A 54,544-nucleotide genomic window follows, 5' to 3' on the forward strand; every position below is an offset into this window, starting at 1 on the left:
GCAGCGCGACATGGAACGTGCCATTGGCGGCGAGCGCGCGCATCGCATCCACCGCCGCGCGCTGCTGATGGGAGAATTCCGGCTGCGCGAAGGCGGGATCGGGCGACGGCGGCGCCAGCGGCGGCGGCATCGCCTCGATCGCCAGCGTGCCCTCGTCGACCAGCCCGTCGACCACGCCTGAGCTGACGCCGGCCTCCCGCGCCGCATCCGACTTGCCGTGCAAGAGGCCATCCGACAGCACTTCGATCAGCCGTCGCCTTGCCGGCGTCAGACGCCGCGGCGGCTCACCGACCAGCCGCACGCCGAGGCGCATCCGCTCGGGGCCGAGATTTTCGCCCATCCGCAATGCCATGCGCAGCACCGTGCCGCGCGCTGAGAGCGTGTAGTTGGCGACCCAGTCGACCAGGCTGCGCAGTTCTTCCTTCAGCGGCGGCACGTCGAGCTTTTCGCCGACGTCCTTCAGGCGGTTGTGTAGCCGCGGATCGGGATTAGCGTTTTCCGCCCACACCACAGCCACCACCTCGCGTGGCCCGAGCGGCACGCAGACGACATCGCCCGCCTTCAGCTCCATGCCGCGCGGCACGCGGTAGGAATAGTTTTGATTGAGCGCGACCGGCACCAGCACGTCGACCACACGGGTCGACGAGGCCGAGGAGCTGGTTTGGCGGGTGGCGTGGTCCATCAGGGAATCAGGCTTGGGGTAATCCGCAGCGAGGCTAGCGCCGCTCCGGCCAGTTAGCGAACGGTAAACGAAAGAGGTGCCATATAATGCGTTGAATCCCCGTCTCCAAGGCAGAGATGATGGCAAGCGAAGTTCCGGCACTGCAAGCGGTCGAGCTCGATTGCGCCGACGAAGCGTTCGCGCGGGAGGTCGGGCGCTGGCTGACGCATCTGCGCGCGGAACGGCGGCTGTCGCCGAAGACGCTCGAAGCCTACGCCCGCGACCTCCGCCAATGCCTTGCGTTCCTCGCCGAACATTGGGGAAGCCAGGTCACGCTGAAACGGTATGCCGCGCTGGAGGCCACCGACGTCAGGGCCTTTATGGCGATGCGCCGCGCCGACGACATTGCCGGGCGCTCGCTGATGCGAGCGCTGGCGGGCTTGCGCTCGTTCGGGCGCTTTCTGGAACGGGAAGGCAAAGGCAGGGTCGGCGCCCTATCGGCGATTCGGGCGCCGAAAATTGCGAAGAGCCTGCCGAAGCCGATCCAGATGGACGCTGCCAAACGCTTTGCCGATGCCGACGAGCGTGCCGGCGAGGAACGCGAGCCATGGATCCTGGCGCGCGACGCCGCTGTCATGGCGCTGCTCTACGGTTCGGGGCTGCGCATCTCCGAGGCGCTGGGACTGAAGCGGCGCGATGTGCCCAAGCCGGGCGAAGGCGACGTCATCGTCGTCACCGGCAAGGGCAACAAGACTCGGATGGTGCCGGTGCTGCAGAACGTGCTGGCGCTGATCGCCGACTATGTTGCGATGTGCCCGCATTCATTGCCGCCGGCCGGGCCAATCTTCGTCGGCGCGCGCGGCGGGCCGCTTTCCCCGCGAATCATCCAGCTCACCATGGAGCGGCTGCGCGGCGCGCTCGGACTGCCGGACAGCGCCACGCCCCACGCGCTGCGGCATTCCTTCGCAACCCATCTGCTCAGCCGCGGCGGCGATTTGCGCGCGATTCAGGAACTGCTCGGCCACGCCTCGCTTTCGACCACCCAGATCTATACCGGCATCGACAGCGAGCGGCTGCTGGAAGTCTATCGCAGCGCGCATCCGCGCGGCTGATCGTCGGCGCCCCCGCCGACACACTCCCGTCACATCGATGGCCTCTTAAGCTTGCCTCTTGCGCTCGTATTGCGGTTCGGCAATCGTGCGCGCGTCAACCGCCAGGAGGGGAATTATGGGCGCACATGAAAGCATGGAGCATGCGGAGCATGCCGAGCACGCGTCGGGCTCGAACAAGAAGATCGCGTTGCTGATCGCGGTGATCGCCCTGTTTCTGGCGCTGTCGGAAACGCTGGGCAAGGGCGCGCAGACCGAGGCCATCAGCAAGAACGTGGAGGCTTCGAACCTCTGGGCGTTCTTCCAGGCCAAGAGCATCCGCCGCACCACGGTTCAGGCCACCGCTGAGCACGCCAAGCTCAGCCTGGGGACCATCGGCGACGATGCTGCGAAAGCGGCCTTGCAAAAGCAGATCGATGACTGGAACAAGACCGCGGCGCGTTACCGTTCGGAGCCCGAAACCGGGGAGGGTTCAGAAGAACTCGCCAAGCGCGCCAAGCACGCCGAAAAACAGCGCGACGACGCCACCGCAAAATACCATCACTACGAAATCGCCTCGGCCGCCTTCCAGATCGGCATCGTGCTGGCCTCGGCCACCATCATCACCGGCATGATCGCTCTGGCCTGGGTGTCAGGCGTGTTGGCGATCGCGGGCATCGGCATTACCGCGCTGGGTCTCTACGCGCCGCATCTGCTGCATTTGCATTGAACGGATAAACTCCCTCTCCCGCTTGCGGGGGAGGGTCGGGGTGGGGGTGCCGCCGCGAGTCATACTGTTCGTGTGGAGAGAGTTTCCCCCACCCGTATCGCATCTTTCGATGCGATACGACCTCCCCCGCAAGCGGGAGAGGTAAAAGCATCAGCGGAAGTCGGCGCCTCTACCGCGCCTGGTGCACGCTCTTGCGAAAGCGTGCGATGGTCCGCAGCATGCGCGATGACCAGCCGTCGCCGTCGCCACGCAGGACGTCCCGGATGCGCTGCTTGATCGGCTGGACCAGGGCCGCTGCCTTGGCGCGCATCGCCATGATGAATTCATAGACCGTCTTGAACCACGCCATCTGCAGCAGCTTCTCCCGCGTCACATCGAAGATGAATGCGGTGACGCCGACGCCGACGAGTTTCCCGAACACGATGACAACGGCGGCGCTCAGCCAATACTCATTCGCCAGCAGCCAGAGCCCGACCAGTTTCAGCGGAAACAGCGGGATGACCGGCACGGCGAAGACGATCAGCGTCATCGCAGGCGACAAGGTATCGACGCGATCGGAGAGCCATTGCTTGAAGGCGCGCAGCGGGATCAGCGCAACGATACGCTCGACGATCGGCTCGAGATGATCCCACAGCCAGGCTTCGATCAGGAAGATGACCGCGAGCAGGACCCAGAAAGGCTTTAACAGGCGGCGCATCATCGAGCGTGGTCTCTAGAGCGGAATGACGTTCATTGATTGGTCGCTCCGCTCAATCTCTTCGTTCAAAGCGTGGCCTTTTCTAGAACCGGATACCCGGGTCCCCATCACATATGGATGGCGCGTTTTCCGACCGCAAGCGCGGCTTCCTTGATGGCTTCCGAACGGGTCGGGTGAGCATGGCATGTGCGCGCCAAATCTTCGGCGGAGCCGCCAAATTCCATCAGAACGCAGGCCTCGTGGATCATTTCGCCGGCCTCGCGGCCGACGATATGCACGCCGAGCACGCGGTCGGTCTTCGCATCCGCGAGAATCTTCACGAAACCGTCGGTGGTCTGGTTGACCTTGGAACGGCCGTTGGCGGTGAACGGAAACTTGCCTGAAGTGTAAGCGACGCCCGCCTGCTTCAGCTCTTCCTCGGTCTTGCCGACCGACGACACTTCCGGCGTGGTATACACGACGCCCGGGATAACATCGTAGTTCACGTGACCAGCCTTCCCTGCGATAATCTCGGCGCAGGCGACGCCTTCGTCCTCCGCCTTGTGCGCGAGCATCGGCCCCGCCACCACGTCGCCGATCGCATAGACGCCCTTCACGCTGGTCGAGAAATGCGAATCGATCTGCACGCGGCCGCGATTGTCCAGCGCGACGCCGGCTTCTTTGAGGCCCAGCCCTTCGGTGTAGGGCACGCGGCCGATGCAGACCAGCACCACATCGGTTTCGAGCGTCGCTGCCGGTCCGCCGGCTGCCGGTTCGACACTGACCTTCAACATCTTGCCCGACGTATCGACGCCGGTGACCTTGGAGCCGAGCTTGAAAGCAAAGCCCTGCTTTTCGAGCATCCGCTGAAATTGTTTCGCCACTTCGCCATCCATGCCGGGCAGGATGCGGTCGAGGAATTCGACGACCATGATCTCCGCCCCCAGCCGGCGCCACACCGAGCCGAGTTCGAGTCCGATCACGCCGGCGCCGATGATCAGCATTTTTTCCGGCACTTTTTCCAACGAAAGCGCGCCGGTCGATGACACCACGCGCTTCTCGTCGATCTCGATGCCCTTCAGCCGCGCGATATCGGAGCCGGTGGCAATGACGATGTTTTTCGTCTCAACCGTCTCGGTCTTGCCGTTGCCACTGACTTCAACCTTGCCGGCACCGAGAATCTTGCCGGCGCCCTTCAGCACGTCGATCTTGTTCTTCTTCATCAGGAACTCGACGCCCTTGACGTTGCCGTCGATGCCCTGCTGCTTGAAGTTCATCATCGCCGGCAAGTCGAGCTTTGGCGCGGAAACGCTGACGCCCATTTTCGCAAAGGAATGGGCGGCTTCCTCGAACATTTCGGACGCATGCAACAACGCCTTCGACGGCATGCAGCCGACATTGAGGCAGGTGCCGCCCAGCGTCGCGTTCTTCTCGACCACGGCGACCTTCATGCCGAGTTGCGCCGCGCGCACCGCGCAGACATATCCGCCCGGACCGGTGCCGATGACGACGAGATCGTAGGTAGCCATGATGAAGTCCTGTAGCTGAGAAAGATGTCAGGTATTACCGCCCACCCGAGACATCGAGGATGGCGCTGGTGACGTAGGATGCCTCGTCCGAAATCAGCCAGACGATGGCGTTGGCGATTTCTTCCGCGCTGCCGACGCGCTTCATTGGAACCAGATGCGCGAGCCGATGCGCGCGATCGGGTTCGCCGCCCGCAGCGTGGATTTCTGTGTCGATCAGGCCGGGACGGATGCCCGCGACACGGATGCCTTCACCCGCGACTTCATAGCCAAGTCCGACCGTGAAGGAATCGATCGCGCCCTTGGAGGCGGCATAGTCGACGTAAGTGTTGGCTGCGCCGAGCCTGGCAGCAACCGACGACAGGTTGACAATGACGCCACCCTTGCCGCCATGCTTGGTCGACATCCGCTTCACCGCTTCGCGTGCGCAGAGGATGGAGCCTGTGACGTTGACCGCCATGACACGCTCGATGCGCTCAGCCGACATCTCGTCGACGCGCACGCCGCTCTTGCCTACAATACCGCCATTGTTGACGAGCGCTCCTAACGTTCCGAATTCATCGGCCGCCTTGAACAGCGCGAGGATGTCGTCCTCGCTGCCGACATCGCATTTCACCGCAATCGCCTTGCCGTTCTTGCCCTCGATCAGCGAGACGACCTCGTCCGCCGCTGCCTTGTTGCTGGCGTAGCCGACAACGATGCGATAGCCGCGCGCGGCAGCCGCCAGCGCGGTAGCGCGGCCGATACCGCGGCTACCGCCAGTGATCACAACGACTTTATCCATCTGCACCCCACCTACCAACGCATCGATCTGAGTAATGTCTCCTGGCGCTCGCAGGCTATGCGAACACCATCCGCAGGAAGCTCCGTCGCGCCATCACCCTTGGGCCAGGACACGTGACCACCGTTCGGGGACAATTCGATCTCGAAGAAATCTTCCCTCGTACGAATATTCTCCCAGATCCCCTTACCCATGACACAATACGCAGAACGCCAAACATAACCGGCTCAACAGTGGCGATAAGGGGGAATGCCGCTTTGCCTCTGTTGGCTCGGTGCACTTCCATAGGCGTTACAGATCCAGCACCAGGCGCGCCGGATCCTCCAGGCTTTCCTTGACGCGGACCAGGAATGTCACCGCTTCCTTGCCGTCGATCACGCGGTGATCGTAGGACAGCGCCAGATACATCATCGGGCGGACCTCGATCTTGCCGCCGACCACCATCGGCCGCTCCTGGATCTTGTGCATGCCGAGGATGCCGGACTGCGGCGCATTGAGGATCGGCGTTGACATCAGCGAGCCGTAGATGCCGCCATTGGTGATGGTGAAGGTGCCACCCTGCATCTCGTCGATCTTGAGCTGGCCATCGCGGGCGCGGCGGCCGAAATCGGCGATCGACTTTTCGATGTCGGAGATCGACTTGTGGTCGCAGTCGCGCACGACGGGCACGACCAGGCCCTTGTCGGTGCCGACGGCGACGCCGATGTGGTAGTAGTTCTTGTAGATCAGGTCAGAGCCGTCGATCTCGGCGTTGACGGCCGGGATATCCTTCAGCGCCTGCACCACCGCCTTGGTGAAGAAGCCCATGAAGCCGAGCTTGGAGCCGTGCTTCTTCTCGAATACGTCCTTGTACTGCGTGCGCATCGCCATGATGTGGCTCATGTCGACCTCGTTGAAGGTCGTCAGCATCGCAGCCGTGTTCTGCACGTCCTTCAGCCGCCGCGCGATGGTCTGGCGCAGCCGCGTCATCTTCACGCGCTCTTCGCGCGCGGCGTCATCGGCCGGCGACGGCGCGCGCACCTGCACGGAAGCAGCCGGCTGATTCACCGGCGTCGGCGCAGAAGCCGCCTTCTCGATCGCGGCCAGCATGTCGCCCTTGGTCACGCGGCCATCCTTGCCGGAGCCAGGCACGGTCGCGGCATCGATGCCGCTCTCGGCGGAGAGCTTGCGAACCGATGGCGCCAGCGGCGCATCCGCTGCGACCGCCTTCGGAGCCGCTGCAGGCGCGGCGGCGGGCGCTGCCGCCGGAGCAGCGGCCTTGGCGGGCGCTGCCGCGGCCGGCTTGGCGGCGCCGCCTTCATTGATCTGCCCGAGCAGCGCGCCGACGGCGACGGTCTCGCCGTCCTTGGCCGCGATCTCGCCGAGCACGCCGGCGGACGGCGCCGGCACTTCGATGGTGACCTTGTCGGTCTCGAGCTCGACCAACGGCTCATCCACCGCCACTGCGTCGCCCGCCTTCTTGAACCAGCGGCCGATGGTGGCTTCCGTCACGGATTCACCCAGCGTCGGAACACGAATTTCAGTCATGATATGGTTTCCTTGGTATCCTTAAGAGATCTCAAATTCCAAAGCTGTCGTCGCCCGCTCTGTGCGCGATTGCGCATTTGAGCGGGCGATTCAGTACGCCGGGATGGTCATGATTGAATTCCAGCGGCGCGGCGTACTGGATGCCCCGCTCCAGTGCGCAACTGCGCACAAGGCGGGGCATGACGGGTTCTTAATTCAGCGCCTCGTCCAGCATCGCCTTGAGCTGTGCCAGGTGCTTAGACATCAGACCGGTGGCGGTTGCCGCCGACGCCGCACGGCCGGCGTAACGCGGACGCCGGTTCGGCGCATGGATCTGGTTCAGCACCCATTCGAGATAGGGCTCGATGAAGTGCCACGAGCCCATGTTGCGCGGCTCTTCCTGGCACCACACGACTTCAGCGTTCTTGAAGCGAATGAGTTCCTGCACCAGCGCCTTCAGCGGTACCGGATAGAGCTGCTCGACGCGCAGGATGTAGATGTCGTCGATGCCGCGCTTCTCGCGCTCCTCGTAGAGATCGTAATAGACCTTGCCCGAGCACAGCACGACGCGGCGGATCTTGTCGTCCGGCGCCAGCTTGATCTTCTCGTCGGGCAGCATCTGCGCGTCATCGTACAGGATGCGGTGGAACGTCGTGTCCTTGCCGAGCTCGTCGAGCCGCGAAACCGCGCGCTTGTGGCGCAACAGCGACTTCGGCGTCATCATGATCAACGGCTTGCGGATCTCGCGATGCAACTGGCGCCGCAGCACGTGGAAGTAATTCGCCGGCGTGGTCGGATACACCACCTGCATGTTGTCTTCCGCGCACATCTGCAAAAAGCGCTCGAGCCGCGCCGAGGAATGCTCCGGCCCCTGCCCTTCATAGCCATGCGGCAGCAGACAGACGAGACCGGACATGCGCAGCCATTTGCGTTCGCCCGACGAGATGAACTGGTCGAACACCACTTGGGCGCCGTTGGCGAAATCGCCGAACTGCGCTTCCCACATCGCCAGCGCGTTCGGCTCGGCCAGCGAATAGCCGTACTCGAAGCCGAGCACCGCCTCTTCGGACAATAGCGAGTTGATGACCTCGTAATGGCCCTGGTCGTGGCCGAGATGGTTGAACGGCGTGTAGCGGCTCTCGTCTTCCTGGTCGATCAAGACCGAATGGCGCTGCGAGAAGGTGCCGCGCTCACTGTCTTGTCCCGACAGGCGAACGTGATGGCCTTCCTGCATCAGCGTGCAGAACGCCAGCGCCTCGCCGGTCGCCCAGTCGATGCCGACGCCGTTGTCGATCGCCTTGGCGCGGTTGTCGAGGAAGCGCTGGATGGTGCGGTGGACGCGGAACCCGTCCGGCACCTTGGTGATCTTGCGGCCGATGTCCTTGAGGACACTGATATCGACGCCGGTGACGCCGCGGCGGGCATCTTCTTCCTGATCGGCGGACTTGAAGCCGGCCCATTTGCCGTCGAGCCAATCGGCTTTGTTGGGCTTGTAGCCGGAGCCCGCCTCGAGCTCGGCGTCGAGCCGCGCGCGCCAGTCGGCCTTGGCCTTCTCGACCTCGCCTTCGGTCAACACGCCCTCGGCGACCAGGCGCTTGGCGTAGAGTTCGAGCGTCGAGGGATGCGAGGCGATGTGCTTGTACATCACCGGCTGGGTGAACGCTGGCTCGTCGCCCTCGTTATGGCCGTGACGGCGATAGCAGAACATGTCGATCACGACCGGCTTGTGGAATTTCTGCCGGAACTCGATCGCGACCTTGGCGGCGAACACCACGGCTTCCGGATCGTCGCCGTTCACGTGGAAGATCGGCGCATCGATCATCTTCGCCACATCGGACGGATACGGCGAGGAACGCGAATAGCGCGGATACGTGGTGAAGCCGATCTGGTTGTTGACGATGAAATGCAGCGAACCGCCCGTGCGGTAGCCCTTCAGGTCGGAGAGGCTGAAGCATTCCGCCACCACGCCCTGGCCAGCGAACGCCGCGTCGCCATGCAGCAGCAGCGGCAGCACGGAAATACGCATATCGGGCGGATCGCCATGCTGGTCCTGCTTGGCGCGCACCTTGCCGAGCACGACAGGATCGACGATTTCCAGATGCGACGGATTGGCGGTCAGCGACAGATGGATCTTGTTGCCATCGAACTCGCGGTCGCTTGACGCGCCGAGGTGATACTTCACGTCGCCGGAGCCTTCGACGTCCTCGGGATTGGCAGAGCCTCCCTTGAATTCGTGAAACAGCGCACGGTGCGACTTGCCCATCACCTGGGTCAGCACGTTGAGGCGGCCGCGATGCGGCATGCCGAGCACGATTTCCTTCACGCCGAGATTGCCGCCGCGCTTGATGATCTGCTCCAGCGCGGGAATCAGCGACTCGGCGCCGTCAAGGCCGAAGCGCTTGGTGCCGGTGAACTTGAGATCGGCGAACTTCTCGAAGCCTTCGGCCTCGACCAGCTTGTTGAGAATGGCGCGCCGCCCTTCCGGCGTAAAACTGATTTCCTTGTCGGGACCTTCGATGCGCTCCTGAATCCAGGCCTTCTGCGCCGCGTTGGAGATGTGCATGAACTCAACGCCGAGCGTCTGGCAATAGGTACGCTCGCAGATCGCGACGATCTCGCGCAGCGTGCCGTATTCGAGACCGAGCACATGGTCGAGGAAGATCTTGCGGTCGAAATCGGCCTCGGTGAAGCCGTAGGTGCGCGGGTCGAGCTCTTCGCGATCGCGCGGCGCCTCGATGCCGAGCGGATCGAGCTTGGCGTGGAAATGACCGCGCATGCGGTAGGCGCGGATCAGCATCAGGGCACGGACGGAATCGCGCGTCGCCTGATTGACGTCGGCCGGGGACAGCTCGGCGCCGGGGGCCTTTGCCTTGGCGGCCAGCTTGGCGCCGACGGCCTTTTCGACGGTGATCCAGTTACCGTCCAGCGCCGAGGTCAGTTCGTCCTGCGGCGTCAGCGGCCAGTTGTTGCGGCCCCAGGATGGGCCCTCGGCGTTCTTCTGGACGTCGGCCGGGGTATCTTTCAGGCTCTTGAAGAATTCCTGCCACTCGCCGTCGACCGAGGCGGGGTCCTGCTCGTAGCGGGCATAGAGCTCGTCGATGTAGGTGGCGTTGGTGCCCTGCAAGAATGAGGAAAGGGCAAATGCTGCGTTCGCGTCCTGGCGAGACATGATGGCGTCCTGGTAATTTTCGGTTTGCGCGTGGTAGACGGCGCATCGACCGATCCGGGAACCGGATCAGCGGGATAAAGTACCCTTTACCCCATCTAATCCGAAACTTCGCCCCGAAAAGAACCAAGAACTGAACTAAGATTTCAACTTTTCGGCAAGGGTATGTCCGAGCCGTGCCGGCGACGGGGATACCGTAATTCCGGCGGCTTCCATGGCCGCCGTCTTAGATCCGGCGTCGCCCTTGCCGCCGGAGATGATGGCGCCGGCATGGCCCATGCGGCGGCCGGGAGGAGCGGTGACGCCGGCAATGAAGCCGACCACCGGCTTTTTTCGGCCGCGCTTGGCCTCGTCCTTGATGAACTGGGCGGCGTCTTCCTCGGCGGAGCCGCCGATTTCACCAATCATGATGATCGAGGTGGTTTTCTCGTCCTTGAGGAACATCTCCAGCACGTCGATGAATTCGGTGCCCTTCACCGGGTCGCCGCCGATGCCGACCGCGGTGGTCTGGCCGAGGCCCTCCTGGGTGGTCTGGAACACGGCTTCATAGGTCAACGTGCCCGAGCGCGAAACGATCCCGACGCTGCCCGGCTTGAAGATGTTGGCCGGCATGATGCCGATCTTGCACTCGCCCGCGGTCATCACGCCCGGGCAGTTCGGCCCGATCAGTCGCGATTTCGATCCGCTCAACGATCTTTTGACGCGCACCATGTCGAGCACCGGGATGCCTTCGGTGATGCAGACGATCAGCGGAATTTCCGCATCGATCGCTTCGCAGATCGCATCCGCAGCACCCGGCGGCGGCACGTAGATCACGGACGCATCCGCGCCGGTCTTTTCGCGCGCCTCGGCAACGGTGTCGAAGACAGGCAGATTGAGATGCTTGGAGCCGCCTTTGCCTGGCGAGGTGCCGCCGACCATCTTGGTGCCGTACGCGATCGCGGCCTCCGAATGGAACGTGCCGTTCTTGCCCGTAAAACCCTGGCAGATGACTTTGGTATTCTTGTCGATCAGAACGGACATGGTTGCGAACGCTTTCTTCGGTGACCGTGAACGAGGGGGTTAATGGATGCGCCTATACGTGCCGGTGAGCACGTCGGCCCAGCCTTCGGCATCGGGCGAGAACTGGATCTTCATGGTGTAGCTGTCGGCGTCGACGACTTCATAGACATGCCGCGCGTTGCCGCGCAGCGAGCCGCGCACCAGGGTCAGCTTGTTGCCGACCCAGGCGCCGGAGGCCGGCGCCGGCGAATAGTAGCCAAGCGAATCGTGCCAGAACAATTTGTAGGTCCGGTCGTCGCGGTCGTAGGTGAACACGCCGTGGGTGGCGAAGCTCTCCTTGCCGTCGCGTATCTGGCGGGTATCCTGGATCAGATAGAAGCCGTTGAGATCCACGCGCGCCACCACGTGAGAGGTTGCAGGACCGCCCGCGGTCCAGCGCGACGGATAGACCATTTCCTCGCCGGCCCATTCGCCCGCGAATGCCGCGAGTTTCTGATGCTCCGGAAGCGGTGTCGGTGCGGCGAGATGGTCAGCCATCGCTAGCCTCCCTTGACGGCTTTCACGATCTTCTGTGCGGCATCGTCGAGATTGTCGGCCGACACCACGTTGAGGCCGGACTGGCTGATGATCTTCTTGCCGGCGTCGACATTGGTGCCTTCGAGCCGGACCACCAGCGGCACTTTCAGGCCGACTTCCTTGACGGCGGCGACCACGCCTTCGGCGATGATATCGCACTTCATGATGCCGCCGAAGATGTTGACCAGGATGCCCTTCACGTTCGGATCGGCAGTGATGATCTTGAAGGCCGCCGCGACCTTTTCCTTGCTGGCGCCGCCGCCGACGTCGAGGAAGTTGGCGGGCTCCATGCCATAGAGCTTGATGATGTCCATCGTCGCCATGGCAAGGCCGGCGCCGTTCACCATGCAGCCGATGGTGCCGTCGAGGGCGACATAGTTGAGATCGTATTTCGACGCCTCGATTTCCTTGGCGTCCTCTTCGGTCTCGTCGCGCAGCGCGGCCACTTCCGGATGACGGAACATCGCGTTGTCGTCGAACGACACCTTGGCGTCGAGCACGCGGAGCTGGCCCTGCTTGGTGACGACGAGCGGATTGATTTCCAGCATCGCCATGTCCTTGGCGGTGAAGGCATTGTAGAGCTGCACCACCAGCTTCTCGGCCTGCTTGGCGAGCTCGCCGGAGAGGTTGAGCGCCTTTGCGACCGTGCGGCCGTGATGGCCCATGATGCCGGTGGCCGGATCGACCGAGAAGGTCACGATCTTCTCGGGGTTGTTGTGCGCGACTTCCTCGATGTTGACGCCGCCTTCGGTCGAAACCACGAACGACACTTTGGAAGATTCGCGGTCGACCAGGATCGAGAGATAGAACTCCTTGTCGATGTCGGAGCCTTCCTCGATGTAGAGGCGGTTGACCTGCTTGCCGTGCGCGCCGGTCTGGATCGTGACGAGCGTCGCGCCCAGCATCTGCTTGGCGAATTCGTTGACCTCGGCGACGGACTTGGCGATGCGGACGCCGCCCTTGTCACCGGCGGAAGCTTCCTTGAACTTGCCCTTGCCGCGGCCGCCGGCATGGATCTGGCTCTTCACCACCCAGATCGGGCCGGGGAGCTGCTTGGCGGCGGCTTCAGAATCCGAGGCCTTCAACACAGCCACGCCGCGCGAAATCGGCACGCCGAATTCATGCAGCAGAGCCTTGGCCTGGTATTCGTGGATATTCATCTTGGACGCTCCCCAAAACCCTTAAGCGGCGAGTTCTACAGTTCACCGGCATTGGTAGTTGGCATACCATATACCAATAGAACTGCAACCCTGAAAAAGGCTTTCGCCCCGTCTAGGGGCGAAAGCAGTGCAAAATCAACGTCCGAGCAGGTCGGGCGCGATCTTCTTGCAGGCGTCGACCAGGCCCTGAACCGCGCCGACCGACTTGTCGAAGGCTTCGCGGTCCTTGCCGGCGAGTTCGATCTCGACCACGCGCTCGACGCCCTTCGAGCCGATCACGACGGGAACGCCGACATACATGTCCTTCACGTTGTATTCGCCGTTGAGATAGGCGGCGCAGGGCAGCACGCGCTTCTTGTCCTTGAGGTAGCTCTCCGCCATCGCGATTGCGGAGGCGGCGGGCGCGTAGAAGGCCGAACCGGTCTTGAGGAGGTTGACGATCTCGGCGCCGCCATTGCGGGTACGGTCGACGATCTCGTCGATGCGGGCCTGCGAGGTCCAGCCCATCTTGACGAGGTCGGGCAGCGGAATGCCGGCAACGGTGGAATAGCGGGTCAGCGGCACCATGGTATCGCCGTGGCCGCCGAGCACGAAAGCGGTGACGTCCTCGACCGAGACGTTGAATTCGTCGGCCAGGAAATAGCGGAAGCGCGCGGAATCGAGCACGCCGGCCATGCCGACGACCTTCTTGTGCGGCAGGCCGGAAGCCTTCTGCAGCGCCCACACCATCGCATCCAGCGGGTTGGTGATGCAGATGACGAACGCGTCGGGGGCATACTTCTTGATGCCGGCGCCGACCTGTTCCATGACCTTGAGATTAATGCTGAGCAGATCGTCGCGGCTCATGCCGGGCTTGCGCGGCACGCCGGCGGTGACGATGCAGACCTTGGCGCCATCAAGCGCCTCGTAGGAATTGGCGCCGGTGAGATTGGAGTCGAAACCGTCGACCGGGGACGACTGCGCGATGTCGAGCGCCTTGCCCTGGGGAACGCCTTCGGCGATGTCGAACAGCACGACGTCACCAAGCTCCTTCAGGCCGATGAGGTGAGCCAGCGTTCCGCCGATCTGACCGGAGCCAATCAAAGCAATCTTGTCGCGCGCCATGGGAAATTTGTCCTTCTGAGACGAAGAGTGAGGGGTGGATTAGTCAGCCGGATGGCTGGTTATCCCTTTCGATTGACCGGTTCAAGCCGGAGCAAGCCCAATTCTAAGGCCATGCCTTGAATTCGGTCAGGTATGCCAACGATCGTCATTCCGGGGCGCGCGACAGCGCGAACCCGGAATCCAGAAGTTGTGGCTCGAGATTCCGGGTTCGCGCTTCGCGCGCCCCGGAATGACGGATCATGTCTCCACCAACCCCGTGCTCGACCCGCTCGCCGCGGAATCTTTCCGCCCGTGCGGGAGCGCCAGATAGGACTCCGAACTCATTTCGATCAGCCGCGACGCGGTTCGCTTGAACTCCATGGCCTCAATACCTTCGGTCGCCAGATACAGCGACACCGGATCGGCCTCGGCCGAGGCCATCAGCTTCACGGCATTGTCATAGAGCGTGTCGATCAACGAGATGAAACGCTTGGCGGCGTTGCGCTCGGCGTAATCCATCACCGGAATGCGGTCGATCAGGATGGTGTGATAATCATGCGCCAGCCGCAGGTAATCCGATGCGGCGAGCGGCTTTTCGCAAATGTCGGCAAATGAAAACCGCGCAACGCCGTGCGCCGAACAGGGCACGCGCAGCACGCGGCCCTTGATCGCGATATCGCGCGGCTTGCAGGGCGCATTGCCCGTCATCTTGCGCCAGGCTCGGTCGAGCGCAGCGCCGGCTTCATCATCCGGCGGCACCAGCCACATCTTCACGCCGGCGAGCTTTTCGAGGCGAAAATCAGTGCGCGCGTCGAGCCGCAGCACATCCATGCGATCTTCGATCTGCGCGATGAAGGGCAGGAACAGCGCGCGGTTGAGGCCGCCCTTGTAGAGGTCCTCGGGCGCGACGTTCGAGGTCGCCACCACGACCGTGCCGAGTTCGAACAGTTTTGAGAACAGCCGTCCCAGAATCATGGCGTCGGCGATGTCGGTGACGTGGAATTCGTCGAAGCACAGCAGCCACGCCTCGTCGAAGATGGCGTTGGCCGTCAGCTCGATCACGTCGCTATCCGCGATTTCCCCGCGCGCGATGTTCTGGCGATAGGCGTAAATCTTCTCATGCGCCTCGGCCATGAATTCGTGGAAATGGGCGCGGCGCTTGTGCTGGACCGGCGAGTGCTGAAAGAACAGATCCATCAGCATGGTCTTGCCGCGGCCGACCTCGCCATGAACATAAAGCCCGCGCGGCGGCGGCTCGCTCTTGTCGCCGAACAGCCGGCCAAGCAGGCTGAGCTTGCGCGCCGGCTTGTAGCTCGACAGCCGCTCCTCGAGCGCGGCAAACGCCTCGGCGGCCTCGGCCTGCGCGGGATCGGCCTCGATCGCGCCGGAGGAAACCAGCGCCTGATATTGTGCGTGGAACGAGGAGGGATCGGTCGAGAGCATGGCCCCCTTTCGGCCCCAAGCGAGCGAAAATTGCAAGCCGTGAATTGGTGCTGGGGGTATGCAAATGACGCTACGTAGCCCGAATGGAGCGCAGCGCAATCCGGAGTTCTGCGACAAGCGGATAGACCTGCCCCGGATTTCGCTTCGCTCCATCCGGGCTACATCTATGCTTCACGCGCTCAGCGCATAGGAATCCTCCACCACATAGGGCCCGCCGCCGGTGGACGCGCGCGAGGAGAACAGCACGAAGCGCGAGGCCATGAATGTCCGGCTCGGAAAGTAGCCGCGCACCGAGAGATAATCGGCGACGTCCTGGCTCGACGCATCATACAGCCGCGCCAGCGTCACGTGCGGCGTGAATTTGCGCCCCTCGGGATCAAGACCGATCCGCTGCATCAGCCGTTCGAGCTCGGCCTGCAACTCGATCAGCGGCCGGCTCGGCTCGACGGAGGCGACCACCGCGCGCGGTTTCTTGCCGCCGAAGCTCTGCAGGCCCTGCACCTTGACCTCGAACGGCTTGCGGTTGACCCGAAACAGCATCGAGGCGATTTCGTTCGCCGAGATGCCGTCGATGTCGCCGATGAAGCGCAAGGTAACGTGGTAATTTTCGGGATCGATCCAGCGTGCGCCGGGAAGGCCACCACGCAAATTGGAAAGGCTCTGGCCGATCTCGGCCGGAATTTCCAGTCCAGCAAACAAACGCGGCATCGCATGACTCCCGATGCTTGGGCATGACCTTGAAAAGGACCATGTCCTGTAACAGCGCCCGGTGACGAATCACCGATAGTTATTTTCTACCCGACTTATGTGACTCTGCGAAGCGCGCGGCGCGAGCACACCGCAATGCTACGGGAAAACCTTTGGGTAATATCAGTTGCTCCTTTTTTCAACTCCGCTGCCCGGAGATCGTGCCGAGAAATGCTTCCACCATAGGCAGAATGTTCTTCACGATGATATCGACGCCCTCGGCGGTCGGGTGAATTCCGTCGGCCTGGTTGAGCTTGGCCTCCGCCGCGACCCCCTCCAGGAAAAACGGGTAGAGCGGCACGCCGAACGCTTTCGCAAGCTCCGGATAGATGGCGTTGAAGCGCGCCGCATAGTCGCTGCCGTAATTGGGCGGCGCCAGCATTCCGCACAAGAGAACGGCGATGTTGCGCGCCTTCAGCCGGGTCAGGATGTCGGTCAAGGCGGCGCGGGTGACGGCGGGGTCGATCCCACGCAAGGCGTCGTTGGCGCCGAGTTCGACGATCACCGCTTCGGTTCCCTCCGGGATCGACCAGTCCAGCCGGTCGCGGCCGCCGGAAGTCGTGTCGCCGGACACCCCGGCGTTGGTCATGTCGACCTTTATCCCCTTGTCAGCTAACGCTTTTTGCAAGCGGGCGGGGAATGCGGCCGAAGCCTGCAGGCCAAGGCCGGCGCTCAGGGAATCGCCGAGAACGACCACTTTGACGGGTTTGGCGGGTGCGGTGGCCGGGGTCTGAGCCCAAACCGGCCCGGCCGTCATCAAAGCCATAATCAACACGCGTATGTGCGCAAACATCCGTTTCAAGCCCTCGACCCGAGCGGCGGAAGTGCCATATGACCGAGCCATGGACAGTCTCATCGAACCCTCTTCGCTGACCGGCCTCGAGCCGGACACCATTTCCATTTCCAACGTCAACCTCTCGCTCGGCACCGGCGCGGCCCGCGTTCATATCCTGAAAGATATCAGCCTTCGTGTGGCATCGGGCGAGGCGATCGGCCTGATCGGACCTTCAGGCTCGGGCAAATCGACCTTGCTGATGGTAATGGCGGGGTTGGAACGTCCTGACAGCGGAGAGGTGGTGGTGAACGGCACGCCGTTCAATGCCCTCGACGAGGATGCGCTGGCCCGCTTCCGCGGCCGCCAGGTCGGCATCGTGTTCCAGTCGTTTCATCTGATCCCGACCATGACCGCGCTGGAAAACGTCGCGGTACCGCTGGAGCTCGCCGGCAGTCCCGACGCGGCGGAGCGCGCGGCGAAGGAGCTGGCGTCCGTCGGCCTCGGCGAACGCCTGCATCACTATCCGACACAACTGTCCGGCGGCGAACAGCAGCGCGTGGCGCTCGCTCGCGCGCTGGCGCCCGATCCCGCCATTCTCGTTGCCGACGAGCCGACCGGCAATCTCGACGAGGCCACCGGCAAGCAGATCGTCGACATGCTCTTCACTAAACATGCCGAGCGCGGCATGACGCTGGTGCTGGTGACGCATGACAGCTCGCTGGCGCAGCGCTGCGACCGCGTGGTGCGGCTGCGCTCGGGCCGGATCGACAGCCACTCATGACCACCGTTTCCGAACCCGTCTACTGTAGCCGCGCATCGTCGCTGGCCCTGCGTTACGCGCTGCGCGAATTGCGCGGGGGCTTACGCGGCTTCTACGTCTTCATCGCCTGCATCGCGCTCGGCGTCATGGCGATTGCCGGCGTCGGCTCGGTCGCCGCGAGCCTCGGCGAAGGTTTGACGCGCGAGGGCCGCACGTTGCTGGGCGGCGACGTCGCCTTCTCGCTGATCCAGCGCGAAGCCAAGCCGGAGGAAATCGGTTTCCTGCGGGCGCGCGGCCAGGTTTCGGTGGCGGCCGCGCTGCGCGTCATGGCCCGAAGCCAGGACGGCAAGCTGGCGCTGGTCGAGCTCAAGGCCGTGGACGGCAACTATCCGATGCTCGGAGAGGTGACGCTCGAGCCGAAAATGCCGATGGCAGATCTGCTGGCCGAGCGTGACGGCGCGTTCGGCGCGGCGGTGGATTCCACGCTGCTGGCGCGGCTCGACCTCAAGCTCGGCGACCGTATTACGATCGGCAACGCCACGTTCCAGATTCGCAGCGTCGTCGGCGCCGAGCCGGACAAGCTGGCCGGCAATGTCGGGTTGGGCCCACGCGTTCTGGTCAGCGAGGCGAGCCTGCGCGCCAGCGGATTGCTGCAGCCCGGCAGCCTGGTGCGCTGGATCTACCGTGTGAAGCTGCCGAATAACGCGGCTGACGACCGCGCCGCGACCCAATTGATCGAGAGTGCGCGGAGCGCCCTCCCCGAGGCCGGCTGGTGGATCCGCAGCAGCAGCAACGCATCCCCGCAACTCGAGCGCACCATCAGCCGCTTCAGCCAGTTCCTGACGCTGGTCGGCCTCGCCGCGCTCCTGGTCGGCGGCGTCGGCGTCGCCAACGCGGTCAAGAGCCATATCGACCGGCGCCGCGACGTCATTGCCTCGTTCAAGGCGCTGGGCGCCACGGGGCGCGACGTCTTCACGATCTATCTGACGCAGGTGGTCCTGCTCGCCGCGGTCGGTTCGGTGATCGGGCTGGCGGCCGGCGCGGCTCTGCCGTTCCTCATCGTCGGGGTGTTCGGCAAGCTGCTCCCGCTGCCGGTGATCCCCGCCCTGCATCCGGACGAACTGGCGCTGTCGTTCGTCTACGGCCTGCTCACCGCGCTCGCCTTCGGACTATGGCCGCTCGGCCGGGTGCACGACGTGCCGGTCGCCGCGCTGTTTCGCGAGGAAGTCGCGCGCGAATGGCACCGGCCGCGCTGGGGTTATCTCGGGCTGATGGCCGCGGTGATCGTGCTGCTGGTCGCCGTCGCCATCGGGCTTTCCTATGACAAACGGGTTGCGGCGGTGTTCGTCGTATCCTCGGTGGCGGTATTCGCGCTGCTGCGCGGCGTCGCCGCCGGGCTGATGGCGCTGGCACGCCGAATGCCACGAAGCCGCATCACCATGCTGCGGCTGGCGATCGCCAACGTCTACCGGCCCGGCGCGCTGACGCCCTCGGTCGTGATGTCGCTCGGCCTCGGGCTCGCGGTGCTCGTTACCATCACCCAGATCGACGGCAATCTGCGCCGGCAATTCCTGGCCGCGCTGCCGGAACGCGCGCCCTCGTTCTACTTCATCGACATCCCGACCGCCGATGCCGACCGCTTCGGCGCCTTCCTCAAGCAGGTCGCGCCGCAATCGACGGTTGAGGACGTGCCGATGCTGCGCGGGCGCATCGTCGCGGCCCGCGGCGTCAAGGCCGACGAGCTCAATCCGTCGCAGGAGTCCGAGTGGGTGTTGCAGAGCGACCGCGGCCTGACCTACACCAACGAAGTTCCCAAGGGCTCGAAGGTGGTCGAAGGCGAATGGTGGAGCGCGGACTATAAGGGGCCGCCGCTGGTCTCGCTGGAGAAGAAGATCGCCGACGGGCTGAAGCTCAGAATAGGCGACGAGATCGTCGTCAACGTGCTCGGCCGCGACATTCCGGCCCGGATCAGCAATCTCCGCAACGTCGACTGGCAGGGCCTCGGCATCAATTTCGTGCTGGTGTTCTCGCCCAACGCGTTCAAGGGCGCGCCGCACAGCCATGTCGCGACCCTGTCCGAGATCCACCCGGATCCGGCGGGCGACGCGCGAATCATCAAGCAGGTGGCGGACGCCTTTCCGATGGTGACCAGCGTGCGGGTCCGCGAAGCGCTGGAAACCGTCGGCACCGTCGTCACCAACCTTGTGCTCGCCATCCGCGGCGCCAGCGCGGTGACGCTGATCTCGGCGATCCTGGTGCTGGGCGGCGCGCTGGCCGCAGGCCACCGCCACCGGGTCTATGACGCGGTGATCCTGAAGACGCTGGGCGCAACCCGGGCACGGCTGCTCGGCGCCTACGCACTGGAATACCTGATGATCGGCCTTGCCACCGCGGTATTCGGCGTCATCGCTGGCTCGATCGCAGCGTGGCTGATCGTGACCCGGCTGATGACGTTGAGTTTCATCTGGCAAGCCGGCAGCGCGGCTGGCGTGGTCATAGCCGCCCTGATCGTCACGGTGGGGCTGGGGCTCGCCGGGACGTTGCTGGCGCTGAACCAGAAGCCCGCCAGCGTGTTGCGGAATTTGTGACAATTTGTAGCGGCGGAAAGCCGGGTTAACGCAAGCTTTACACGCAAATGGCGGGCAGAAGCGACATTCAGCCGCGCGTGGAAGCTTGCGTCGAATGTGTTAGTTTCCCACATACCAGCCAAGATCAGTGGCCAGGTTCATGACGTGAAATTAGCGTCGGCAGATCGGGACATCTGAGCTAAGAAATCTAACCGGCGCCGCAAACCCCTTGCGCTCCGCCGGGCAACCAACGGGAATTCGACCATGTCGGACCTAGACCGTAACTACGTATCTCCTTTCGGCCGGGCCGCCGGACGCGTTGACGCAGCGGCCGTCGATGCCGGTCTGCGCGCCTACATGCTGCGCATCTACAACTACATGAGCATCGGCCTGGCCATCACCGGCCTTGCGGCGCTCGGCGTCTACATGGCCGCCGTGACCACCGACCAGGCCGGCGCCGCCGCCCGGTTCGGCAACGCCTTCCTGACGCCGTTCGGCTACGCGATGTATGTCAGCCCGCTGAAGTGGCTGTTCATCCTCGCGCCGCTGGTCATGGTGTTCGCGATCTCGTTCGGCATCAACCGGCTGCGGCCCGCGACGGCACAATTGCTGTTCTGGGCGTTCGCGGCCCTGATGGGCATTTCGCTGTCGTCGATCTTCCTAGTGTACACCCACACCTCGATCGTGCGGGTGTTCTTCATCACCGCGGCGACCTTCGGCGCGCTGAGCCTTTACGGCTACACCACCAAGCGTGACATGAGCGGCATGGGGTCGTTCCTGTTCATGGGCCTGATCGGCGTCATCATCGCGAGCCTGGTCAACCTGTTCCTGGCGAGCTCGATGCTGCAGTTCATCGTCTCGGTGGTCGGCGTGCTGGTGTTTGCCGGCCTCACCGCCTGGGATACCCAGCGGCTGAAGAACGACTACATCTATGGCTACGCCTCCGAGGGCGGCGAGATAGCGGACAAGGCGGCGATTACCGGCGCACTGTCGCTCTATCTGAACTTCATCAACCTGTTCACGCTGCTGCTGCAGCTCCTCGGCCAGCGCGAATAAGCGCCCCGATCAGGTTCACGAGTTGAAGCCCCGGCCTCGCGCCGGGGCTTTTCTTTTGATCCGTGATCGTCATGGCCGGGCCTCACCCGGGCCACGACGGAAAGAGCGTTGATCCAGAGCTGTCTGCTGGTATCTTTTTGCCATGCCCGCTTCTGAAACGTCCGCTCCTGAAATCCGGCCCGCCACCGAGGCCGACCTCCCCGCCATCACCGAAATCTACGAGCACGCAGTGCGCTACGGCACCGCGACGTTCGAACTGATCCCGCCCGATCTCGCCGAGATGACCCGGCGGTTCAAAGTCCTGATGGATGGCGGCTTTCCCTATTTCACCGCCGCCGTCGAAGGCGAGGTGATCGGCTATGCCTATGCCGGGCCGTACCGGCCGCGCCCGGCTTACCGCTTCTCGGTGGAGAACTCGGTCTACCTGAAGCCCTCGACCCACCGGCGCGGCGTCGGCTTTCAGCTGATGCAGCGGCTGATAGCCGAATGCGAGGCGCGCGGTTTCCGGCAGATGATCGCCGTGATTGGCGATTCCGCCAACGCCGGCTCGATCGGCCTTCACACCAAGTGCGGTTTCCAGATGATTGGGACGCACCCCAGCGTCGGGCTCAAGTTCGGCCGTTGGCTGGATACGGTGATGATGCAGCGCGCGCTGGGCGAAGGCGCGACGACGGTGCCGAAGGATTGAGAAGGCTTCGCAGCCCGGATGGAGCGCAGCGCAATCCGGGACGATCTCGCAAGCGGACACGGTCTTCCCGGATTTCGCGGAGCCTGTCATCGGGCGCGCGTTCGCGCGACCCGTTGGCTCTCCATCCGGGCGACAGGATCCCGCCTAAACCAACGCCAGCTTGCGGTCGATCACCAGCAGTACGCGTTCGAGCTCGTGGCCGCGGCGCAGGATCAGCCCGGTCGCCGAGATCACGCTGTACATGCCCTGCTTGCGCGCGAGCCGCGGGTCCTTCTCGATGCGGTAAAGCGGGACTTCGGAAGCGCGGCGAAACACCGAAAACACCGCGCGGTCTTTCATGAAGTCGATGGCGTAGTCGCGCCATTCGCCGTCGGCGACCATGCGGCCATACAGATTGAGGATACGGTTGAGTTCGAGACGATTGAACGTGACCCGATTCGGCGGAGGAACTGCAGTGGCGGGGCGCGCCACTGCGCGGCTCGCGCTTGGATCGGTGTCCTCCGATATCGGGTTCATGGAGCGCCTCCTGTCATCCGACCGACATGATCGCGCTAACCGCGAAAAGCCGCAAGGGGGCTGGAAATGCGAGGAAACCGCATGGAACCGCCGAAATAACGGAAATACCGATCCCCGGGGATTCACGGGATCGTTAGCGGAATCTTATTGCTGCCCCACTTCCGCCAACCGCCTGCCCCGCTGGGTTGCGAGAAAACAATCCTGCGTTGGCCCGGTCCTTTCGGTTCCGGATTCCTCAGCCCCCAGCCCCCCGGGGCCGTCGGGATCGGGCCTGTTCGCAGAAGGGAGTTAATCCCGATACTGGGCCAACGAGAGTTGGTCCTTTTTCGTTTGTGGGCGGGCTGTCGTAGATGCCACGCTCAACTCTGGCTTCGTCGGCTGCAGCACAGCACCCAGTTTGAAATCTTCAGCATCGTAGCCCGGATGGAGCGCAGCGTAATCCGGGGATCATCACTGGCGGAGAAAGCTGTCCCGGATTGCGCTGCGCTCCATCCGGGCTACGGAAGCGCCAGCGTTAATCAGCGCAACGCGGTGTAGGCGGCGCCGAGCATCGCGCCCGGCTTGTCGCGACTGCCGTCCTGGACATAGACGACCGCACCGTCGACGCCGTCGCGGGAAATACTCTCCAGCGGAACGGTCCAGCTTCCCGAGCTTCCGTTCCAGTCGCCGACCTTCACCAGATTGCGCACCACGTTGTAGTAGGTGATCTGCTGGCCACGGTTCTCGCCGCGCCCGATCGAAATCGGTACCGCCTTCGAGACGGAGCAGAGCCAGATTTCGCCGCGGCCCGGCGTTGACACCTTGCTCGCATCGACCGAGACATTGAGCAGCTTGCCCGACAACGTCATCGTCACTGGCACCGACATCACGCCTTCGGTCTTGCCGGTCGTCTTGATGGCGCCTTCGATGGCGGCGCGATCGCTGCCGATCACTTGTGCGGAGCCGTTAACGATCATCTGCGGCGTGTAGAGGTTGCGATCGCCGCGCACATGCGAATAGGCTTTCTGACGCGCGCTGAAGCGCGAGTCTGCCAGCGTGTCCTTCCAGCCGAGATAATCCCAGTAGTCGACCGGCATGCTCAGCGCGATCACCGACGGATCCTTGGCCAGTTCGCCGACGATCTTGTCGGCCGGCGGACACGACGAACAGCCCTGCGAGGTGAACAGTTCAACGACGGCGCGCGGATCGGCATGAGCCGGGCGGATGACCGCGATGATTGCACAGACGCCGAGCGCTCCGGACCATCGCGAAATGTTGTAGGCCATCATCGCTGACATGCTGCGAACCGGCGGTAGTGTTTTCGATCCGTATTTATACGGGGCATGATTTGAGCTCCTGAAAGCGTGCCCCAGACGCGCGAAAGCGGCCTTGTCATAGGCCGCCTTCTTTCTTGTCGCCACTCACTTCGAAGTGAGGCACTGATCACGAATCCGCGTTAAGCCGCGAGTTTGCGCAGCACATAATGCAGAATGCCGCCGTTTCGGTAGTACTCGAGCTCGTCGAGGGTATCGATGCGGCACAGCAGCGGCACGCGCTGCAGCGAACCGTCGCCGGATACGATCTCGGCCGTCAGCGTCTGGCGCGGCTTGAGGTCGCCCTGCAGCCCCCGGATCGTCACCGTCTCGTCGCCCTTCAGCCCGAGCGATGTCCACGACGTGCCGTCCTCGAAGGTGAGCGGCAACACGCCCATGCCGACCAGGTTGGAGCGATGGATGCGCTCGAAGCTCTGGCAGATCACGGCGCGGACGCCGAGCAGGCGGGTGCCCTTCGCAGCCCAGTCGCGCGAGGAGCCGTTGCCGTATTCGGCGCCGGCGAACACCACCAGCGGCACGCTCTCCTGCTGGTATTTCATCGCCGCGTCGTAGATCGACATCTGCTCGCCGTCGGGCCAGTGCTTGGTTAGTCCGCCTTCCGGAATATTCCCGTCGGCGCCCTTCAGCATGAAGTTCTTGATGCGGATGTTGGCGAAGGTGCCGCGCATCATGATCTCGTGATTGCCGCGCCGCGTGCCGTACTGGTTGAAGTCGGCGGGACGCACCTGGTGCTCACTGAGGAATTTTCCGGCCGGCGAGGTCAGCTTGATCGAGCCGGCCGGCGAGATATGGTCGGTGGTGATCTTGTCGCCGAACATCGCAAGAATCCGCGCGTCGACCACGTCGACCACGGGATCGGGCTGCTTCTTCATGCCCTCGAAGTAGGGCGGGTTCTGCACATAGGTCGACGACATGTTCCAGCGATAGGTCTCGCTGTCGGTGGTCTTGATCTTGCGCCAGTTGGTGTCGCCCTTGAACACGTCGGCATAGCGCTTCTTGAAGATCGTCGCTGTCACGAATTTCTTCATGAAGGCGTTGATCTCCTTCGTGGTCGGCCAGATGTCCTTCAGGTACACCGGCTTGCCGTCCTTGCCGGTGCCGATCGGCTCGACCGCAAGATCCTTGGTCACGGTGCCGGCCAGCGCATAGGCCACCACCAGCGGCGGCGAGGCCAGATAGTTCGCCTGCACGTCCGGCGAGACGCGACCTTCAAAGTTACGGTTACCCGACAGCACGGCCGCCGCAACGATGCCGTTGTCGTTGATCGACTTCGAAATCTCCTCCGGCAGCGGACCGGAATTGCCGATGCAGGTGGTGCAGCCGAAGCCAACCAGGTTGAAGCCGACCTTGTCGAGATCCTTCTGCAGACCCGAATTGGCGAGATATTCCGCGACCACCTGGCTGCCCGGGGCAAGAGACGTCTTCACCCACGGCTTGGCCGTCAGGCCCTTGGCGGCGGCATTGCGCGCCAAGAGGCCTGCGCCGATCAGCACGCTCGGGTTGGAGGTGTTGGTGCAGGAGGTGATCGCGGCGATCACGACGTCACCATGGCCGAGATCGAAGTCGCGGTTCTCGACCGAATAGCGGTTCTCGGCGCCATCAGGTTTCTTGTATTCGCCGGCGAGCGCGGTGGCGAAGCCGGTGGAAACCGCGGGCAGCGCAACGCGGCCTTCGGGACGCTTCGGTCCGGCCATCGACGGCACGACATCCTTCAGATCGAGCGTCAGCGTTTCCGTGAACACCGGATCGGCCGATTTCGCCGTACGGAACAGGCCCTGCGCCTTGGCATAGGCGGCCACCAGCGCGACGCGATCAGCCTTGCGGCCGGAGGTCTTGAGATAGTCAATGGTTGCGGCATCGACCGGGAAGAAGCCGCAGGTCGCGCCGTATTCCGGCGCCATGTTGCCGATGGTCGCCTTGTCCGCGACCGAGAGATAGTCGAGGCCGGGGCCGAAGAACTCGACGAACTTGCCGACCACGCCCTGCTTGCGCAGCATCTGCGTCACGGTCAGCACGAGGTCCGTCGCGGTGACGCCTTCCTTGAGCTGGCCCTTCAGCTTGAAGCCGACGACTTCCGGCAGCAGCATCGACAGCGGCTGGCCGAGCATGCAGGCCTCCGCCTCGATGCCGCCGACACCCCAGCCGAGCACGGCGAGGCCGTTGACCATGGTGGTGTGCGAGTCGGTGCCAACAAGCGAATCCGGATAGGCGACCTCGAAGGTGCCGGTCTTCTTGCCGACCGTCATCTTCTCCTTCTTGGTCCACACCGTCTGGGCGAGATATTCGAGATTGACCTGGTGGCAGATGCCGGTGCCGGGCGGCACCACGGAGAAATTCGAAAACGCCTTCTGGCCCCACTTCAGAAACTCATAGCGTTCCTGGTTCTGCTTGTATTCCTCGACGACGTTCTTGCCGAACGCCTTGTTGTCACCGAAGAAGTTGACGATCACCGAGTGGTCGATGACGAGATCGACCGGCACCAGCGGGTTGATCTTCTCGGCATCGCCGCCGAGGGCCTGCATTGCGTTGCGCATCGCGGCGAGATCGACCACCGCCGGCACGCCGGTGAAATCCTGCATCAGCACGCGCGCCGGACGGAACGCCACTTCATGCTCAAGCTTGCGCTTTCTGAGCCACTTCGACACCGCAACGATGTCTTCCTTCTTGACCGTGCGGTCGTCCTCGTTGCGCAGCAGGTTTTCCAGCAGCACCTTCATCGAATAGGGCAGCTTGGAAATTCCCTTCAGACCGTTCTTCTCGGCGGCGGGCAGGCTGTAATACACGTAGGTCTTGCTGCCGACCTTGAGGGTCTTGCGGCATTTGAAGCTGTCGAGCGAGGTCATGTCAGGAAATCCCAAATTCTAGTTATACCCAGCAAGGGTATTTAAACACCTTCAGCGTGAGGCTTGGCCTGATGGCTTGCAGCCGCCGATTGTGTGCTGCATCAAGTTCCGGGCTTATAGAATCTTTCTAGAAGCGCCGCCACACCGACAAACGTGCTGCAGCAATGCGGTACCCACAAATTCTGACTCGGTACCCATCAATTTCAGAGGGCTGTGACGAAGCGAAATGCGGCTCTCGGGGCGCCAAATCGACTGTATCAGGGGCGGCCGCGGGGTGTTCTCTGGCCTCGATTTCGAGGCCTCGTCCGGCGAGGTGCTGGCCGTGGTCGGGCCGAACGGCTCCGGCAAGACCTCGCTGTTGCGCCTGATCGCGGGTCTTCTGGTGCCAGCGGGCGGATCGCTCGCGCTGGAAGGCGGCGAGGCCGAGTTGACGCTGCCGGAACAGGCCCACTATCTCGGCCATCGCGATGCGCTGAAGCCAGCGCTGAGTGTGCACGAAAACCTCTCATTCTGGCGCGATTTCCTGGGCGGCAAGGTCGGCGACGTCGGCCAATGCCTCACCGCCGTGGGCCTCGGCCACGCCACGCATCTGCCGGCGGCCTTCCTCTCGGCCGGCCAGCGGCGGCGGCTGTCGATCGCCCGCCTCTTGGTGGTGCGGCGGCCGGTCTGGCTTCTGGACGAGCCGACCTCGGCGCTCGATACCGCCGGGCAAGCTCTGTTCGTGGGCGTGATGCGGGACCATCTCGCCGGCGGCGGCATCATCGTAGCGGCTACGCACACGCCGCTCGGGATTGAGGCGCGGGAACTGCGGATGGGGGGTGCGACATGACCGCCCTCGCCGCATTGATTCGCCGGGACATCAGAATCGCGCTCCGCGTCGGCGGCGGCGCGCTGATCGGTGTCTTGTTCTTCCTGACCGTCACGGTGCTGATGCCGTTTGCGATCGGGCCCGACCTGCCGCTGCTGACGCGGCTCGGACCCGCGATCCTCTGGCTCGGGGCGCTACTTGCCAGCCTACTCACGCTCGACCGCCTGTTCACGGCCGACCATGAGGACGGCTCGCTCGACCTGATCGTGATGGGTCGCACCCCATTGGAACTGGCCTGCGCCGCGAAGGCGCTGGCCCACTGGCTCGCCGCCGGTGTGCCGCTGATCGTAGCAACCCCCGTACTCGGGCTATTGCTCAATCTCGACGTCTCGGCGACGTCAGCCGTGGCGCTGACGCTTTTGGTGGGAACGCCGGCGCTGACGTTCACGGGCATGATCGGCGCCGCGCTTGCCGTGACATTGCACCGCGGCGGCCTGTTGCTCGCGGTGCTGGTGCTGCCGCTGTCGATCCCGGTACTGATCTTCGGTGTGGCGGCGTCGCAGGCGGCGATTACGGGCCCGCTGCCGTTTGGAACACCGTTTTCGATCCTGTGCGCGCTGTCGCTGGTGAGCCTCGTGGTTGGTCCGTTCGCCGCCGCGGCCAGCCTCCGGCATGGGCTCGACTGACCGCGACTTGACGCCGATCAACTCTCGCTGAGGCAAATTGAAACAAACAAAGCCGCATTGCCTGCCCCGCCGCTGACGACTATCAGGATGCCATGACGCTGATCGACCTCGCCAACCCCACCAAATTCCTGTCGCTGACAGCGCGCGTGCTGCCATGGCTGGCGGGAGCCACCGCGATCCTGTTGCTGGTCGGTCTCTATCAGGCGGCGATGGCTCCCGATGACTACCAGCAGGGCGCCACCGTGAAGATCATGTTCGTCCACGTTCCCAACGCCTGGCTGGCGATGTTCGTCTGGGGCGTAATGAGCCTCAGCGCGCTGGGCACGCTGGTGTGGCGGCATCCGCTCGCCGACGTCGCGGCCAAAGCCGCCGCCCCGATCGGCGCGGCATTCACCTTTCTCGCGCTCGTCACCGGCTCGCTGTGGGGCCGGCCGATGTGGGGCACCTATTGGGAATGGGACGCGCGGCTGACCTCGGTCCTGATCCTGTTCCTGATGTATCTCGGGCTGATGGCGCTATGGCGCGCGGTCGACGATCCGTCGCGGGCGGCACGCGCCGCCGCTGTCCTGACGCTGGTCGGCGCCATCAACCTGCCGATCATCAAGTTCTCGGTCGACTGGTGGAACACGCTGCATCAACCGGCGGCCGTGCTGCGAATGGGCGGCACGTCGCTCGACAAGGCGTTCCTGATTCCGCTGCTGGTGATGGCGGTCGCCTTCTCGCTGTTGTTCGTCACGCTGCATCTGGCGGCGATGCGCAACGAGATCCTGCGCCGGCGGGTGCGCAGCTTGCAGATGATGCAAGCCAGCCAGCAGGCGGCGTGACGCGATGTCGCTCGGTCCCTACGCATCCTTTATCGTGACGTCCTACACGCTGGTGGCGGCAGTCGTGCTGCTTCTCATCGTCTGGATCGCCATCGATTATCGTCATCAGAAGGAGCGCCTGCGCCAACTCGATGCCTCTGGGGTGACCCGGCGCTCCGGCCGCCAGGCGACGGACATTCGATGAGCGCGCCCGCAGCATCGGATCAACCACGCCGCTGGCGCTGGGTGGTGGCGCTGCCGCTGATCGCCTTTATGGCCATCGCCGCACTGTTCCTGCTGCGGCTCTACGGCGGCGATCCCTCAAAAATCCCATCTGCCCTGATCGGCCGTCCGGCGCCGCAAACCACGCTGCCGGCGCTGGAGGGCCTGGTTCATAACGGCGTTCCCGTGCCGGGGCTCGACCCTGCCGTGTTCAAGGGCAAGGTCTCCGTCGTCAATGTCTGGGCCTCGTGGTGCGTGCCCTGCCACGACGAGGCGCCGCTGCTGACCGCGCTGGCCAAGGACACGCGGATACAGATCGTCGGCATCAACTACAAGGATTCGCCCGACAACGCCCGCCGCTTCCTCGGCCGTTACGGCAATCCGTTCGCCGCCGTCGGCGCCGACGGCAACGGCCGGGCATCGATCGAATGGGGCGTTTACGGCGTACCGGAAACCTTCGTGGTCGGCCGCGACGGCACCATCCGCTACAAGTTGGTCGGGCCGGTGACGCGAGCCAATCTGGACAGTGTGTTGAAGGTTGAGATCGAGAAGGCGTTGAAGGCGGGGAGCTAACCTCTTGCGCCATTCCGGGGGCGCATCGCAGATGCGAACCCGGAATCTCGAAACAGGAATCGACTCCAAATATTCTTCCGGTTTTATCTGCCGTTCATTTGCCAGCCATGGCGCCGCCATGAATTCGCAGCTAGCTTTGGGGTGTTACTTGAACCGTCCTTGGAGGGACACCCAATGCGTCATTTCACGCTCGCTTCTCTTCTCGCCACCGCGCTCACGCTCGGCCTTATGACGGCAACGCCGTCGATGGCCCAGAGCACGCAGCCCGCGGCCAAGTCCGAAAGCAAGATGGCTCCCGCGCCGAAAGCGTCCGAGTCGAAGATGGCGCCCGCGCCAAAGGAAGCCAAGGCCGAGCTGCTGGACATCAACTCCGCGACCGCCGACCAGCTCGACGCGCTGCCGGGCGTCGGCAAGGCCTATTCGGCAAAAATCATCGCCGGGCGTCCGTACAAGGGCAAGGATGATCTCGTGAACAAGAGCATTCTCCCGCAGGCGACCTACGACAAGATCAAGGACAAGATCATCGCCAAGCAGAAGAGCTGAGAACTTCTCTCCCACCGCCGCAAGCGGGGAGGTCGCGATCTGTCCTTTCGTCATTGCGAGCCAACGGGTCGCGCGAATGCGCGCCCGATGACAGGCTCCGCGAAGCAATCCATTGTCCCGTTGACGCGGTATGGATTGCTTCGTCGCTTCGCTTCTCGCAATGACGTGTGGGGCGCGATTTGCTAGCCCTTGCTCACATCCCCCGCTTCCGCCTCGCTCGCCTCCAGCGAAGCCGGCTCCAGGTGATAGCGCTTGATGACCGGCATCTGGAAAATCGCAAAGACCATCGTGATCGGGATCGCGCCGAACACCTTGAAATTCACCCAGAAGTCGGTCGACTGCGTGCGCCAGATGAATTCGTTCAGCAGCGCCATGGCGAAAAAGAACAACGCCCAGCGCATGGTCAGGATGCGCCAGCCCTTCGGCGTCAGGTTGAACACCTGATCGAACAGGATCGCGATGAACGAGCGGCCGAATAAAAGACCGCCGCCAAGGATCGCCGCGAACAGGCCGTAGACCATGGTCGGCTTGACCTTGATGAAGGTCTCGTCGTGCAGCACCAGCGTCAGCGTGCCGAACACCAGCACGATGACGGCGGTGACGATCGCCATGACGGGCACATGCCGCACCACCACATAGGAGGCGATCATCGCCGCCACGATCGCCACCATGAAGGCGCCCGTTGCGACGAACAGGTTGAACTTGGCGTTGGCGACAAAGAACACGATCAGCGGACCGAGTTCGGTCGCGAGCTTGAACATCGGATGCGGCTGGGTCTTGTCCATACTAACTTTCAATCCCTGCAATCGCGTTGGCGAAATCCCGCGCGGTGAACGGCGCGAGATCGTCGATGCCTTCACCGACGCCGATGAAGTGCACCGGAAGCTTGAATTTCTCCGCCAGCGCCACCAGGATGCCGCCGCGCGCGGTGCCGTCGAGCTTCGTCATCACGAGACCGGTGACGCCAGCGGTACGATGAAACGCCTCGACCTGCGACAGCGCATTTTGTCCCACCGTGGCATCGAGCACGAGCAGCACGGCATGCGGCGCTGACGCGTCGACCTTCTTGATGACGCGAACGACCTTTTCCAGCTCGTTCATCAGCTCGGCCTTGTTCTGCAAACGACCCGCCGTATCGACCAGCAGCACGTCGATTTTTTGTTCCTTGGCCGCGCTCAGCGCGTTGAAGGCAAGGCTAGCCGAATCCGAACCCTGCGCACCCGCAATGACAGGCGATTTGGTGCGTTCGCCCCAGATCTTCAATTGCTCGATCGCCGCGGCGCGAAAGGTGTCGCCGGCCGCCATCATCACCTTGCGGCCCTCCGCGCTCAATTTCGCGGCAAGCTTGCCGATGGTGGTGGTCTTGCCGGAGCCATTGACGCCGACGACAAGAATGACGAACGGCTTCTGCGCCGCGTCAATCTCCAGCGGCTTGGCCACCGGCGTCAGCACCTTCTCGACTTCGCTCGCGACGACCGTCTTCACTTCATCGGCCGAAATCGCCTTGTCATAGCGCCCGGCGCCGACGGCGTCGGCAATGCGGACTGCGACGGCCGTGCCGAGATCGGCCCGCAGCAGCACATCCTCGATATCGTCGAGCATGGCGCGGTCGAGCTTGCGCTTGATGACGAGATCGGCAACGGCCGTACCGAGCGCGCTGGAAGTGCGCTTCAGGCCGCTCGAAAGCCGCCGCCACCAGCTCTGTTTTGGAGTTCCGGGAGTGGTATCGCTCATGTCGGGGACGTGTTAGCGGTTTCGCGCCATGAGCGGAAGTCACAACAGATCCATCGAAGTTCCCGGGACATCCTTTGATGTTCCAGGGCTAACGGCAGATGAAATTCAGGCCCGCGTGCTCCATCGCGACGGGCTGATGCTGGTCATTGACAAGCCTGCCGGCCTGCCGGTGCATCGCGGCCCCAAGGGCGGGGCCAATCTGGAGGCGTCCTTCGATGGCCTGCGATTCGGCCTGCCGCGGCCGCCGGTGCTGGCCCACCGGCTCGACAAGGATACATCAGGCTGTCTGGCGCTGGGACGCCATCGCAAGGCCACCGCCTCGCTCGGCCTATTGTTCAAGCATGGCAAGGTCGGAAAGACCTATTGGGCCGTCGTGGAGGACGGACCTGCCGAAGATGAAGGCACCATCGATATGCCGCTGGGCCGACTCAACGCCGAGCGCGGCTGGTGGCAGAAGCCGGACCCGGAAGGCCAGAAAGCCATCACCACCTGGAAGGTCTGCGGCCGCGGCGACGGCTTCGCCTGGCTGGCGCTGGAGCCGGTCACCGGCCGCACCCATCAACTGCGCGTGCACACGTCAGCGATGGGCTGGCCGATCGTCGGCGACAATATCTATGGCAACGGCCCACGCTTCGGTGAGCCTATCCTGCACCTGCACTCCCGCGAGATCGTGATTCCGATTTCGAAGAACAAGGAGCCAGTACGCGTGACAGCGCCGGCGCCAGAGCATATGCGGGAGCGGCTGCGAAAATGCGGGTGGAATGGGGAGTGAGCCAGCCAACCGTCATTGCGAGCGAAGCGAAGCAATCCATTTCACAGCATGCGGCGCTATGGATTGCTTCGTCGCTGCGCTCCTCGCAATGACGGCTGAGACTTTTCTCACACCGTCAGCCGCGCGCCGTCATGGCCCTTGATCGCAAGCGGCATCACCGCGCCAGACGTTTCGTCCGATATTGCGACCGGCAGAAAATGTTCAGTCCGCCCCTGCGTCGCGCTCTCGATCAGCACCTGACGCGTTGAACCAATCTCCGATGTCAGCCGCCTTTGCAGCGCCGCCTCGCCGGTTGCCCGCAATCGCTTCGCACGCGTCTTGATCTCGCCGCCCGCCACTTGCGGCATTCGCGCGGCCGGCGTGCCAGGTCGCTTCGAGTAGGGAAACACGTGCAGGAAAGTCAGATCGCACTCATCCACGAGGTCCTGCGAGCGAGCGAACATGTCCTCCGTCTCGGTCGGAAAGCCCGCGATTATGTCGGCACCAAAGGTGATGTCCGGACGCAACCGCCGCACCTGCGCGCAGAATTCGATCGCGTCTTGCCGCGAATGCCGCCGCTTCATCCGCTTCAGGATCAGATCGTCGCCGGATTGCAGCGACAGGTGCAGATGCGGCATCAGCCGTTCGTCGCCGGCAATGACATCGAGCAGGTCACGGTCCGCCTCGATGGAGTCGATCGACGAAATCCGCAGACGCTTCAGTTCCGGCACATGCCGCAGGATTTGTTTTGTCAGTTGCCCGAGCTTCGGCGCGCCCGGGAGATCAGCGCCGTAGCTCGTCAGATCGACGCCAGTCAGCACGATTTCGGCGTGGCCGCGCTCGACCAATGCACGCACCTGGTCCACCACCGCGCCCATCGGAACGGAGCGTGAATTACCGCGGCCATAGGGAATAATGCAGAACGTGCAGCGGTGATCGCAGCCGTTCTGCACCTGCACGAACACGCGCGGCAGGCCGGCCTTGAAACCGTCAAGCAGGTGCGGCGCCATCTCCTTCACCGCCATGATATCGGCGACCGCGATCTTCTCGCTTGCCTCGATACCAAACCCTCTATCGAGCGCCGTGCGCGCATCGCGCCAGGCTTCACCGCGCATCTTCTCGTCATTGCCGACGACGCGATCGACCTCGGCCATTTCGGCAAACATTTCGGCTTGCGTCTGCGCCGCGCAACCGGTGACGACAATGCGCACATCCGGCCGCTCGCGCTTCAGCCGGCGGATCGACTGCCGCGCCTGCGCCACCGCCTCGTTGGTGACCGCGCAGCTATTGATAACGACGGTATCGGAAAGGCCCGCGCGCTCCGCCTCGCGCGCGATCACTTCGGATTCGAACGCGTTGAGACGGCAGCCAAACGTGAGGACGTCGACGCTCATTGTTCTCAGGCGACGCTGGCGAACAGCGCCGGATCGAAGCGGCCTTCATATTCGAAATCGGCCGTCCCCGTCATCAGCACATGGTCGTCGCGCTCGCGCCATTCGATCGACAACTTGCCGCCGGGCAACGCGATCTCGACCGCGCGATTGGCGCGCTTCAGCCGGGCGGCGGCGACCGCAGTGGCGCAAGCCGCCGAGCCGCAGGCCCTGGTCAATCCGGCGCCCCGCTCCCAGGTGCGGATCGTGATGTGGTCACGATCGACGATATGGGCGAGCGTGATATTGGCGCGCTCTGGAAAGATCGGATGATTTTCCAGCAGCGGCCCGAAGCGTTCGAGATCGTAGGCGTTGACGTCGTCGACCCAGAAGATCGCGTGCGGATTGCCCATCGAGACCACCGACGGCGAATGCAGCACCGGCGCATCGATCGGGCCGACCTGCAGCTCGATGTAGCGGGTGTCGCGAAACTCCTCGGCCAGCGGAATATCCTGCCACCCGAACTTCGGCGCACCCATGTCGACCGTGTAGAGATCGGGCGCCGGGCCCTGCCAGCAGTTCAATAGCCCGGCGCGGGTCTCGAAAGTCACCGCGGTCTGGCCGGTCTTCTCGAACAGGCGGCGCACCACGCAGCGCATGCCGTTGCCGCAGGCACCGGCTTCCGAGCCGTCATTGTTGTAGATGCGGATGAACGCCTCGGTGCCCTGCAGCCGCGGCGGCTGTAATACCATCAACTGGTCATATGGCACGCCCGCGGGCGAGGCCACGGCGCGGGCGTCTTCCGGCGTCACGACGGCCTTCGAACCAGCCTTGGAATCGCGCAGGTCCACGACGACGATTTCGTTGCCGATACCGTTCATCTTGGCAAATGCGTGGTTGGCCAGCGCGCTCATGGAATTTCCCAATTTATGCCTGTCTTATATGGCGAATATTGCCGCATTGCCTAGTGCGCGGGGGCATATGACGCATCTGTCATGGGACGAATGCGGCCCTTGCGTGTTAGGAAATGGCACCATTCTGGCGGACGCGGACCGGGGACATGCCGCCGCCAGGTGGGGTGGATGGAGAATACCTGAAATGAAGCTTACAAGCACTTTCCGTGCGGCCGCAGTCGCGCTCTCCATGGTTGCATTTGGCGGGGCCACGTTGGCGCAATCGCCGGCGCCATCTGCCTCGCCGACCGCAAGTCCGTCGGCTGTGCCCAGCCCGGCACCGTCAGCCGTGCCGGTCCCGCCGCCGGCCGAAACCAAGTCCCCGGCAGATGCGCCGACCGCAGAGAAGGCCCCCACGCCCGCGCCGCCCCCTCCCGCCGCCAACGTCCAGACCGCCGACCCCTTTGGCGAGGAATTTACCCTCGAGCCCAAGAAGGTCGTGGTGATGAAGGGCACCGCCAATTGGGATTCGGCGTTCGACACCCTGATCGATTCGTTCAAGGCGCTGACCGCCCTGCTCGACAAGCAGGGCATCAAGGCCACGGGCAATTCGATGATCGTCTACACCTCGACCGACGATACCGGCTTTACGTTCCTGGCGCAGATTCCCGTCGATCAGGACGTCAAGAACCTGACCAAGGACATGAGCATGGGCAAGTCGCCCGAGGGCAAGGCGCTGAAATTCGTCCATCGCGGTTCCTACGACAACATGGACAACACCTACGAGGCGATCACCAACCATCTCGACGACAAGAAGCTGGAAGCCAAGGACACCTTCATCGAGGAATACATCACCAATCCGCTGAAGACGGCGGAGGACAAGCTGGTGATCAACGTCTATGTGCCGCTGAGGTGATGGGCGTGAAGCATGCGCTCGCCCTTGCCGCCGTAACCGCCGCGTGGCTTGCCGCACCCGCATTGGCGCAGACGGCGCCGCCGCCCGCGATTTCCGTGACCGGCGAAGCGAATGTGTCAGTGGCGCCCGATCAGGCGCAGATCGACGGCGGCGTGACGTCCGACGCCAAGACGGCGCGGGAGGCGTCGGATGCCAATAACGCTGCGATGGGCAAGGTGCTGCTGGCGCTGAAGGGCGCCGGCATCGAGGAAAAGGACTACCAGACCTCGCGGCTGTCGCTGCAGCCGCAGTTTGCCACGTCGCCCAGAACCGCTGAGCGCACGGCAGGCATCGTGAGCTTCCGCGCCAGCAACCGCGTCACGGTCAAGATCCGCGATGTCACCAAGGTTGCGAACGTGATCGACGTGCTGGTCAGCGCCGGCGCCAACGATATCGGCGGCATCAGCTTCACGGTAACGCAGGCCTCGAAACATCTGGACGAGGCTCGCGAGAAGGCGATTGCGGATGCGCGCCGCAAGGCCGAGATCTACGCCAAGGCTGTCGGCGTCGCGCTTGGTGAACCGATCAGTGTCGAGGAAGGCGGACCGCCCGGCCCGCTATTCCGCGGCAAGGTTGCAGCCCCGATGGCCGCGGGCGCCCCAGTGGCGCAAGGCGAAGAGACGCTGTCGGTGACGGTGAACGTGTCTTGGGCGATCAAGGCGAAGGAGTAGTCGCTATCGTCCCTGCGAACGCAGGGACCCATAACCACACGGAGATGTGGTTATGCCGAGCTGGAGCTCCAGCCTTTTTCAATCATCAGCAACGGTGAGTATGGGTCCCTGCGTTCGCAGGGACGACGAGAGGTTAGATCTCCACCACCTGCCCCGGCTTCAGCGCCGCGAACCGCTCCGGTGGAATCTTCGCTTCCTTGAGCGCGTCGGCCAATGCATTCACTGGTGCGTCGATAGCCTCATCCGTGAGTTGGAACGTGCCGTGGTGATGCGCGAGCGCGGTCTCGGCGCCGCAATCGGCCAATGCCTTCACGGCGTCTGACGGATTCATGTGCTGGTCCTTCATGAACCAGCGCGGCTCATAGGCGCCGATCGGCAAGATCGCCAGCCGCAGCGGCCCGTGCTTCTCGGCGACGCGACGAAAGTGCTTGCCCTCGCCATAGCCGGAATCGCAGACGATGTAGAGTTTTCCTGCCGGCGTCTCCAGCACAAAACTCGCCCATAGCGCCTTGTTGCGGTCGAACAGGCCGCGCGCCGACCAGTGCCGCGTCGGCACCAGCGTCACCGCGATGCCGTTGCCAAGCTCGACACGGTCCTGCCAGTCGAATCCCTCGACTTTGATTGCACTGTCCGCATCGCGCATGGTGACGTCGTTGCCGAGCGGCGTGATCACGCGCGGCGAGAATTTTTCCGTAAGCTTCGACAGTGTCGCGATGTCGAGATGGTCGTAATGGCCGTGGCTGACCAGCACGACGTCGATCTTGGGCAGCGCGTCGAAGGCGATGCCGGGATCGTTGTGCCGTTTCGGCCCGGCGAAGGTGAGGGGCGACGCCCGCAACGACCACACGGGATCGACGAGAATGTTGAGGTCCCGCGTCTGGATCAGCCAGGAGACATGGCCGACAAAGGACAGCCGCACCTTATCGCCGGAAACGCGCGGCGGCGGCGTATCGCTGTGCGCGTTCGGCACCCAGTCCGGCCAACTTGCGCGCTTGCGGTCGCTGCCAAACTGCCAGCGCAGCACCTCCGCCAATGATTTCGGCGGCACGCCGTCGGGATCGAAGAAGCGCATGCCGTCGAAATGATCGGAGGCGGGACCTTCATAGGTTTTCATATTGCTGATCCAGACAGACGGCAGGCCGACGGCCGTGGCGGCCCCGGCGAGCAATGCAAAGACGCGGCGGCGGGTAATGGGCATCACGACAGGCGGGAGAGAACAGGAGACATGGGGTGTTATATGGCGTGTCATGGCTCAACTTGGAACCTGCGATAAAAACGACGCGCGCTTCACCAGTCGCCCTGAACGAAAATGTATATAATTCAGAGGTTTACGGCTAGGCCACCAGGGCATTACGCCCTAGTTTCTCCTTGACTTTCGCTGCTTCCGGGCGTTTAACCCGCGCACTTTCTCGGAAAGACTTATCTTTTCGACCCGCCGCCCGGCCCATGAGACCGGAGGCCAACGCCCGACAGCGCGATGCGCCCTCGGGCGCGAAAGTGTTTGGAATATCGTCCTGGCGACGATGACGAGTTGAGGCAGCGCCTGCAAGGGCACAAAGGACAACGGCATTGTTCGACAATCTGTCGGAAAGGCTTGGCGGGATACTCGATCGTCTGACGGGGCGCGGTGCGCTGACCGAAAAGGACGTCGATGCCGCGATGCGCGAGGTGCGCCGCGCGCTGCTGGAGGCCGACGTCTCGCTCGACGTCGTCAGGAGTTTTATCGACCGCGTTCGTGAACAGGCGGTCGGCGCCACCGTGGTCAAATCGGTCACGCCCGGCCAGATGGTGGTCAAGATCGTCCATGACGAACTTGTCGCCACGCTTGGCGCTGATGGCCAGACCATCGACCTCAATGCGGTACCGCCGGTCGCGATCATGATGGTCGGCCTGCAGGGTTCCGGCAAGACCACGACGACAGCCAAACTCGCCCGCCGCATGACCCAGCGCGACAAGCGCAAGGTGCTGATGGCCTCGCTCGACATCTATCGCCCCGCGGCAATGGAGCAATTGGCCGTGCTGGGGCGCGACCTCGACATCCCGACGCTGCCGATCGTCGCCGGCCAGAAGCCGGCGCAAATTGCAAAACGGGCGCTCGAAGCCGGCAAACTCGGCGGCTACGACGTCGTGCTGCTCGACACCGCCGGCCGCACCACGCTCGACGAAGAGATGATGAGCGAGGCGGCCGAGATCAAAGCCACCGCCAGTCCGCACGAAGTGCTGCTGGTCGCGGACTCCTTGACCGGCCAGGACGCGGTCAACCTCGCGCGCTCGTTCGATCAGCGCGTCGGCCTCACCGGCATCGTGCTGACGCGCGTCGACGGCGACGGCCGCGGCGGTGCGGCGCTGTCGATGCGCGCGGTGACCGGCAAGCCGATCAAGCTGATCGGCACCGGCGAAAAGACCGACGCGCTGGAGGATTTTCACCCCAGCCGTATCGCCGGCCGCATTCTCGGCATGGGCGATGTGGTGTCGCTGGTCGAGCGCGCCGCCGCCAATATCGACGCCGAGAAAGCCGCGCGCACCGCCGAGCGCATGCGCAAGGGTCAGTTCGACCTCAACGACATGCGCGAGCAACTGTTGCAGATGGCGAACATGGGCGGCATCAGTGGGCTGATGGGCATGATGCCCGGCATCGCCAAGATGAAGAACCAGATCGCGGCCGCCGGGATCGACGACAAGATCCTCAAGCGTCAGGTCGCGATCATCGATTCGATGACGCGTGCCGAGCGCAAGAACCCCGACATTCTTAAAGCCAGCCGCAAGAAGCGTATCGCCGCCGGCGCCGGCCAGAATGTCGAGCAGGTCAACAAGCTCCTGAAGATGCACCGGAACATGGCCGACATGATGAAGGCGATGGGTTCGGGCAAGCGCGGCCCGCTCGCCGGCATCGCCCAGGCGATGGGTTTTGGCGGCGGCATGAAGCCGCCTTCGCCGGAAGAGATGAAGGCGCTGGCCGACAAGATGCAGGGCGGCGCGGGCGGCGGCCTGCCAAATTTGCCAAAGGATCTTCCGGTCGGCCTGCGTCAGGGATTGCCGAATGTGCCGGGGCTTACCGGCCTCAGCGGCAAGCCCACGCTGCCGGGCCTCGGCGGTTTTCCGGGGAAGAAGAAGTGAGGACACCCGTCATGCGACCAGTTGGCTGCTCGCAATGACGACTAACAACCAACAGACTTTCAATTAACCCACACTCAGGAGAACTAAATGTCAGTCGTTATCCGCCTCGCTCGCGCGGGCACCAAGAAGCGTCCGGTCTATCACGTCGTTGTTGCCGACTCGCGCTTTCCCCGCGACGGCCGCTTCATCGAGCGTCTCGGCCATTTCAATCCGCTGCTGCCGAAGGACAATGAGTCGCGCCTGAAGCTCGACATGGACAAGGTGAAGTCCTGGCTCGCCAAGGGCGCGCAGCCGTCGGACCGCGTGACCCGCTTCCTCGATGCCGCCGGCATCGTCAAGCGCGCCGCGCGCAACAACCCGGAAAAGGCCGTGCCGCGCAAGGAGCGCAAGGCCGCCGAAGCCGCCGCGAAGGCGTAAAACGTAGCGGCGCACGACGGTGAAAACACCGATTTGCGTCGCCCGGATCGGCGCCGCGCATGGCGTGCGCGGCGCGGTAAAACTGTGGACATTCACCGAAGATCCGCTGGCCGTAAAGCAATACGGCCCGCTGATGACCAGCGACGGCGCGCGCCAGTTCGAGGTGACGCATGTCCGCGAGGCCAGGGACCACCTGGTGGCGACGTTCAAGGGCATCGCCACCCGCGAGGACGCCGAACGGCTCAACGGCATCGAGCTCTATGTCGCGCGCGACAAATTGCCCGAGACCGACGAGGACGAATATTACCACGCCGATCTGATCGGACTTGCGGCGGTCAACGCTGCCAACGATTCGCTCGGCCGTGTCGTTGCGATCCACAATTTCGGCGCCGGCGACATCATCGAGATTGCGCCGCCGCGGGGCGCCACCATGCTATTGCCTTTCACCAATGCGGTCGTGCCGACGGTCGATCTCGCCGGCGGCCGCGTTGTGATCGAGCTGCCGCAGGAAATCGAAGGCGACGAAGCCCCGACGCTCACGTGATGGGTTTGATATGACCTGGCGCGCCACGGTTCTCACCTTATTCCCGGACATGTTTCCCGGACCGCTCGGCGTCAGCCTGGCGGGCAAGGCGCTGGCGTCCGGGCTGTGGTCGCTGGAGGCGCGTGATATCCGCGATTCAGCCACCGACCGCCACCGCAGCGTCGATGACACCCCGGCCGGCGGCGGGCCCGGCATGGTGCTCCGCGCCGACGTGCTGGCGGCTGCGATCGATACCGCCGATGCCGGTCAGGATCGGCCGCACCTCCTGATGAGCCCGCGGGGTCGGCCATTGACCCAGTCGCGGGTCAAGGAACTCGCCCTCGGGCCGGGGCCCCTGATCGTCTGCGGCCGGTTCGAGGGGGTCGACCAGCGGGTGATCGAGGCGCGGAACCTCGAAGAGGTCTCGATCGGCGACTACGTGCTGTCGGGTGGCGAAATCGCCGCAATGGCTCTGATCGACGCCTGTGTGAGGCTTTTGCCGGGGGTGATGGGCAAGCAGGCCTCGGGCGAGGACGAAAGTTTTTCCGACGGACTACTGGAATACCCCCAGTTTACCCGCCCGCAAGAGTTCGAGGGCCGCGGTATCCCCGAAATCCTGATCTCGGGCGACCATGCCAAGGTGGCGGCCTGGCGAAGGGCCCAGGCCGAGGCCCTGACCCGGGCGCGGCGGCCGGACCTGTGGGCTGCCAAGCCCGGCCAAAAAGCCACAAAAAACAAGACAGACGGGTGACAAGCGCGGCCCGATGCCTTATACGAGCGCCAAATCCGCGCACGCGCATTTTCAGGCAAAGTGGAATCCGGTTTGCCGTCCGGAAATGCGCTAACTCGTTAGAAGTGCGCGTATTCTTTTCGCAAAACCGGTGTCCACTTTTGCGGAATACGCGCTACAGGATAGATGGACGTCGCGCAGCCCGCTGCCGGGCGCGCCGCCGATGGAGATTTCAATGAACCTCATTCAACAGCTCGAAAAAGAGCAATTCGAAAAACTGTCGGCAACCAAGTCGATTCCGGAATTCGGCCCCGGCGACACCGTGATCGTCAACGTCAAGGTGGTCGAAGGCGAGCGCACCCGCGTGCAGGCCTATGAAGGCGTCTGCATCGGCCGTTCCGGCGGCGGGCTCAACGAGAGCTTCACCGTCCGCAAGATTTCCTACGGCGAAGGCGTCGAGCGCGTGTTCCCGGTGATGTCGCCGATGATCGACTCGATCAAGGTGGTGCGCCGCGGCAAGGTGCGTCGCGCCAAGCTGTATTACCTGCGCAACCTGCGCGGCAAGTCGGCCCGCATCGTCGAGAAGCAGGACCGCGCCGCTGCCGTCGGCGAGTAATTTTTCCCGAAACGGGATGTGACAAAAGCGCGGGGCAAAAACCCCGCGCTTTTTTGTTGCGCTATGCCTATCTAGGCAATGCCCCCTGCCGCATCGATTGATTGTGGCGGCCGAGGAGCCTGTGTTAGAAATTCAGAATGGTTCTAGATCGCACCAGCGCCGCCTTCGGCTCCATCAGAAGGATCGTCATCGACGATCGCTCGCGCCTGCCCGGCCGGTTCTTCGGACGGTTCGCGACTTCGGCGACGTCAGAGCTTACGCGCGCAGCTTGATGCTGCGCTGACGTCCATTGCTGGCGCGCGTTCCGCGCTCAACCGCTCACACAGAATTTCCTTTGGAGCTTACGCTCATGTCCAAACCGACCACGCTGTATGACAAGATCTGGAACGACCATCTGGTGCACGAAGCCGAAGACGGCACCTGCCTGCTCTATATCGACCGCCATCTGGTGCACGAGGTGACCTCGCCGCAGGCGTTCGAAGGCTTGCGCGCCTCCGGCCGCAAGGTGCGCGCGCCGGAGAAGACGCTGGCCGTCGTCGATCACAACGTTCCGACCACTGACCGCACCAAGCCCAATCCCGATCCTGAAAGCATCGAGCAGATCAAGGCGCTGGCCGAGAATGCCAAGGAGTTCGGCGTCGAATACTACGACGAGTTCGACAAGCGCCAGGGCATCGTGCACGTGATCGGCCCCGAGCAGGGCTTTACGCTGCCCGGCACCACCATCGTCTGCGGTGACAGCCACACCTCCACCCATGGCGCGTTCGGCGCGCTGGCGCACGGCATCGGCACGTCTGAAGTCGAGCACGTGCTGGCGACGCAGACGCTGATCCAGAAGAAGGCGAAGAACATGCGCGCGGTGGTCGACGGCAAATTGCCCGACGGCGTCACCGGCAAGGACATCATCCTCGCCATCATCGGCGAGATCGGCACCGCCGGCGGCACCGGCTACGTGCTGGAATATGCCGGCGACGCCATTCGCGCGCTGACGATGGAAGGCCGCATGACGGTCTGCAACATGTCGATCGAAGGCGGCGCCCGCGCCGGCCTGGTCGCGCCGGATGAAAAGGCGTTCGAATTTCTCAAGGGACGCCCGAAGTCGCCGAAGGGCGCCGACTGGGACGCCGCGATGCGCTACTGGGAAAAGCTGCGCTCGGATGAAGGCGCGCATTTCGACCACGAGATCCGACTGGACGCGGCGAAGCTGCCGCCGATCGTGACCTGGGGCACCTCGCCCGAGGATGTGGTGTCGATCTCGGGCTTCGTGCCCGATCCTGACAAGATCGAGGACGAGGCCAAGCGGCTCTCAAAACATCGCGCGCTGAAATATATGGGCCTGACGGCGGGGACGAAGATCACCGACATCAAGCTCGATCGCGTCTTCATCGGCTCCTGCACCAACGGCCGTATCGAGGACCTGCGCGCAGCGGCGAAGATCGCCGAGGGCAAGACGGTAAATGCCCACGTCAATGCGATGATCGTGCCGGGCTCCGGCATCGTGAAGGAGCAGGCGGAAGCCGAAGGCCTCGACAAGATCTTCATCAAGGCCGGCTTCGAATGGCGCGAGCCCGGCTGCTCGATGTGCCTTGCGATGAACCCCGACAAGCTGGCGCCGGAAGAGCGCTGCGCTTCGACCTCGAACCGCAATTTCGAGGGTCGCCAGGGCTTTAAGGGCCGCACCCATCTGGTGTCGCCGGCGATGGCCGCGGCAGCCGCGATCGCCGGGCATTTCGTCGACGTCCGGGACTGGCGTTAACACTTTCTTTGTCTAGATTGCGAGGCGTTCCCGCAACGCTGCGTTAACAGGCAGAGCGCACACTGGTCCCTTGCGAAGGAGTTTTCGCGAGGGACTTTGGCCGTGACGGACAAGCCTGAATTTGTCGATATGATCAGCGAGGCGACGCGGCAGGCGCGACGCCGGATGACGTCGCGCATCGTCGACCTGCAGCCCGTCGCCACCAAGGAAGCCTCCCGCCTCAGTCACTGGCCGCCGGAACACTGGCAGCAATGGCGGATGGAGAAGCTCACTCCGTGGAAGATCAAGCCTTGGGAAGGTAAGGACTGGTAGTCCGCAACATTCCCTGCCCCGAGAAAACAGGCGCCCGATTGGGGCGCCTGTTTCGCTTCTGCTCTCACCAATAACCGTAGTAGCGGGCGTGCCAGTAGGGCCGATACCAAGGTCTGCAGATCCTGCGCGGTCCGTAATAGGTCCAGATCACGCGGCAACGGCGGGGATAATAGTAGGCCGGGTAGTACGAGTAGTACGAATAGTAGGCCGGCGCATAGTAGAATCGACGATGGAAGAAGCGCCGGTGGCCGAAGTGTGGCCGATGGAAGACGTGAGGCCGGTGGAACGCGTGACGATGTACGAAGCGATGTCCGCCGCCATGGAAGACGGGCGCCGCACGAAAACCTCCACGGTGGATCGCCACCCCACCACCTCGGAACCCACCGCCGTGAAAGGCCGCGCCGCCACCGCGGAAGCCGCCGCCATGAAATGCCGCACCGCCGCCGCGGAAGCCACCGCCATGGAAACCGCCGCCGCCACCGCCGCCGCGGAAGCCACCGCCGCCACCGCCACCGCCACGGAAACCGCCGCCGCCCATCCCACCGCGGTGTTGAACCTGGGTAGCCAGTCCATCGGTTGCATATTTCGCTGACTGCGCCGTGCCCGGGCTCGCAAGCGAAAGCGCCTCGGCGCGCTGTTGTGATGCCGCTGCGAGCGCGAACACCGCCGCAGCCGTAACGCCCAGACGGCGGACAAGGCCGCGTCCGGGATCCGATATCGACATGGGTGAATCCTCCCTAACCGGCGACGGCGCCTTGCGCCGCACTGCGGTTGGCCCCGTCGCATCCCTTTGCGGTCGCTCCCAACGTGACGTTAGAGACAGCCACGTGAACGCGCCATGAATGCGCTGTGCATTATGATCAACGCATCGCAGACCTTCAGCTGCGATGTCTCACCACCAGAGCGGTCCAAACCCGATGCCGAAGGTGAACGGCGCCGGTGTGTCATAGGGATATGGCCGATAGTAGACCGGCCGTGCGTAATAATAAGGCCGGTAGTAGTGCGAACGATGATAGCCATAGTGCCGATGGGAGCGCCTGACATAGCGGTGTGCGCTGAAATCCGTGGCACCGGAAGTGCCGGCACTCTGCAGTTTCGTCTGTGGCGCCGCGGCGGCCGGATTGATCGCTGCCGGTGCGGCAACCACGAGCGCAGCGACAGAGGCTGCCCCGATCAAGCTCTTCATGACGGACTTCTCCCTGCCAATCTCGATGTCAAAGACATCGGGCAGAAATCTCGCCGGTTTCAAGGCGACGGCTCCAATCGAAACAGGCCCGCATATGAACGGGCCTGCTCGGTCGCTGCGTCTGGCTGTCGCACTTACCAGCGATGCCAGTGGCGATGATGGTGATGATGGTGGTGGTAGCGATGATGCCAGCGGTGCCACCGATAATGATGGTGGTGGCGATGGTGCCGCCAATGAACTTCCGTCGTCGCCAGCCTGGCGTCCTCCTGAACCGCGGCGGCGCCACCGGGATTGCTGAGCGACAGCGCATTGGCGCGTTCGACTGGCGCAGCGAACGCAAGCAATGCGCCAACGGCCGCAAGTCCCAGCATTTTCGTGAACTGCATAAATCCTCTCCTTGGATCGGGTACCACGTCTGCGTCGAATTGCTCGCCGCAACGCTGCACGCAATCTGGCGCCCGCGACTTGAATAGCCGCTGAATGAATGCGCCACGAAGATGAACGGATGCCGCTGCTTTCGCTGTGATCTGCGCGCGCAGATAACGCGCCTATCACCGTGATGGATTCACGGCGATCGCGACGGACAACGCATCAACGACAAATGGAAGCGTTCAGCCGCGCCGCCAGTAGCAGTTCATGCGCGGAGTGATCACCGTGCCGCTCGGCCGGTACTCCTGCACGTAATGCGCGGTGCAGTCGCGAACGGCATTGGGGCCGGGGTTGTAGCGCGGCCAGACGTCGGGCGCCCATTCCTCCTGCCGATAGATCGGCACGCGCCGCGACGGACGGCGGCGCTGGGCGGATACATCCGTGACAACCGGCTGCGGTGCCTGTGCGATCCGCAGTTCCGGCGCTGCCGTCTGGGCCTGCGCTACCGCACCCGGCAGCAGGAGCCCCGCAAAAACAGCCCAAATTGCAACCGTCACAATCCGTTTCATCTTAAGCCCACCCAAGCCTGATAGCGCCCGCACGGTCTCCGATTGGAGCGCCGAGGTCAACTCCGCAAAACCATTATGCGCTGGGACATAACACACGCTAAATACGTCCTGATGTGGACCGAAGCAAAAGCCCCCTCGCTCGCCGAGATGGAAGCCATGGCGCATGAAGTGTTCGAGCGCCTGCCAAAGACGTTTCGAACCCTGTGCCAGGGCGTGATCATCCGCGTCGACGACTTTCCGACCGACGAAGTCCTGGACGAGTTGCAGGCGCAAAGCGAATTCGACCTGCTCGGCCTGTTCCAGGGGATCGGCCTGCCGCAGCAGAGCAATCAGGACGTCGCCCGCCTACCCAACATGATCTGGCTCTATCGCCGGCCTATCCTGGACTACTGGGCCGAGCACGAGGAAACGCTGGGCCACATCATCCGCCACGTCCTGATCCACGAGATCGGGCACCATTTCGGACTTTCGGACGCCGATATGGAGGCGATCGAGGCCAACGCGGGCTAGGGCTTCCCCCGGACAGGCCGCCTGTTTGTCCGAAACGCGCCAGAACAGGCGGCCTATGCGCAAATTAGCCTTTTGCCGGGGCCATATTCGCGATAAATCAGCGGCCCGTCCCACCTTTTCAACCGGGAAGTGCGATCGATGGAAAAGTTCACCACATTGGAAGGCGTAGCTGCCCCCCTGAAGATCATCAATGTCGACACCGACATGATCATTCCGAAGCAGTACCTGAAGACCATCAAGCGCACCGGCCTTGGCAAGGGCCTTTTCTCGGAACAGCGCTACAAGGACGACGGCAGCGAGAATCCGGACTTCGTGCTCAACCAGCCGGCCTATCGCAACGCCAAGGTGCTGGTCGCCGGCGACAATTTCGGCTGCGGCTCGAGCCGCGAGCACGCGCCGTGGGCGCTGCTGGATTTCGGCATCCGCTGCGTGATCTCGACCTCGTTCGGCGACATCTTCTACAACAACTGCTTCAAGAACGGCATCCTGCCGATCCGCGTTTCGCAGGAAGACCTCGACAAGCTGTTCGACGACGCCGAGCGCGGTGCCAACGCCACGTTGACCATCGATCTCGCCAACCAGGAGATCCGCGGTCCCGACGGCGGCAAGGTGAAGTTCGAGATCGATCCGTTCCGCAAGCACTGCCTGATGAACGGCCTCGACGACATTGGCCTGACCATGGAAAAGAAGTCGTCGATCGACGACTACGAGGCGAAGCTGAAGAAAGAGCGCGCCTGGGCGTGATTGTGCTAGGAGAGCCCCGACCAAATCGGGGCTCTTTTCATATGTGCGGAGGCGACGCGAATGCGGCCTGACGTCGTCACCTTCTGGCACGGCCGGCTCGACGGGTTGCGGCTGACCTGCCTCCGGTCGCAGGTCGCCGCCGGCCACAGGGTCACCGTCTACAGTTTCGATCCCTTGCCCGGCCTGCCCGACGGCGTCAGCAATGCTGAAGCAGAAGCGATCCTGCCGCACTCCTTTTCTGAACGGTTGCGCCCGCCCGAACCGGACGGTAGCTGGCGCGACTGGACCATCCTGCAGTTCAGCGATTTCTTCCGCATGCGGCTGATGGCCGAGCGCGCCGGGCTGTGGCTCGACGCCGACGTGCTCTTGCTCAAACCGATCGATATCGATCCGGCCAAGCCCTATTTTGCGTGGGAGCGCCGGCGCCAGCTCGGCAACTCGGTGTTGTACCTGCCTGCGAATGATCCGATCGTGCGGGCCTTCGAGGACCTGATGGAGCAAGAGGATCTGACGCCGGACTGGCTGGCGCTGCGCCATCGCCTCACCTTCATGCTGCGCCAGTTGCGCCACAGGTCGAGCCGCCTTTCCGACATTCGCGTCGCCATCTACGGCCCCGCCGCGCTCACCGCGCTCGCCCGCCGCTCGAACGAATTGCAGCACGCACTACCGAAACAGTCGTTCTACGCGGTGCACGCCGAGCCGAAGCTGTTCTTCGAGCCGACAGATTTTGCGGGCCTGCTCGCCGATCCCGAAATTATCGGTCTGCACATCTCGCCAAAGGGCCGCGGTGGTCAGGCGCCGATCCCGGGCAGCCTTTACGCATGGGCGGTGGAGAAGTTCGGCAGATAGTTTTGTCGGGGGCACCCTTCCCTTCTCCCCTTGTGGGAGAAGGTGGATCGCTGACGCGCAGCGGCAGCGAGACGGATGAGGGGTCTGTCTCCGCGGAGAGAACCCCTCATCCGGCGCTTCGCGCCACCTTCTCCCACAAGGGGAGAAGGAAAAGAGCGAGCCGTGCGGGCCGCGCTCCCAAATTTGATCCAGCGCAATGACGTGCGCAGGCTTTGCGCTCACCATGGGACATCAGACCCAAGGGAGCCGTGCCATGACCGTTCAGGAAAAGCCCTATCCAACCGTCAGCCGCATGGTCGATATCTTCGGCGAATGGCTGAAACGCCAGCGCGAACTTAGGGAAATGCGCGAGATGGACGCCGCGAATTTCGGCCAGATCGCGAGCGATCTGCGGATGTCTTCCGCCGATCCTGAGGCGCTGGTCCGCCAGGGTCCGCGTGCCGCTGATGAACTGCCGAAGATGCTGACAGCGCTCGGTATCGACCAGGTGAGTCTATCGCGCACCGAGCCTCTCGTGCTCCGTGACATGGAGCGCGTCTGCTCCATGTGCATCCACAAGCGCCAGTGCGAGCGCGATCTCGCTGCCGGCACGGCGGCTGCGCATTATGAGCAGTATTGCGGTAATGCCGACACGATCAACGGCCTCGGCCCGCGGGTCATTTCGTAACGCGCGTGCTCTCTTCCTCCTCCCCTTGTGGGAGAAGGCAAGAACGCTACTAGCAAAAGATTTCAGTGCCCCATCGCAGCGATTGCATCCGCAATCGCGATCGTCCGCCGCGCCATGTCGGCGTGGAGCCGCTCCACCATCCGTCCGTCGAGCTGGATCGCGCCGCGCGAGGCGTTTTCCGGCTGTTCGAACGCCGCAATAATCTTGCGCGCCTGCTCGACCTCCTCGGCCGGCGGCGTGAAGATGGCGTTGCAGGCCTCGATATGGCTCGGATGGATCAGCGTCTTGCCGTCGAAGCCGAGATCGCGGCCCTGCGCGCATTCGGTGGCGAAGCCGTCGATATTGCTGATGTCGCTGTAGGGACCGTCGAGAATTTCGAGCCCATGCGCGCGCGTCGCCAGGATGCAATGCGTGATCATCGGGATCATCGCCGCGCGGCCCGGCTGCATCCGGATCCGCGTCTCCCGCGAGATATCATTGGGCCCGAACACGAAGCCGGCGAGCCTTGTTTCGGAATCCTTCGATGCCGCTGCCAGCTTGTCCGCATCGAGCACCCCGCGCGCGGTCTCGAGCATGGCCCAGACCCGGATCGACATATCGGCGTTGATATCGCTCAGGCGGTTCGCAATGGCGTTGAGATCGGCAACGGTGGAAATCTTGGGAACCAGAATGCCGTCGGGCCGGGCCTTGCCCGCCATGGTGACGTCCTCGACCCACCACGGCGTATCGAGACTGTTGACGCGGATCAGCACCTCGCGCTTGCCGAAGCCGCCGGCCGCAATCGCCTTGGCGATCTGGTCGCGGGCCATCGCCTTGGCGTCAGGCGCCACCGAATCCTCAAGGTCCAGAATGATGCCGTCGGCGGACAGATTGCGCGCCTTCTCCAGCGCCCGCGCGTTCGATCCCGGCATGAACAACAGGCTGCGGCGCGGACGGGTCATGGGCTGGTTTCCTCTGGGGCGTTTTGAGCCCCACGCCCTAACATTTCAAACCCAGGTCCGAAAGCCTTGTTCCGGTCATCGGCTTGTGGTTAGGCAGGACCCAGAACAGGCACAGGCAACATGACAACGTCATTCCCGCAACATCTGCTCGACGGCTACCGGGCCTTTACCTCGCAGCGGCTGCCCACCGAACAGACGCGCTACCGGGAACTTTCCGAGCGCGGCCAGTCGCCCGCCGTGATGGTGATCGGCTGCTGCGATTCCCGCGTCTCGCCGGAAGTGATTTTCGATGCCGGCCCTGGCGAGTTGTTCGTGGTGCGCAACGTCGCCAATCTGGTGCCGGTCTATCAGCCGGACGGCGGCGCCCACGGCGTTTCGGCGGCGCTGGAATATGCCGTCAACGTGCTCCGTATCAGGCACATCGTCGTGCTCGGCCACGCCCAGTGCGGCGGCATCCGCGCCTTCATCGACAAGATCGACCCGCTGTCGCCGGGCGATTTCATCGGCCGCTGGATGGCGATGTTCATCAAGCCGGGCGAAATCGTCGAGCAGCGCGAGCGCGAAACGATGCAGGACTTCACCGTCAGGATCGAAAAGGCCGCTATCTTCCGCTCAATCGAAAACCTGATGACGTTCCCGTTCGTGCGTTCCCGCGTCGAGCGTGGCGAGATGGAATTGCACGGCGCCTATTTCGGCGTCGCCGAGGGCTCGCTGTTCGTGCTCGATCAGGAAGCGAAGGAATTCCGCAGCGTGCGGGAAGCGGCGTAGGTGCCGTAGGGTGGGCAAAGGCGCAACGCGCCGTGCCCACCATCTATCGTCGACCGCAATGCTGAATGGTGGGCACGCTTCGCTTTGCCCACCCTACGAATTCCCCTTACGCCGCCTTCTTCTTCGCGCTGATCAGCTTGCGGTTGATCAGGCATTCGGCGATCTGCACCGCATTCAGCGCAGCGCCCTTGCGCAGATTGTCGGAGACACACCACAGCGCGAGGCCATTCTCCACCGTCGCGTCCTCGCGGATGCGGCTGATATAGGTTGCGTCCTCGCCGGCCGACTCATAGGGCGTGACGTAGCCGCCGGGCTCCTGCTTGTCGATGACGAGGCAGCCCGGCGCGTTGCGCAGGATGTTGCGCGCTTCATCGGCGGTGATCGGATTCTCGAACTCGACGTTGACGGCCTCGGAATGGCCGACGAACACCGGCACGCGCACGCAGGTGGCGGAGAGCTTGATCTTGGGATCAAGAATCTTCTTGGTCTCCGCCATCATCTTCCACTCTTCCTTGGTGTAGCCGTCCTCCATGAAGACATCGATGTGGGGGATGACGTTGAAGGCGATGCGCTTGGGGAATTTCTTGTTGACCAGCTCGTCATTGGTGTAGACGGCCTTGGTCTGCGAGAACAGTTCGTCCATCGCATCCTTGCCGGCGCCGGAGACCGACTGATAGGTCGCGACCACGACGCGCTTGATGACGGCCTTGTCGTGCAGCGGCTTCAGCGCCACCACCAGCTGCGCGGTCGAGCAGTTCGGATTGGCGATGATGTTCTTCTTGGCAAAACCCTTGGCCGCGTCCGCGTTCACTTCCGGCACGATCAGCGGCACGTCCGGGTCCATCCGCCAGGCCGACGAATTGTCGATCACGACCGCGCCGGCGGCGGCGATCTTGGGCGACCATTCCTTCGACACCGAGCCGCCGGCCGACATCAGGCAGATATCGACGTCGGAGAAGTCGTAGTGCTCGAGCGCTTTGACTTTCAGGGTCCGGTCGCCATAGGAAACCTCGACGCCGACGCTGCGGCGCGAGGCCAGCACCACGACCTCATCGGCGGGGAATTTGCGCTCGTCGAGTATGTTGAGCATTTCGCGCCCGACATTGCCGGTCGCACCGACGACAGCGACTTTGTAACCCATCGTTCACTCTCCGAGGAAAAATGCCGCCCCGCCGCCTCAGGCGGAAAGGGAGAAGGCAGCGCTTCTATGCGAGAAACGCCCTTATGACAACGTGTGACGGTTGCGTTTGGGCGTTTGATGCATTCGTTTCCGGCCAGAACGGCCAATTTCCAATATAGGGCGAGAATTCACCCGGCGCTGGCAAGCTTTGTGGACGAAGTCTGCGGCACGCTGGCACGGCTCTGCGCCTATCTGATGACGCTGGCGCTGATGGCCATTGGCGGTATCGCGCTATGGCAGCATCTCCCGGAAGTCACGGCGACGGAGGCCTCGCCCAAGACCTGGAGCCAGGCCGGACGCACGGCGCCGGCCTTTGCCGTCAGCCAGTTCGTTTTTCCAGGCAAGACAGAGACTTACGAAATTTTCAGACACCCCGAGGGCGGCCGCAAGGACGTGTTCCACTGGAGCGGCGCCGGCGGTACGCCGGTTGCTGAACTCGAAATCTATCGCCCGGGTGAAGAAATCGACCAGGTCGGCTCGGCGGCCGGCTACCTCGCCGCACGGATGGATCCGCCGGGCGCACGCGAGCTGGAGGCTGCCGGAATCATTGACAGCAAATTCGGCGCCGTGACCCTGTTTCGCCGCGTCGGCGGCACCGAGGCCGCCCGCGCCTGCCTGCGATTTTTCAAACATGTCGATGAACCGAAATTCCGTCTCTCGGGCTGGTCATGCCTGGGCGAGGATGTCCCCGCCCGCCGCGCCGCGATCGGCTGCATGCTGAATCGGCTGGTGCTGCTGACGGCCGGCAGCGACGCTAAGCTGGCGGAATTGTTTGCCCGCGCCGAGGTCAGGCGCAGCGACTGCGGGACATCGGGCGCACCGGTCTTGTCCGCGGACTGGGTGATGGGCGCGGATAATCCGCGGCTGCGCGGCGCCCTGTAGCCCGGCGTCGGCGGGGCTAAGCCTTCGGCCGCCCCTGACAATTGTGGCAGCAAGCGGCCAAGACACTGGTTTTCATGAAACTTTTTCGCTTCGCGAGGTATTATTCCGTCGCGGTGTGGCGCAATTGACCTAGCGACGATAGTCCCGCCGTGGCTACAATGTGCACAACCACAGATTTGGCGATCCGCCAGCCCGTCACGGGCGGACAATGACGAGGATGCAATGACCCGAAAATTCCCTGCTGCGAGCAAGCTCGCGATGATGCTTGCTGCCGCCGCCCTCGTCGCGGTCAGCGCGACCTCCGCCAGCGCCCAGTCCAGGCAGCAATATGACCGGGACGGCCGCCCCTATTACGGCGCGAACGGTCCCAATCGCTCGTACCAGCAGGGCCGCACTCGCGTTTACGTCACCACCCGCTCCTGGCTCGATGCCGGCACCGAAGTGTTGCCGGGCGACCGCAAGTTCCAGGACTACGCGTTTCCGTCGCCGTTCGGGTACCCAACGTTCGCGCGCGAAAACCTGAACCGCCCGATCGACCGCCAGCCGCTTAACCCGCCGTCGGACATGGGTGGCTACCCGCTGACCGTCCCGCTCCCGCCGTATTGAGCGGGATTCGCCAGATGAAAAAATGCTCGGTCGAGACCGGGCATTTTTTGTGACCTTCAGCGAGCGAACGCCGGATCGTAGCGCTCACAAAACTGATCGATCGCTTCTGAGCGAAAATCGCTCAGGCGCTCGAAGATGATCTCATCGGGCCAGTCCCACCAGGCGATACGGCGGAGGCTTTCGGCAACCGCATCCGGAAAGCGCTGACGGATCGGGCGCGCAGGAACGCCGCCGACGATGGTATAGGGCGGCACATCACGACTGACGACAGCGCCCGCGGCAATGACAGCGCCGTCGCCGACCGTCACGCCCGGTAGCAGGATGGCGGCGTGGCCAATCCAGCAATCGTTGCCGACGATCACCCGGTCGCTTCGACGCTCCGCAAAGAAATCGCGATCCCGCGTCGCCGTCGCCTCGTAATATTCCGGGCAATAGGTGAAACGATGCTGGGACGGACGGCCCATCGGGTGGTTCGGGGCGCCGATCCGGACCGAGTTGGCGATTGCCGTGAACTTCTCGATCACGGCGTCGGCGACCTCGCAATTCTCCCCGAGATAGGAGTAGTCGCCGAGCGAGGCATATTCGATGCGCGTATTGCCCAGGACTTCGCAACGCCGGCCGATCTTCGCCTCGCGCAGGCGCACCGTTTCATGGATGATTGTTTCCGCGATCTTGGGTCGATGCGACGCGTCCATGAACCGGCTCCGATGAAGTACAGCGCGTAGCCCGGATGGAGCGAAGCGAAATCCGGGAATCCTGCCGCCGCTTGCGAGATAGGCCCCGGATTTCGCGGAGCCTGTCATCGGGCGCGCATTCGCGCGACCCGTTGGCTCCATCCGGGCTACGACCTTACATCACTCACGCGTGCAGCTTCTGCAACTCCTTCAAAATAGCCTCGCCCATCTGCGTGGTTGAGGCAGCCGTCGTGCCCTCGGACTTGATATCAGCAGTACGAAGACCGCTGGCGAGCACGGCGGCGATCGCCGCGTCGACCTTGTCGGCCAGCGCGCCCATATCGAAGGAATAGCGCAGCGCCATTCCGAACGAGGAGATCATCGCGATCGGGTTGGCGAGGCCTTGGCCTGCGATATCGGGGGCGGAGCCGTGCACCGGCTCGAACAGCGAGCGGC

The 54,544-nt window shown here is 63.6% G+C and carries 58 protein-coding genes (2 of these 58 only partly in view); 31 read left to right on the forward strand and 27 right to left on the reverse strand.

Annotated features, from left to right (window positions below; genetic code table 11):
• Window positions 1-682 carry the beginning of a primosomal protein N' gene (locus tag AC0QUY_RS25475; RefSeq protein WP_475388952.1) on the reverse strand. It extends 1,529 nt beyond the left edge of the window, so only the first 682 of its 2,211 coding nucleotides appear in the window; its start codon is at window positions 680-682; the stop codon falls past the left edge of the window.
• A 116-nt stretch (window positions 683-798) separates the two neighbouring features.
• Between AC0QUY_RS25475 and AC0QUY_RS25480 the strand changes: the two genes are divergently transcribed.
• Window positions 799-1,773: a tyrosine recombinase XerC gene (locus AC0QUY_RS25480; protein WP_475388954.1), complete on the forward strand. Its 975-nt coding sequence runs from the start codon at window positions 799-801 to the stop codon at window positions 1,771-1,773.
• A 115-nt stretch (window positions 1,774-1,888) separates the two neighbouring features.
• Window positions 1,889-2,479: a DUF4337 domain-containing protein gene (locus tag AC0QUY_RS25485; protein ID WP_161850810.1), complete on the forward strand. Its 591-nt coding sequence runs from the start codon at window positions 1,889-1,891 to the stop codon at window positions 2,477-2,479.
• 169 nt (window positions 2,480-2,648) lie between these two features.
• Here the strand turns inward: AC0QUY_RS25485 and AC0QUY_RS25490 are convergent, their stop codons facing one another.
• The 12 genes from AC0QUY_RS25490 to AC0QUY_RS25545 form a co-directional block, all read right to left on the reverse strand.
• Window positions 2,649-3,179 (reverse strand): hypothetical protein, encoded by a 531-nt coding sequence (locus AC0QUY_RS25490; RefSeq protein WP_475388955.1) that lies wholly within the window; start codon window positions 3,177-3,179, stop codon window positions 2,649-2,651.
• 104 nt (window positions 3,180-3,283) lie between these two features.
• Window positions 3,284-4,684, reverse strand: coding sequence for a dihydrolipoyl dehydrogenase (gene lpdA, locus AC0QUY_RS25495; protein WP_475388956.1), 1,401 nt, complete (start codon window positions 4,682-4,684; stop codon window positions 3,284-3,286).
• Window positions 4,685-4,718: 34 nt separating this feature from the next.
• Window positions 4,719-5,465, reverse strand: coding sequence for an SDR family oxidoreductase (locus AC0QUY_RS25500; RefSeq protein ID WP_475388957.1), 747 nt, complete (start codon window positions 5,463-5,465; stop codon window positions 4,719-4,721).
• 288 nt (window positions 5,466-5,753) lie between these two features.
• On the reverse strand, window positions 5,754-6,989 hold the full coding sequence (gene odhB / locus AC0QUY_RS25505) for a 2-oxoglutarate dehydrogenase complex dihydrolipoyllysine-residue succinyltransferase (RefSeq protein WP_161850815.1): 1,236 nt from the start codon (window positions 6,987-6,989) through the stop codon (window positions 5,754-5,756).
• Between the two features lie 190 nt (window positions 6,990-7,179).
• Window positions 7,180-10,137, reverse strand: coding sequence for a 2-oxoglutarate dehydrogenase E1 component (locus AC0QUY_RS25510; RefSeq protein WP_475388959.1), 2,958 nt, complete (start codon window positions 10,135-10,137; stop codon window positions 7,180-7,182).
• Window positions 10,138-10,272: 135 nt separating this feature from the next.
• Window positions 10,273-11,157, reverse strand: a complete 885-nt coding sequence (gene sucD, locus AC0QUY_RS25515; RefSeq protein WP_475388961.1) for a succinate--CoA ligase subunit alpha — start codon at window positions 11,155-11,157, stop codon at window positions 10,273-10,275.
• A 39-nt stretch (window positions 11,158-11,196) separates the two neighbouring features.
• The gene (locus tag AC0QUY_RS25520) at window positions 11,197-11,673 is read right to left on the reverse strand and encodes a DUF1579 family protein (protein ID WP_161850818.1); all 477 of its coding nucleotides are present in this window, start codon (window positions 11,671-11,673) and stop codon (window positions 11,197-11,199) included.
• Window positions 11,674-11,675: 2 nt separating this feature from the next.
• Window positions 11,676-12,872 (reverse strand): ADP-forming succinate--CoA ligase subunit beta, encoded by a 1,197-nt coding sequence (gene sucC, locus AC0QUY_RS25525; protein WP_161850819.1) that lies wholly within the window; start codon window positions 12,870-12,872, stop codon window positions 11,676-11,678.
• Between the two features lie 135 nt (window positions 12,873-13,007).
• The gene (gene mdh / locus AC0QUY_RS25530; protein ID WP_057861534.1) at window positions 13,008-13,976 is read right to left on the reverse strand and encodes a malate dehydrogenase; all 969 of its coding nucleotides are present in this window, start codon (window positions 13,974-13,976) and stop codon (window positions 13,008-13,010) included.
• Between the two features lie 237 nt (window positions 13,977-14,213).
• A complete protein-coding gene (zapE, locus tag AC0QUY_RS25535) occupies window positions 14,214-15,398 on the reverse strand; it encodes a cell division protein ZapE (protein ID WP_475388963.1) in 1,185 nt (394 codons plus the stop codon).
• Window positions 15,399-15,569: 171 nt separating this feature from the next.
• Window positions 15,570-16,106, reverse strand: coding sequence for an RNA 2',3'-cyclic phosphodiesterase (thpR, locus tag AC0QUY_RS25540; protein WP_475388964.1), 537 nt, complete (start codon window positions 16,104-16,106; stop codon window positions 15,570-15,572).
• Between the two features lie 178 nt (window positions 16,107-16,284).
• Complete coding sequence (locus AC0QUY_RS25545) at window positions 16,285-16,989, reverse strand: arylesterase (RefSeq protein ID WP_202639210.1); 705 nt, start codon at window positions 16,987-16,989, stop codon at window positions 16,285-16,287.
• On the opposite strand from AC0QUY_RS25545, the gene AC0QUY_RS25550 reads away from it, so the two are divergent.
• The 4 genes from AC0QUY_RS25550 (at window position 16,988) to AC0QUY_RS25565 (ending at window position 21,991) form a co-directional block, all read left to right on the forward strand.
• Complete coding sequence (locus AC0QUY_RS25550) at window positions 16,988-17,701, forward strand: ABC transporter ATP-binding protein (protein WP_161850822.1); 714 nt, start codon at window positions 16,988-16,990, stop codon at window positions 17,699-17,701. The two genes, AC0QUY_RS25545 and AC0QUY_RS25550, sit on opposite strands and share 2 nt — an antisense overlap.
• A complete protein-coding gene (locus tag AC0QUY_RS25555; protein WP_475388965.1) occupies window positions 17,698-20,268 on the forward strand; it encodes an ABC transporter permease in 2,571 nt (856 codons plus the stop codon). Before AC0QUY_RS25550 ends, AC0QUY_RS25555 begins: the two co-directional genes overlap by 4 nt.
• A gap of 243 nt (window positions 20,269-20,511) precedes the next feature.
• Window positions 20,512-21,303 carry a Bax inhibitor-1/YccA family protein gene (locus tag AC0QUY_RS25560; protein WP_161850824.1) on the forward strand — a complete coding sequence of 264 codons (792 nt, stop codon included), beginning with the start codon at window positions 20,512-20,514 and terminating at the stop codon, window positions 21,301-21,303.
• A 142-nt stretch (window positions 21,304-21,445) separates the two neighbouring features.
• A complete protein-coding gene (locus AC0QUY_RS25565; protein WP_475388966.1) occupies window positions 21,446-21,991 on the forward strand; it encodes an N-acetyltransferase family protein in 546 nt (181 codons plus the stop codon).
• Window positions 21,992-22,135: 144 nt separating this feature from the next.
• Here the strand turns inward: AC0QUY_RS25565 and AC0QUY_RS25570 are convergent, their stop codons facing one another.
• From AC0QUY_RS25570 to acnA, 3 genes are all read right to left on the reverse strand, one after another.
• The gene (locus AC0QUY_RS25570; protein ID WP_161850826.1) at window positions 22,136-22,507 is read right to left on the reverse strand and encodes a DUF2794 domain-containing protein; all 372 of its coding nucleotides are present in this window, start codon (window positions 22,505-22,507) and stop codon (window positions 22,136-22,138) included.
• Window positions 22,508-23,025: 518 nt separating this feature from the next.
• Window positions 23,026-23,784: a DUF1223 domain-containing protein gene (locus tag AC0QUY_RS25575; RefSeq protein ID WP_475388968.1), complete on the reverse strand. Its 759-nt coding sequence runs from the start codon at window positions 23,782-23,784 to the stop codon at window positions 23,026-23,028.
• A gap of 158 nt (window positions 23,785-23,942) precedes the next feature.
• Window positions 23,943-26,663 carry an aconitate hydratase AcnA gene (gene acnA, locus AC0QUY_RS25580; protein ID WP_475388969.1) on the reverse strand — a complete coding sequence of 907 codons (2,721 nt, stop codon included), beginning with the start codon at window positions 26,661-26,663 and terminating at the stop codon, window positions 23,943-23,945.
• 226 nt (window positions 26,664-26,889) lie between these two features.
• Here acnA and ccmA point away from each other — a divergent pair, with 226 nt between their 5' ends.
• The 6 genes from ccmA (at window position 26,890) to AC0QUY_RS25610 (ending at window position 30,298) form a co-directional block, all read left to right on the forward strand.
• Entirely contained in the window at window positions 26,890-27,492 is a 603-nt protein-coding gene (gene ccmA / locus AC0QUY_RS25585; protein WP_475388971.1) for a heme ABC exporter ATP-binding protein CcmA, read from the forward strand.
• The gene (ccmB, locus tag AC0QUY_RS25590; RefSeq protein ID WP_161850830.1) at window positions 27,489-28,157 is read left to right on the forward strand and encodes a heme exporter protein CcmB; all 669 of its coding nucleotides are present in this window, start codon (window positions 27,489-27,491) and stop codon (window positions 28,155-28,157) included. The genes ccmA and ccmB overlap by 4 nt, the downstream gene beginning before the upstream one ends.
• A gap of 92 nt (window positions 28,158-28,249) precedes the next feature.
• Window positions 28,250-28,981, forward strand: a complete 732-nt coding sequence (locus AC0QUY_RS25595; protein WP_161850831.1) for a heme ABC transporter permease — start codon at window positions 28,250-28,252, stop codon at window positions 28,979-28,981.
• Between the two features lie 4 nt (window positions 28,982-28,985).
• Window positions 28,986-29,165, forward strand: a complete 180-nt coding sequence (gene ccmD, locus AC0QUY_RS25600) for a heme exporter protein CcmD (protein WP_161850832.1) — start codon at window positions 28,986-28,988, stop codon at window positions 29,163-29,165.
• The gene (locus AC0QUY_RS25605) at window positions 29,162-29,755 is read left to right on the forward strand and encodes a DsbE family thiol:disulfide interchange protein (protein ID WP_161850833.1); all 594 of its coding nucleotides are present in this window, start codon (window positions 29,162-29,164) and stop codon (window positions 29,753-29,755) included. The genes ccmD and AC0QUY_RS25605 overlap by 4 nt, the downstream gene beginning before the upstream one ends.
• Before the next feature lie 174 nt (window positions 29,756-29,929).
• On the forward strand, window positions 29,930-30,298 hold the full coding sequence (locus tag AC0QUY_RS25610; RefSeq protein ID WP_161850834.1) for a ComEA family DNA-binding protein: 369 nt from the start codon (window positions 29,930-29,932) through the stop codon (window positions 30,296-30,298).
• A gap of 182 nt (window positions 30,299-30,480) precedes the next feature.
• Here AC0QUY_RS25610 and AC0QUY_RS25615 read toward each other — a convergent pair whose 3' ends face one another.
• Window positions 30,481-31,083 carry a septation protein A gene (locus tag AC0QUY_RS25615; RefSeq protein WP_161850835.1) on the reverse strand — a complete coding sequence of 201 codons (603 nt, stop codon included), beginning with the start codon at window positions 31,081-31,083 and terminating at the stop codon, window positions 30,481-30,483.
• 1 nt (window position 31,084) lies between these two features.
• A complete protein-coding gene (ftsY, locus tag AC0QUY_RS25620) occupies window positions 31,085-32,032 on the reverse strand; it encodes a signal recognition particle-docking protein FtsY (protein WP_475388973.1) in 948 nt (315 codons plus the stop codon).
• Window positions 32,033-32,168: 136 nt separating this feature from the next.
• Between ftsY and AC0QUY_RS25625 the strand changes: the two genes are divergently transcribed.
• Window positions 32,169-32,804: an RluA family pseudouridine synthase gene (locus AC0QUY_RS25625; RefSeq protein WP_475388974.1), complete on the forward strand. Its 636-nt coding sequence runs from the start codon at window positions 32,169-32,171 to the stop codon at window positions 32,802-32,804.
• A 107-nt stretch (window positions 32,805-32,911) separates the two neighbouring features.
• Here AC0QUY_RS25625 and mtaB read toward each other — a convergent pair whose 3' ends face one another.
• Entirely contained in the window at window positions 32,912-34,177 is a 1,266-nt protein-coding gene (mtaB, locus tag AC0QUY_RS25630) for a tRNA (N(6)-L-threonylcarbamoyladenosine(37)-C(2))-methylthiotransferase MtaB (RefSeq protein ID WP_475388975.1), read from the reverse strand.
• A gap of 5 nt (window positions 34,178-34,182) precedes the next feature.
• Window positions 34,183-35,067 (reverse strand): diaminopimelate epimerase, encoded by an 885-nt coding sequence (gene dapF / locus AC0QUY_RS25635; protein WP_475388977.1) that lies wholly within the window; start codon window positions 35,065-35,067, stop codon window positions 34,183-34,185.
• A gap of 184 nt (window positions 35,068-35,251) precedes the next feature.
• Between dapF and AC0QUY_RS25640 the strand changes: the two genes are divergently transcribed.
• A complete protein-coding gene (locus tag AC0QUY_RS25640) occupies window positions 35,252-35,962 on the forward strand; it encodes a GyrI-like domain-containing protein (RefSeq protein WP_475388978.1) in 711 nt (236 codons plus the stop codon).
• Entirely contained in the window at window positions 35,962-36,672 is a 711-nt protein-coding gene (locus tag AC0QUY_RS25645; protein WP_475388979.1) for an SIMPL domain-containing protein, read from the forward strand. Before AC0QUY_RS25640 ends, AC0QUY_RS25645 begins: the two co-directional genes overlap by 1 nt.
• 133 nt (window positions 36,673-36,805) lie before the next feature.
• On the opposite strand, the gene AC0QUY_RS25650 is transcribed toward AC0QUY_RS25645, so the two are convergent.
• Window positions 36,806-37,870: an MBL fold metallo-hydrolase gene (locus tag AC0QUY_RS25650; RefSeq protein ID WP_475389036.1), complete on the reverse strand. Its 1,065-nt coding sequence runs from the start codon at window positions 37,868-37,870 to the stop codon at window positions 36,806-36,808.
• 371 nt (window positions 37,871-38,241) lie between these two features.
• Between AC0QUY_RS25650 and ffh the strand changes: the two genes are divergently transcribed.
• The 8 genes from ffh (at window position 38,242) to AC0QUY_RS25690 (ending at window position 44,735) form a co-directional block, all read left to right on the forward strand.
• Complete coding sequence (gene ffh / locus AC0QUY_RS25655; RefSeq protein WP_161850842.1) at window positions 38,242-39,789, forward strand: signal recognition particle protein; 1,548 nt, start codon at window positions 38,242-38,244, stop codon at window positions 39,787-39,789.
• An 87-nt stretch (window positions 39,790-39,876) separates the two neighbouring features.
• Window positions 39,877-40,206: a 30S ribosomal protein S16 gene (rpsP, locus tag AC0QUY_RS25660; protein WP_057837802.1), complete on the forward strand. Its 330-nt coding sequence runs from the start codon at window positions 39,877-39,879 to the stop codon at window positions 40,204-40,206.
• Between the two features lie 19 nt (window positions 40,207-40,225).
• Window positions 40,226-40,750: a ribosome maturation factor RimM gene (gene rimM / locus AC0QUY_RS25665; protein WP_161850844.1), complete on the forward strand. Its 525-nt coding sequence runs from the start codon at window positions 40,226-40,228 to the stop codon at window positions 40,748-40,750.
• A 10-nt stretch (window positions 40,751-40,760) separates the two neighbouring features.
• The gene (gene trmD, locus AC0QUY_RS25670) at window positions 40,761-41,480 is read left to right on the forward strand and encodes a tRNA (guanosine(37)-N1)-methyltransferase TrmD (RefSeq protein ID WP_475388981.1); all 720 of its coding nucleotides are present in this window, start codon (window positions 40,761-40,763) and stop codon (window positions 41,478-41,480) included.
• Window positions 41,481-41,694: 214 nt separating this feature from the next.
• A complete protein-coding gene (gene rplS, locus AC0QUY_RS25675) occupies window positions 41,695-42,075 on the forward strand; it encodes a 50S ribosomal protein L19 (protein ID WP_057837799.1) in 381 nt (126 codons plus the stop codon).
• A 349-nt stretch (window positions 42,076-42,424) separates the two neighbouring features.
• Entirely contained in the window at window positions 42,425-43,831 is a 1,407-nt protein-coding gene (gene leuC / locus AC0QUY_RS25680) for a 3-isopropylmalate dehydratase large subunit (RefSeq protein ID WP_161850846.1), read from the forward strand.
• A 102-nt stretch (window positions 43,832-43,933) separates the two neighbouring features.
• Window positions 43,934-44,143 (forward strand): hypothetical protein, encoded by a 210-nt coding sequence (locus tag AC0QUY_RS25685; protein ID WP_475388982.1) that lies wholly within the window; start codon window positions 43,934-43,936, stop codon window positions 44,141-44,143.
• A gap of 229 nt (window positions 44,144-44,372) precedes the next feature.
• Window positions 44,373-44,735, forward strand: coding sequence for a hypothetical protein (locus AC0QUY_RS25690; RefSeq protein WP_475388983.1), 363 nt, complete (start codon window positions 44,373-44,375; stop codon window positions 44,733-44,735).
• A 300-nt stretch (window positions 44,736-45,035) separates the two neighbouring features.
• On the opposite strand, the gene AC0QUY_RS25695 is transcribed toward AC0QUY_RS25690, so the two are convergent.
• A complete protein-coding gene (locus AC0QUY_RS25695) occupies window positions 45,036-45,329 on the reverse strand; it encodes a hypothetical protein (RefSeq protein WP_475388985.1) in 294 nt (97 codons plus the stop codon).
• Window positions 45,330-45,484: 155 nt separating this feature from the next.
• Here AC0QUY_RS25695 and AC0QUY_RS25700 point away from each other — a divergent pair, with 155 nt between their 5' ends.
• Complete coding sequence (locus tag AC0QUY_RS25700; RefSeq protein ID WP_475388986.1) at window positions 45,485-45,802, forward strand: hypothetical protein; 318 nt, start codon at window positions 45,485-45,487, stop codon at window positions 45,800-45,802.
• 138 nt (window positions 45,803-45,940) lie between these two features.
• Here AC0QUY_RS25700 and AC0QUY_RS25705 read toward each other — a convergent pair whose 3' ends face one another.
• Window positions 45,941-46,267: a hypothetical protein gene (locus AC0QUY_RS25705; protein ID WP_475388987.1), complete on the reverse strand. Its 327-nt coding sequence runs from the start codon at window positions 46,265-46,267 to the stop codon at window positions 45,941-45,943.
• Window positions 46,268-46,378: 111 nt separating this feature from the next.
• Here AC0QUY_RS25705 and AC0QUY_RS25710 point away from each other — a divergent pair, with 111 nt between their 5' ends.
• From AC0QUY_RS25710 to AC0QUY_RS25725, 4 genes are all read left to right on the forward strand, one after another.
• Window positions 46,379-46,777, forward strand: coding sequence for a metallopeptidase family protein (locus AC0QUY_RS25710; RefSeq protein WP_161856292.1), 399 nt, complete (start codon window positions 46,379-46,381; stop codon window positions 46,775-46,777).
• Window positions 46,778-46,915: 138 nt separating this feature from the next.
• Complete coding sequence (gene leuD / locus AC0QUY_RS25715; protein ID WP_065744777.1) at window positions 46,916-47,521, forward strand: 3-isopropylmalate dehydratase small subunit; 606 nt, start codon at window positions 46,916-46,918, stop codon at window positions 47,519-47,521.
• A gap of 60 nt (window positions 47,522-47,581) precedes the next feature.
• Window positions 47,582-48,370, forward strand: coding sequence for a glycosyltransferase family 32 protein (locus AC0QUY_RS25720; protein ID WP_475388989.1), 789 nt, complete (start codon window positions 47,582-47,584; stop codon window positions 48,368-48,370).
• Window positions 48,371-48,623: 253 nt separating this feature from the next.
• Entirely contained in the window at window positions 48,624-49,037 is a 414-nt protein-coding gene (locus AC0QUY_RS25725) for a hypothetical protein (RefSeq protein ID WP_475388990.1), read from the forward strand.
• Between the two features lie 62 nt (window positions 49,038-49,099).
• Here the strand turns inward: AC0QUY_RS25725 and AC0QUY_RS25730 are convergent, their stop codons facing one another.
• Window positions 49,100-49,978, reverse strand: a complete 879-nt coding sequence (locus AC0QUY_RS25730) for an HpcH/HpaI aldolase/citrate lyase family protein (protein WP_475388992.1) — start codon at window positions 49,976-49,978, stop codon at window positions 49,100-49,102.
• Between the two features lie 120 nt (window positions 49,979-50,098).
• Here AC0QUY_RS25730 and AC0QUY_RS25735 point away from each other — a divergent pair, with 120 nt between their 5' ends.
• Window positions 50,099-50,746, forward strand: a complete 648-nt coding sequence (locus tag AC0QUY_RS25735) for a carbonic anhydrase (RefSeq protein WP_475388994.1) — start codon at window positions 50,099-50,101, stop codon at window positions 50,744-50,746.
• A gap of 106 nt (window positions 50,747-50,852) precedes the next feature.
• Here the strand turns inward: AC0QUY_RS25735 and AC0QUY_RS25740 are convergent, their stop codons facing one another.
• The gene (locus AC0QUY_RS25740) at window positions 50,853-51,887 is read right to left on the reverse strand and encodes an aspartate-semialdehyde dehydrogenase (RefSeq protein ID WP_475388995.1); all 1,035 of its coding nucleotides are present in this window, start codon (window positions 51,885-51,887) and stop codon (window positions 50,853-50,855) included.
• Between the two features lie 189 nt (window positions 51,888-52,076).
• Here AC0QUY_RS25740 and AC0QUY_RS25745 point away from each other — a divergent pair, with 189 nt between their 5' ends.
• Window positions 52,077-52,808, forward strand: a complete 732-nt coding sequence (locus AC0QUY_RS25745) for a hypothetical protein (RefSeq protein WP_475388996.1) — start codon at window positions 52,077-52,079, stop codon at window positions 52,806-52,808.
• A gap of 222 nt (window positions 52,809-53,030) precedes the next feature.
• Window positions 53,031-53,414 (forward strand): hypothetical protein, encoded by a 384-nt coding sequence (locus AC0QUY_RS25750; protein WP_475388998.1) that lies wholly within the window; start codon window positions 53,031-53,033, stop codon window positions 53,412-53,414.
• Window positions 53,415-53,470: 56 nt separating this feature from the next.
• On the opposite strand, the gene AC0QUY_RS25755 is transcribed toward AC0QUY_RS25750, so the two are convergent.
• Window positions 53,471-54,109 (reverse strand): DapH/DapD/GlmU-related protein, encoded by a 639-nt coding sequence (locus AC0QUY_RS25755; protein WP_475389000.1) that lies wholly within the window; start codon window positions 54,107-54,109, stop codon window positions 53,471-53,473.
• A gap of 163 nt (window positions 54,110-54,272) precedes the next feature.
• Window positions 54,273-54,544, reverse strand: the 3' end of a protein-coding gene (gene leuB, locus AC0QUY_RS25760; protein WP_475389002.1) for a 3-isopropylmalate dehydrogenase. 841 nt of this gene lie beyond the right edge of the window; only the last 272 of its 1,113 coding nucleotides appear in the window; the start codon falls outside the window, past its right edge; the stop codon is at window positions 54,273-54,275.

The organism is Bradyrhizobium sp. WYCCWR15520 (assembly GCF_056174665.1).

Excerpts from the sequence above, each read along its gene's own strand:
- AC0QUY_RS25650 (WP_475389036.1), bottom strand. The coding sequence starts at position 37,870 with ATGCCCATTACCCGCCGCCGCGTCTTTGCATTGCTCGCCGGGGCCGCC.
- AC0QUY_RS25550 (WP_161850822.1), top strand. The coding sequence starts at position 16,988 with ATGGACAGTCTCATCGAACCCTCTTCGCTGACCGGCCTCGAGCCGGAC.
- AC0QUY_RS25625 (WP_475388974.1), top strand. The coding sequence starts at position 32,169 with ATGCTGGTCATTGACAAGCCTGCCGGCCTGCCGGTGCATCGCGGCCCC.
- AC0QUY_RS25595 (WP_161850831.1), top strand. The coding sequence starts at position 28,250 with ATGACGCTGATCGACCTCGCCAACCCCACCAAATTCCTGTCGCTGACA.
- AC0QUY_RS25555 (WP_475388965.1), top strand. The coding sequence starts at position 17,698 with ATGACCACCGTTTCCGAACCCGTCTACTGTAGCCGCGCATCGTCGCTG.
- AC0QUY_RS25645 (WP_475388979.1), top strand. The coding sequence starts at position 35,962 with ATGGGCGTGAAGCATGCGCTCGCCCTTGCCGCCGTAACCGCCGCGTGG.
- rpsP (WP_057837802.1), top strand. The coding sequence starts at position 39,877 with ATGTCAGTCGTTATCCGCCTCGCTCGCGCGGGCACCAAGAAGCGTCCG.
- rplS (WP_057837799.1), top strand. The coding sequence starts at position 41,695 with ATGAACCTCATTCAACAGCTCGAAAAAGAGCAATTCGAAAAACTGTCG.
- leuD (WP_065744777.1), top strand. The coding sequence starts at position 46,916 with ATGGAAAAGTTCACCACATTGGAAGGCGTAGCTGCCCCCCTGAAGATC.
- AC0QUY_RS25750 (WP_475388998.1), top strand. The coding sequence starts at position 53,031 with ATGACCCGAAAATTCCCTGCTGCGAGCAAGCTCGCGATGATGCTTGCT.
- dapF (WP_475388977.1), bottom strand. The coding sequence starts at position 35,067 with ATGAGCGCGCTGGCCAACCACGCATTTGCCAAGATGAACGGTATCGGC.
- AC0QUY_RS25565 (WP_475388966.1), top strand. The coding sequence starts at position 21,446 with ATGCCCGCTTCTGAAACGTCCGCTCCTGAAATCCGGCCCGCCACCGAG.
- sucC (WP_161850819.1), bottom strand. The coding sequence starts at position 12,872 with ATGAATATCCACGAATACCAGGCCAAGGCTCTGCTGCATGAATTCGGC.
- AC0QUY_RS25560 (WP_161850824.1), top strand. The coding sequence starts at position 20,512 with ATGTCGGACCTAGACCGTAACTACGTATCTCCTTTCGGCCGGGCCGCC.
- mdh (WP_057861534.1), bottom strand. The coding sequence starts at position 13,976 with ATGGCGCGCGACAAGATTGCTTTGATTGGCTCCGGTCAGATCGGCGGA.
- AC0QUY_RS25725 (WP_475388990.1), top strand. The coding sequence starts at position 48,624 with ATGACCGTTCAGGAAAAGCCCTATCCAACCGTCAGCCGCATGGTCGAT.
- odhB (WP_161850815.1), bottom strand. The coding sequence starts at position 6,989 with ATGACTGAAATTCGTGTTCCGACGCTGGGTGAATCCGTGACGGAAGCC.
- AC0QUY_RS25570 (WP_161850826.1), bottom strand. The coding sequence starts at position 22,507 with ATGAACCCGATATCGGAGGACACCGATCCAAGCGCGAGCCGCGCAGTG.
- AC0QUY_RS25485 (WP_161850810.1), top strand. The coding sequence starts at position 1,889 with ATGGGCGCACATGAAAGCATGGAGCATGCGGAGCATGCCGAGCACGCG.
- mtaB (WP_475388975.1), bottom strand. The coding sequence starts at position 34,177 with ATGAGCGTCGACGTCCTCACGTTTGGCTGCCGTCTCAACGCGTTCGAA.
- AC0QUY_RS25720 (WP_475388989.1), top strand. The coding sequence starts at position 47,582 with ATGCGGCCTGACGTCGTCACCTTCTGGCACGGCCGGCTCGACGGGTTG.
- AC0QUY_RS25695 (WP_475388985.1), bottom strand. The coding sequence starts at position 45,329 with ATGAAGAGCTTGATCGGGGCAGCCTCTGTCGCTGCGCTCGTGGTTGCC.
- zapE (WP_475388963.1), bottom strand. The coding sequence starts at position 15,398 with ATGCTCTCGACCGATCCCTCCTCGTTCCACGCACAATATCAGGCGCTG.
- lpdA (WP_475388956.1), bottom strand. The coding sequence starts at position 4,684 with ATGGCTACCTACGATCTCGTCGTCATCGGCACCGGTCCGGGCGGATAT.
- thpR (WP_475388964.1), bottom strand. The coding sequence starts at position 16,106 with ATGCCGCGTTTGTTTGCTGGACTGGAAATTCCGGCCGAGATCGGCCAG.
- AC0QUY_RS25705 (WP_475388987.1), bottom strand. The coding sequence starts at position 46,267 with ATGAAACGGATTGTGACGGTTGCAATTTGGGCTGTTTTTGCGGGGCTC.
- AC0QUY_RS25510 (WP_475388959.1), bottom strand. The coding sequence starts at position 10,137 with ATGTCTCGCCAGGACGCGAACGCAGCATTTGCCCTTTCCTCATTCTTG.
- AC0QUY_RS25755 (WP_475389000.1), bottom strand. The coding sequence starts at position 54,109 with ATGGACGCGTCGCATCGACCCAAGATCGCGGAAACAATCATCCATGAA.
- AC0QUY_RS25615 (WP_161850835.1), bottom strand. The coding sequence starts at position 31,083 with ATGGACAAGACCCAGCCGCATCCGATGTTCAAGCTCGCGACCGAACTC.
- ftsY (WP_475388973.1), bottom strand. The coding sequence starts at position 32,032 with ATGAGCGATACCACTCCCGGAACTCCAAAACAGAGCTGGTGGCGGCGG.
- AC0QUY_RS25690 (WP_475388983.1), top strand. The coding sequence starts at position 44,373 with ATGGAAGAAGCGCCGGTGGCCGAAGTGTGGCCGATGGAAGACGTGAGG.
- AC0QUY_RS25575 (WP_475388968.1), bottom strand. The coding sequence starts at position 23,784 with ATGTCAGCGATGATGGCCTACAACATTTCGCGATGGTCCGGAGCGCTC.
- AC0QUY_RS25500 (WP_475388957.1), bottom strand. The coding sequence starts at position 5,465 with ATGGATAAAGTCGTTGTGATCACTGGCGGTAGCCGCGGTATCGGCCGC.
- sucD (WP_475388961.1), bottom strand. The coding sequence starts at position 11,157 with ATGTCCGTTCTGATCGACAAGAATACCAAAGTCATCTGCCAGGGTTTT.
- AC0QUY_RS25610 (WP_161850834.1), top strand. The coding sequence starts at position 29,930 with ATGCGTCATTTCACGCTCGCTTCTCTTCTCGCCACCGCGCTCACGCTC.
- AC0QUY_RS25735 (WP_475388994.1), top strand. The coding sequence starts at position 50,099 with ATGACAACGTCATTCCCGCAACATCTGCTCGACGGCTACCGGGCCTTT.
- AC0QUY_RS25520 (WP_161850818.1), bottom strand. The coding sequence starts at position 11,673 with ATGGCTGACCATCTCGCCGCACCGACACCGCTTCCGGAGCATCAGAAA.
- AC0QUY_RS25605 (WP_161850833.1), top strand. The coding sequence starts at position 29,162 with ATGAGCGCGCCCGCAGCATCGGATCAACCACGCCGCTGGCGCTGGGTG.
- AC0QUY_RS25480 (WP_475388954.1), top strand. The coding sequence starts at position 799 with ATGATGGCAAGCGAAGTTCCGGCACTGCAAGCGGTCGAGCTCGATTGC.
- AC0QUY_RS25640 (WP_475388978.1), top strand. The coding sequence starts at position 35,252 with ATGAAGCTTACAAGCACTTTCCGTGCGGCCGCAGTCGCGCTCTCCATG.
- AC0QUY_RS25545 (WP_202639210.1), bottom strand. The coding sequence starts at position 16,989 with ATGGCTCGGTCATATGGCACTTCCGCCGCTCGGGTCGAGGGCTTGAAA.
- ccmB (WP_161850830.1), top strand. The coding sequence starts at position 27,489 with ATGACCGCCCTCGCCGCATTGATTCGCCGGGACATCAGAATCGCGCTC.
- AC0QUY_RS25700 (WP_475388986.1), top strand. The coding sequence starts at position 45,485 with ATGATGGTGATGATGGTGGTGGTAGCGATGATGCCAGCGGTGCCACCG.
- leuC (WP_161850846.1), top strand. The coding sequence starts at position 42,425 with ATGTCCAAACCGACCACGCTGTATGACAAGATCTGGAACGACCATCTG.
- ccmD (WP_161850832.1), top strand. The coding sequence starts at position 28,986 with ATGTCGCTCGGTCCCTACGCATCCTTTATCGTGACGTCCTACACGCTG.
- acnA (WP_475388969.1), bottom strand. The coding sequence starts at position 26,663 with ATGACCTCGCTCGACAGCTTCAAATGCCGCAAGACCCTCAAGGTCGGC.
- AC0QUY_RS25730 (WP_475388992.1), bottom strand. The coding sequence starts at position 49,978 with ATGACCCGTCCGCGCCGCAGCCTGTTGTTCATGCCGGGATCGAACGCG.
- trmD (WP_475388981.1), top strand. The coding sequence starts at position 40,761 with ATGACCTGGCGCGCCACGGTTCTCACCTTATTCCCGGACATGTTTCCC.
- AC0QUY_RS25710 (WP_161856292.1), top strand. The coding sequence starts at position 46,379 with ATGTGGACCGAAGCAAAAGCCCCCTCGCTCGCCGAGATGGAAGCCATG.
- AC0QUY_RS25740 (WP_475388995.1), bottom strand. The coding sequence starts at position 51,887 with ATGGGTTACAAAGTCGCTGTCGTCGGTGCGACCGGCAATGTCGGGCGC.
- ccmA (WP_475388971.1), top strand. The coding sequence starts at position 26,890 with ATGCGGCTCTCGGGGCGCCAAATCGACTGTATCAGGGGCGGCCGCGGG.
- AC0QUY_RS25490 (WP_475388955.1), bottom strand. The coding sequence starts at position 3,179 with ATGATGCGCCGCCTGTTAAAGCCTTTCTGGGTCCTGCTCGCGGTCATC.